General features: G+C 58.7%; 60 protein-coding genes and 1 tRNA gene (2 of these 61 only partly in view). 39 read left to right on the top strand and 22 right to left on the bottom strand.

The annotated features are described in order from the left end of the window. Positions 1–1167, top strand: partial view of a methyl-accepting chemotaxis protein gene (locus tag ACSOSP_RS18835; protein WP_455308802.1) — the 3' portion only. 387 nt of this gene lie to the left of the window's left edge; 1167 of the gene's 1554 nt are visible here — the last part of the coding sequence; its start codon lies beyond the left edge, outside the window; its stop codon occupies positions 1165–1167. Positions 1168–2300: 1133 nt separating this feature from the next. On the opposite strand, the gene ACSOSP_RS18840 is transcribed toward ACSOSP_RS18835, so the two are convergent. Together ACSOSP_RS18840 and ACSOSP_RS18845 are read right to left on the bottom strand one after the other, a co-directional pair. Then, the gene (locus ACSOSP_RS18840) at positions 2301–3386 is read right to left on the bottom strand and encodes a porin (protein WP_455308803.1); all 1086 of its coding nucleotides are present in this window, start codon (positions 3384–3386) and stop codon (positions 2301–2303) included. Positions 3387–3468: 82 nt separating this feature from the next. Next, positions 3469–4776 (bottom strand): MFS transporter, encoded by a 1308-nt coding sequence (locus ACSOSP_RS18845; RefSeq protein ID WP_455311037.1) that lies wholly within the window; start codon positions 4774–4776, stop codon positions 3469–3471. Between the two features lie 1143 nt (positions 4777–5919). On the opposite strand from ACSOSP_RS18845, the gene ACSOSP_RS18850 reads away from it, so the two are divergent. The 3 genes from ACSOSP_RS18850 to tnpC are packed head-to-tail and all read left to right on the top strand — an operon-like array spanning position 5920 to position 8285. After that, positions 5920–6339, top strand: coding sequence for a transposase (locus tag ACSOSP_RS18850; RefSeq protein ID WP_455308804.1), 420 nt, complete (start codon positions 5920–5922; stop codon positions 6337–6339). Continuing rightward, positions 6327–6680, top strand: a complete 354-nt coding sequence (tnpB, locus tag ACSOSP_RS18855) for an IS66 family insertion sequence element accessory protein TnpB (RefSeq protein ID WP_455308805.1) — start codon at positions 6327–6329, stop codon at positions 6678–6680. Before ACSOSP_RS18850 ends, tnpB begins: the two co-directional genes overlap by 13 nt. A gap of 30 nt (positions 6681–6710) precedes the next feature. After that, entirely contained in the window at positions 6711–8285 is a 1575-nt protein-coding gene (gene tnpC, locus ACSOSP_RS18860) for an IS66 family transposase (RefSeq protein ID WP_455308806.1), read from the top strand. A gap of 295 nt (positions 8286–8580) precedes the next feature. Here tnpC and ACSOSP_RS18865 read toward each other — a convergent pair whose 3' ends face one another. Next, positions 8581–9537: an FRG domain-containing protein gene (locus ACSOSP_RS18865; protein WP_455308807.1), complete on the bottom strand. Its 957-nt coding sequence runs from the start codon at positions 9535–9537 to the stop codon at positions 8581–8583. 202 nt (positions 9538–9739) lie between these two features. Between ACSOSP_RS18865 and ACSOSP_RS18870 the strand changes: the two genes are divergently transcribed. From ACSOSP_RS18870 to ACSOSP_RS18880, 3 genes are all read left to right on the top strand, one after another. Continuing rightward, on the top strand, positions 9740–10381 hold the full coding sequence (locus tag ACSOSP_RS18870; RefSeq protein WP_455308808.1) for a hypothetical protein: 642 nt from the start codon (positions 9740–9742) through the stop codon (positions 10379–10381). A 5-nt stretch (positions 10382–10386) separates the two neighbouring features. Continuing rightward, the gene (locus ACSOSP_RS18875; RefSeq protein ID WP_455308809.1) at positions 10387–13488 is read left to right on the top strand and encodes a DEAD/DEAH box helicase; all 3102 of its coding nucleotides are present in this window, start codon (positions 10387–10389) and stop codon (positions 13486–13488) included. A gap of 393 nt (positions 13489–13881) precedes the next feature. Beyond that, positions 13882–15162 (top strand): hypothetical protein, encoded by a 1281-nt coding sequence (locus ACSOSP_RS18880; protein WP_455308810.1) that lies wholly within the window; start codon positions 13882–13884, stop codon positions 15160–15162. A 295-nt stretch (positions 15163–15457) separates the two neighbouring features. On the opposite strand, the gene ACSOSP_RS18885 is transcribed toward ACSOSP_RS18880, so the two are convergent. The 5 genes from ACSOSP_RS18885 to ACSOSP_RS18905 all read right to left on the bottom strand — a co-directional run bounded on the left by ACSOSP_RS18885 (position 15458) and on the right by ACSOSP_RS18905 (position 20518). Beyond that, positions 15458–16534 carry a serine/threonine-protein kinase gene (locus ACSOSP_RS18885; RefSeq protein ID WP_455308811.1) on the bottom strand — a complete coding sequence of 359 codons (1077 nt, stop codon included), beginning with the start codon at positions 16532–16534 and terminating at the stop codon, positions 15458–15460. Next, entirely contained in the window at positions 16531–17538 is a 1008-nt protein-coding gene (locus ACSOSP_RS18890) for a serine/threonine-protein kinase (protein WP_455308812.1), read from the bottom strand. The genes ACSOSP_RS18885 and ACSOSP_RS18890 overlap by 4 nt, the downstream gene beginning before the upstream one ends. 59 nt (positions 17539–17597) lie before the next feature. Beyond that, positions 17598–18794: a hypothetical protein gene (locus ACSOSP_RS18895; protein WP_455308813.1), complete on the bottom strand. Its 1197-nt coding sequence runs from the start codon at positions 18792–18794 to the stop codon at positions 17598–17600. 244 nt (positions 18795–19038) lie between these two features. Then, positions 19039–20274 carry a tyrosine-type recombinase/integrase gene (locus ACSOSP_RS18900; protein ID WP_455308814.1) on the bottom strand — a complete coding sequence of 412 codons (1236 nt, stop codon included), beginning with the start codon at positions 20272–20274 and terminating at the stop codon, positions 19039–19041. A gap of 169 nt (positions 20275–20443) precedes the next feature. Next, positions 20444–20518 (bottom strand) — tRNA-Arg (locus ACSOSP_RS18905). A 226-nt stretch (positions 20519–20744) separates the two neighbouring features. Between ACSOSP_RS18905 and ACSOSP_RS18910 the strand changes: the two genes are divergently transcribed. Then, entirely contained in the window at positions 20745–21857 is a 1113-nt protein-coding gene (locus tag ACSOSP_RS18910) for a tyrosine-type recombinase/integrase (RefSeq protein ID WP_455308815.1), read from the top strand. Positions 21858–21864: 7 nt separating this feature from the next. On the opposite strand, the gene ACSOSP_RS18915 is transcribed toward ACSOSP_RS18910, so the two are convergent. The 11 genes from ACSOSP_RS18915 to ACSOSP_RS18965 all read right to left on the bottom strand — a co-directional run bounded on the left by ACSOSP_RS18915 (position 21865) and on the right by ACSOSP_RS18965 (position 27471). After that, positions 21865–22098 (bottom strand): hypothetical protein, encoded by a 234-nt coding sequence (locus ACSOSP_RS18915; protein WP_455308816.1) that lies wholly within the window; start codon positions 22096–22098, stop codon positions 21865–21867. Positions 22099–22132: 34 nt separating this feature from the next. Beyond that, entirely contained in the window at positions 22133–22357 is a 225-nt protein-coding gene (locus tag ACSOSP_RS18920; RefSeq protein WP_455308817.1) for a hypothetical protein, read from the bottom strand. Then, a complete protein-coding gene (locus ACSOSP_RS18925; protein WP_455308818.1) occupies positions 22354–23085 on the bottom strand; it encodes a PRTRC system ThiF family protein in 732 nt (243 codons plus the stop codon). Before ACSOSP_RS18925 ends, ACSOSP_RS18920 begins: the two co-directional genes overlap by 4 nt. Next, a complete protein-coding gene (locus tag ACSOSP_RS18930) occupies positions 23082–23447 on the bottom strand; it encodes a hypothetical protein (protein WP_455308819.1) in 366 nt (121 codons plus the stop codon). Before ACSOSP_RS18930 ends, ACSOSP_RS18925 begins: the two co-directional genes overlap by 4 nt. A 91-nt stretch (positions 23448–23538) precedes the next feature. Then, on the bottom strand, positions 23539–24330 hold the full coding sequence (locus tag ACSOSP_RS18935; RefSeq protein WP_455308820.1) for a PRTRC system protein A: 792 nt from the start codon (positions 24328–24330) through the stop codon (positions 23539–23541). Between the two features lie 8 nt (positions 24331–24338). After that, positions 24339–25055 (bottom strand): PRTRC system protein B, encoded by a 717-nt coding sequence (locus tag ACSOSP_RS18940; protein ID WP_455308821.1) that lies wholly within the window; start codon positions 25053–25055, stop codon positions 24339–24341. Positions 25056–25069: 14 nt separating this feature from the next. Continuing rightward, the gene (locus ACSOSP_RS18945; protein WP_455308822.1) at positions 25070–26149 is read right to left on the bottom strand and encodes a PRTRC system protein F; all 1080 of its coding nucleotides are present in this window, start codon (positions 26147–26149) and stop codon (positions 25070–25072) included. Next, a complete protein-coding gene (locus ACSOSP_RS18950; protein WP_455308823.1) occupies positions 26146–26325 on the bottom strand; it encodes a hypothetical protein in 180 nt (59 codons plus the stop codon). The genes ACSOSP_RS18945 and ACSOSP_RS18950 overlap by 4 nt, the downstream gene beginning before the upstream one ends. After that, positions 26322–26714: a PRTRC system protein C gene (locus ACSOSP_RS18955; RefSeq protein WP_455308824.1), complete on the bottom strand. Its 393-nt coding sequence runs from the start codon at positions 26712–26714 to the stop codon at positions 26322–26324. The genes ACSOSP_RS18950 and ACSOSP_RS18955 overlap by 4 nt, the downstream gene beginning before the upstream one ends. A 9-nt stretch (positions 26715–26723) precedes the next feature. After that, a complete protein-coding gene (locus ACSOSP_RS18960) occupies positions 26724–27281 on the bottom strand; it encodes a PRTRC system protein E (RefSeq protein WP_455308825.1) in 558 nt (185 codons plus the stop codon). A 28-nt stretch (positions 27282–27309) separates the two neighbouring features. Beyond that, positions 27310–27471, bottom strand: a complete 162-nt coding sequence (locus tag ACSOSP_RS18965; protein ID WP_455308826.1) for a hypothetical protein — start codon at positions 27469–27471, stop codon at positions 27310–27312. 60 nt (positions 27472–27531) lie between these two features. Here ACSOSP_RS18965 and ACSOSP_RS18970 point away from each other — a divergent pair, with 60 nt between their 5' ends. Further along, on the top strand, positions 27532–27690 hold the full coding sequence (locus ACSOSP_RS18970) for a hypothetical protein (RefSeq protein WP_455308827.1): 159 nt from the start codon (positions 27532–27534) through the stop codon (positions 27688–27690). 125 nt (positions 27691–27815) lie between these two features. On the opposite strand, the gene ACSOSP_RS18975 is transcribed toward ACSOSP_RS18970, so the two are convergent. From ACSOSP_RS18975 to ACSOSP_RS18985, 3 genes are all read right to left on the bottom strand, one after another. Then, positions 27816–27950 carry a hypothetical protein gene (locus ACSOSP_RS18975; protein ID WP_455308828.1) on the bottom strand — a complete coding sequence of 45 codons (135 nt, stop codon included), beginning with the start codon at positions 27948–27950 and terminating at the stop codon, positions 27816–27818. Between the two features lie 11 nt (positions 27951–27961). Continuing rightward, positions 27962–28249 carry a hypothetical protein gene (locus ACSOSP_RS18980; RefSeq protein WP_455308829.1) on the bottom strand — a complete coding sequence of 96 codons (288 nt, stop codon included), beginning with the start codon at positions 28247–28249 and terminating at the stop codon, positions 27962–27964. Positions 28250–28394: 145 nt separating this feature from the next. Beyond that, positions 28395–29108 (bottom strand): LexA family protein, encoded by a 714-nt coding sequence (locus tag ACSOSP_RS18985; protein ID WP_455308830.1) that lies wholly within the window; start codon positions 29106–29108, stop codon positions 28395–28397. A gap of 48 nt (positions 29109–29156) precedes the next feature. Here ACSOSP_RS18985 and ACSOSP_RS18990 point away from each other — a divergent pair, with 48 nt between their 5' ends. The 30 genes from ACSOSP_RS18990 to ACSOSP_RS19135 form a co-directional block, all read left to right on the top strand. After that, positions 29157–29399: a helix-turn-helix domain-containing protein gene (locus ACSOSP_RS18990; protein ID WP_455308831.1), complete on the top strand. Its 243-nt coding sequence runs from the start codon at positions 29157–29159 to the stop codon at positions 29397–29399. Positions 29400–29719: 320 nt separating this feature from the next. Continuing rightward, positions 29720–30199 (top strand): phage regulatory CII family protein, encoded by a 480-nt coding sequence (locus ACSOSP_RS18995; RefSeq protein WP_455308832.1) that lies wholly within the window; start codon positions 29720–29722, stop codon positions 30197–30199. A 27-nt stretch (positions 30200–30226) separates the two neighbouring features. Then, entirely contained in the window at positions 30227–31591 is a 1365-nt protein-coding gene (dnaB, locus tag ACSOSP_RS19000) for a replicative DNA helicase (protein ID WP_455308833.1), read from the top strand. 5 nt (positions 31592–31596) lie between these two features. Beyond that, the gene (locus ACSOSP_RS19005; protein ID WP_455308834.1) at positions 31597–32673 is read left to right on the top strand and encodes a helix-turn-helix domain-containing protein; all 1077 of its coding nucleotides are present in this window, start codon (positions 31597–31599) and stop codon (positions 32671–32673) included. A gap of 14 nt (positions 32674–32687) precedes the next feature. Next, positions 32688–33137, top strand: a complete 450-nt coding sequence (locus ACSOSP_RS19010) for a hypothetical protein (RefSeq protein ID WP_455308835.1) — start codon at positions 32688–32690, stop codon at positions 33135–33137. A gap of 92 nt (positions 33138–33229) precedes the next feature. Then, positions 33230–34033 (top strand): hypothetical protein, encoded by an 804-nt coding sequence (locus tag ACSOSP_RS19015; RefSeq protein WP_455308836.1) that lies wholly within the window; start codon positions 33230–33232, stop codon positions 34031–34033. 105 nt (positions 34034–34138) lie between these two features. Next, positions 34139–34672: a terminase small subunit gene (locus ACSOSP_RS19020; protein WP_455311038.1), complete on the top strand. Its 534-nt coding sequence runs from the start codon at positions 34139–34141 to the stop codon at positions 34670–34672. Then, positions 34614–36698 (top strand): phage terminase large subunit family protein, encoded by a 2085-nt coding sequence (locus tag ACSOSP_RS19025; RefSeq protein WP_455308837.1) that lies wholly within the window; start codon positions 34614–34616, stop codon positions 36696–36698. The genes ACSOSP_RS19020 and ACSOSP_RS19025 overlap by 59 nt, the downstream gene beginning before the upstream one ends. A gap of 8 nt (positions 36699–36706) precedes the next feature. Continuing rightward, positions 36707–36919: a phage head-tail joining protein gene (locus tag ACSOSP_RS19030; RefSeq protein WP_455308838.1), complete on the top strand. Its 213-nt coding sequence runs from the start codon at positions 36707–36709 to the stop codon at positions 36917–36919. Continuing rightward, positions 36919–38436 (top strand): phage portal protein, encoded by a 1518-nt coding sequence (locus ACSOSP_RS19035; protein WP_455308839.1) that lies wholly within the window; start codon positions 36919–36921, stop codon positions 38434–38436. The genes ACSOSP_RS19030 and ACSOSP_RS19035 overlap by 1 nt, the downstream gene beginning before the upstream one ends. Continuing rightward, positions 38433–39554, top strand: coding sequence for a head maturation protease, ClpP-related (locus ACSOSP_RS19040; protein ID WP_455308840.1), 1122 nt, complete (start codon positions 38433–38435; stop codon positions 39552–39554). The genes ACSOSP_RS19035 and ACSOSP_RS19040 overlap by 4 nt, the downstream gene beginning before the upstream one ends. A 3-nt stretch (positions 39555–39557) precedes the next feature. After that, positions 39558–39896 carry a head decoration protein gene (locus ACSOSP_RS19045; protein WP_455308841.1) on the top strand — a complete coding sequence of 113 codons (339 nt, stop codon included), beginning with the start codon at positions 39558–39560 and terminating at the stop codon, positions 39894–39896. Positions 39897–39991: 95 nt separating this feature from the next. Continuing rightward, positions 39992–40990: a major capsid protein gene (locus ACSOSP_RS19050; RefSeq protein WP_455308842.1), complete on the top strand. Its 999-nt coding sequence runs from the start codon at positions 39992–39994 to the stop codon at positions 40988–40990. Between the two features lie 4 nt (positions 40991–40994). Continuing rightward, complete coding sequence (locus ACSOSP_RS19055) at positions 40995–41297, top strand: hypothetical protein (protein WP_455308843.1); 303 nt, start codon at positions 40995–40997, stop codon at positions 41295–41297. Continuing rightward, a complete protein-coding gene (locus ACSOSP_RS19060; protein ID WP_455308844.1) occupies positions 41294–41725 on the top strand; it encodes a hypothetical protein in 432 nt (143 codons plus the stop codon). The genes ACSOSP_RS19055 and ACSOSP_RS19060 overlap by 4 nt, the downstream gene beginning before the upstream one ends. Positions 41726–41733: 8 nt before the next feature. After that, entirely contained in the window at positions 41734–41964 is a 231-nt protein-coding gene (locus ACSOSP_RS19065; RefSeq protein ID WP_455308845.1) for a hypothetical protein, read from the top strand. Continuing rightward, positions 41945–42874, top strand: coding sequence for a phage tail tube protein (locus ACSOSP_RS19070; RefSeq protein WP_455308846.1), 930 nt, complete (start codon positions 41945–41947; stop codon positions 42872–42874). Before ACSOSP_RS19065 ends, ACSOSP_RS19070 begins: the two co-directional genes overlap by 20 nt. Before the next feature lie 101 nt (positions 42875–42975). After that, positions 42976–43311, top strand: coding sequence for a hypothetical protein (locus ACSOSP_RS19075; protein ID WP_455308847.1), 336 nt, complete (start codon positions 42976–42978; stop codon positions 43309–43311). Continuing rightward, positions 43275–43691: a DUF1799 domain-containing protein gene (locus ACSOSP_RS19080; RefSeq protein ID WP_455308848.1), complete on the top strand. Its 417-nt coding sequence runs from the start codon at positions 43275–43277 to the stop codon at positions 43689–43691. The genes ACSOSP_RS19075 and ACSOSP_RS19080 overlap by 37 nt, the downstream gene beginning before the upstream one ends. A 35-nt stretch (positions 43692–43726) precedes the next feature. Continuing rightward, on the top strand, positions 43727–49021 hold the full coding sequence (locus tag ACSOSP_RS19085; RefSeq protein ID WP_455308849.1) for a phage tail length tape measure family protein: 5295 nt from the start codon (positions 43727–43729) through the stop codon (positions 49019–49021). Next, positions 49018–50496, top strand: a complete 1479-nt coding sequence (locus tag ACSOSP_RS19090) for a hypothetical protein (RefSeq protein ID WP_455308850.1) — start codon at positions 49018–49020, stop codon at positions 50494–50496. Before ACSOSP_RS19085 ends, ACSOSP_RS19090 begins: the two co-directional genes overlap by 4 nt. A gap of 39 nt (positions 50497–50535) precedes the next feature. Beyond that, positions 50536–51414, top strand: coding sequence for a hypothetical protein (locus ACSOSP_RS19095; RefSeq protein ID WP_455308851.1), 879 nt, complete (start codon positions 50536–50538; stop codon positions 51412–51414). Then, positions 51411–53231, top strand: coding sequence for a glycosyl hydrolase family 28-related protein (locus ACSOSP_RS19100; RefSeq protein ID WP_455308852.1), 1821 nt, complete (start codon positions 51411–51413; stop codon positions 53229–53231). Before ACSOSP_RS19095 ends, ACSOSP_RS19100 begins: the two co-directional genes overlap by 4 nt. Before the next feature lie 36 nt (positions 53232–53267). Continuing rightward, positions 53268–53516, top strand: a complete 249-nt coding sequence (locus ACSOSP_RS19105; protein ID WP_455308853.1) for a hypothetical protein — start codon at positions 53268–53270, stop codon at positions 53514–53516. Between the two features lie 129 nt (positions 53517–53645). Next, positions 53646–54206, top strand: a complete 561-nt coding sequence (locus ACSOSP_RS19110) for a lysozyme (protein ID WP_455308854.1) — start codon at positions 53646–53648, stop codon at positions 54204–54206. After that, a complete protein-coding gene (locus tag ACSOSP_RS19115) occupies positions 54203–54631 on the top strand; it encodes a hypothetical protein (RefSeq protein ID WP_455308855.1) in 429 nt (142 codons plus the stop codon). Before ACSOSP_RS19110 ends, ACSOSP_RS19115 begins: the two co-directional genes overlap by 4 nt. Beyond that, on the top strand, positions 54628–55026 hold the full coding sequence (locus ACSOSP_RS19120; RefSeq protein ID WP_455311039.1) for a phage holin family protein: 399 nt from the start codon (positions 54628–54630) through the stop codon (positions 55024–55026). The genes ACSOSP_RS19115 and ACSOSP_RS19120 overlap by 4 nt, the downstream gene beginning before the upstream one ends. Further along, positions 55023–55469 carry a hypothetical protein gene (locus tag ACSOSP_RS19125; RefSeq protein WP_455308856.1) on the top strand — a complete coding sequence of 149 codons (447 nt, stop codon included), beginning with the start codon at positions 55023–55025 and terminating at the stop codon, positions 55467–55469. The genes ACSOSP_RS19120 and ACSOSP_RS19125 overlap by 4 nt, the downstream gene beginning before the upstream one ends. Next, positions 55435–55749: a hypothetical protein gene (locus tag ACSOSP_RS19130; protein WP_455308857.1), complete on the top strand. Its 315-nt coding sequence runs from the start codon at positions 55435–55437 to the stop codon at positions 55747–55749. Before ACSOSP_RS19125 ends, ACSOSP_RS19130 begins: the two co-directional genes overlap by 35 nt. Before the next feature lie 145 nt (positions 55750–55894). Continuing rightward, positions 55895–55918, top strand: partial view of a DNA adenine methylase gene (locus tag ACSOSP_RS19135; protein WP_455308858.1) — the beginning only. Its footprint extends 768 nt past the window's final position; only the first 24 of its 792 coding nucleotides appear in the window; it begins with the start codon at positions 55895–55897; its stop codon lies beyond the right edge, outside the window.

Raw genomic sequence — 55918 nt, forward strand, 5'->3', positions numbered from 1 at the left:
GCGGCCGCCGGCAGTTCACGCGACGGTACGGGATTTGTCCGATATTGGTGGCCGAAGCCGGGAGGCGCAGAACCGGCGGAGAAAATCAGCTATGTGAAACGGTTTGGCCCATGGAACTGGGACTTTGTCGTCGGTGCATATGTGGATGATATTCAGGCGCAGTTCTACGCAACCCTTGAACGCTCTGTCGGCATGCTCGCGATTCTCGTAGCAATAGTCTCTTTCGCTGCATCCCGCGTAGTGCGAAATATATTACTGTCCGTCGGAGGCGAGTTGTCGACGGCCGTAGCCGTCGCTAAGCAGATTGCGAGAGGCCATCTAGACGTTCCGATCGAGATTCGCCAGGATGACATCTCAAGTCTGCTGTTCTCACTGCGTGACATGCGCGACCAGCTCTTGCATGCCGTTCTTCGGATTAAGGATGCGGCCGAAACGATTCTGGTCGCATCCAAAGAAATAGCAGCGGGTAACCTGGACCTTTCAAGCCGCACCGAAGAACAGGCGGCGTCACTTCAGCAAACTGCTGCGAGCATGAACGAGTTGACGAAGACCGTGACGCAGACTGCAGAAAACTCTGTGAAGGCTTCGGAACTGGCCGCTGATGCTTCCACCGTTGCTGCGAGGGGCGGTCGAGTCGTTGACGATGTAGTATCAAATATGGCTGGCATCTCCGATAACTCGCGCAGGATCGGTGACATCATCAACGTCATTGAGGGCATCGCATTTCAGACAAATATTCTTGCGCTGAATGCCGCGGTTGAAGCGGCGCGCGCTGGCGAAGAGGGCAGGGGCTTCGCTGTGGTCGCTGGAGAAGTGCGTAATCTAGCTCAACGTAGCGCGAACGCAGCAAAGGAAATCAAGGCATTGATAGACCGGTCCGTGTCGCAGGTCGTTCAAGGATCTGCACTCGTAAGCAAAGCGGGGGAGACGATGGTCGATATAGTGGGAGCCGTCCACCGCGTTTCAGCGATAATGGGCGAGATCTCCACAGCATCACAAGCGCAGAGTTCTGGCATCGAAGAAGTCAACCTTGCGATTCGTCAAATGGACGACGTGACGCAGCGCAACGCTGCGTTGGTCGAGGAGGCAGCCGCTGCGACCGCATCGCTGGACGAACAAACTAATCAACTTCATCTTGCGATCGCGGCATTTCACGTTTCTCGATGAGTTGCATGCTCGGCATGCGCTTGAGGCCTGCTGGTGGCGGGCGTGGCAGCCGATCGGCCATAATAGGAATGGGCCGCAGCGGCACGTCCGGGTCCGCTCGGGCCAAGTGGCTTCCCTCAATTGCAATTGCGTCACGGCTGTCGATGCGTAGACGAACAGCTTGGCAATCGTGGTACCTGCTGTTGTTGTCCATTAATTCGCTAGCGCCGCACAGAGATTTTCCTGCGGGAAATTGCCGCGAAGCGACTCCTAGAAGGTCGAGGCACGCTGGCGCCCACACGTCGGACGGTATGCAACTCAGTCAGAGTTACACGAAGTATCTTGGAAGTGGGAAATGAAGTCATTCGCCTCCATCCCTTGCCACCTTGCCTGACGCAGGGCGTCGCCCTCCAGGACGCGCTTGAATATGCACGGTGCAGCGAGGTAATTCAGCAGATCCCCGATCCCGTATCGGCCGTTTTCCCAATAGAATCCAGACCTGTGAAGTAGATAATCGCTGCGACTTAGACGCGTTTTTTGCGAAGCTTATGCTGCAGCCTTTGAGCGATTCAATTCATTTTTTTGTGGCTGCGATCGAGTGCTATCTCCCTTCTGAGAAATTCGCGGTCCGGCTCGGTAAACCCGGTGCCAGAGGACGGTGTCTCTAAGAAGAATTTCCCGGCGTATAGCCCCAGCAGGACAGGCAGCCGGCTTCGAGGATGAACAAGCTAGCCTTAGGCTGCTGACAATTCCCACCGCCGGCATCCTTATCAGCCCCAGAGGATCATGATTCTCATAACGATTTTTCGCAGCCTAATTTTCTCTAGCATCAGCTTGCTAGGTAATTCGAATAACGAATAACCAACAAAAAAGAGCGATGCTCGCAGACCATAGGCGACTGGGACGAGCCAGGGTCTTTCTCAAAATACAGGGAGAAGCCCGCATTCATGCGGTCAATATTGCAGATCAAGAACGCGGTAAAAAGAAACGATACGGTGAGAGGCGCCACTACGTGATTGATGCCCGCCGCGTTGCTTTCCGTAGCTGAGATGCTGGAGGCGTGCGGCTCTGGAAGACGTTCCAGCGTAACTCCAATTGCATGGTGAAAAATAAAGCGCCCAAGCGACGCTTTGTGATACTAATCATATTGCCAATTAGAAGAGGTGGTTAATGCCTACAGCCACCCCCGTTTGATTGGCACCGGCCACGACGCCCGTTCCAAAACCAGCCACGCCAAGGTTGGATCCATTACTGTTCTTGACATAATTAACCTCGCCGTAAATGCTGGTCCGCTTCGACAGCGAATAGGCGCAATTGATGCCAAAATCGATGGGATGCTGGCCGGCAGATTTGATGTCGGTGTAATACGTTGCCGCAGACACAATAAACGCAGGAGTCGCGCGGAACTGCAACCCACCGTAATACATATCCGAACGGGCTGCGGTGGCCGGGACAGAACTGTTGAACCACTTGTAACCCGCGAACGCCTTGAGCGCGGATATGACCTGATAGCTTGCCCCGACTGCGATGCGTTGCTCCTTGTCTCCCTGTGTCGTTGTTGAGGTGCCACGACGTAGATCGTAGGCGATCGCGGCAAAAATCGGTCCTGTCGCGAAGGAGGTACCACCGCTGATTTCCTGGCCGACCCGGAATTCGCCTGGAATCTGGCCGCCGTTAGTGATGGTTGCGTCATAGCCCGTGCTGTATAGCACGTCGAAGTTGAATGGACCGAGATCCGTTACGTACTTGACCGAATTGTCGGCCCGGTTCGCGTACTGGGCATCCTGGGCGACGATAGACCAGTTGTAATAGCCAAGCGGGTCGAGAGGCAAAAAGTAGTCGTAGATGGGGACTTTCTGGCGACCGAGCGTGACCGTGCCATAACGTGTTTGCAAACCGACGAACGCCTGACGACCGAAAAGCCTCCCACCCTGCTGCAGGGTTCCGTTTGCGACGCTAAAGCCGTTTTCGAGCTGGAATATGGCCTTTAATCCACCGCCCAGATCCTCGACCCCGCGAAATCCCCATCGGTCGTTAGCCGCGCCTCCGGAAATCATCTGGGCGGACCCCTTATTTTCACCACCGCTTTTACCTGCGTGGGTCACGTACGCTATTCCCGAGTCTACGATCCCGTAAAGCGTCACGCTCGACTGCGCGTTGGCAAGCTGCGAAAACAACATGATCGAACAGAAGCCAAAAGCATTGCGTCTGACCTTAGATTCAAGTAATGGGGATTTCATTTTGTTATCCTTATTTTTTTGCGGCTTGGTGGCCGCTTTTTGCCAATTTAGAAATCGAAGTATCGGTTGCGTATTTACGATTTCAGTGGCTATTGGCAGGGTGTTGTGAAATGGTGGACTGACCCGGCGTTTCGGCCTTCCGATGCTGGTCATATGCCGGTCGGCGAGCTACAAAAAGCAGTATGAAAGCACCGCAAATCGGGCCTGCTGCGAGAGTCAACAGGGCGTACGAGAATGAATGGGACGCTGCGTATACCTGCCCGACAAAAATAGGCGCGAGGGCGCTTCCCGATTGCCATATAGCGTTCGTAAACCCGGCTGCCGCACCGGCTGACTTGGCACCCGATGCGCGAGTCACCTGCGCTATCAAGACCGGCGTATATCCGAACGCGACCGCGCCAAGGAAAGGTGCAACGATATAGAACTGTGTCACCGTGGAGCACTGGCCGAACACTGCTAACATTGCAGCGAAACAGAGCAAGCATACGATGGAGACGAGCTTCGTCGCACCGTTAAGTAAATCAGAAACCCAACCCAAAAGTGGTTTGGCAATAACGGCCCCCACACCAAAGAGGGCGGAGATCGAGCCTGCCGTCACTGGCGAGATTCCGTACTGCTTAGTCATCAAGGCATTGCCCCACGCTCCGAAGCCGACAGTTCCCCAAAGGGCGCCGCCCCCGGCCAGCGCTAACAACACGAGGTTCCGATTTTTCAATAGCGCACTGAGTTCACGCCGGGTAATGCGTGAAGACGGGGTTGTCGGACTGTCTCGCAACAGGAAGAACGTGACGATAGCCCAGCAAAAGGTAGAAACGCCCAAAACCCTAAAAGCGTTTTGCCAGCCGAACCAGTTTGACATCGACGGCACTGTCGAATTGGCGATGACAACCGCAAGCGACGTCGCAGTCGAATAGAAGCCGAGTGCGCGCCCACGATCTTTGCCAAACCACGACGCGATGATTTTTACTCCCGCTGAGTAGTCTGCCCCGGCGGACAAACCCATTACAAGTTGAAGTGCGAAACCTGTTCTGAGGTTGTGCGTAAAGCCAAAGCAGAAGGTCGCTATACCCAGTGGCAGGAGGGCCAATATCAAAGTCTTTCTGCCACCAATCGTGTCCGTAAGGATCCCACCGACCACGTTCGCAACGACATATCCAATGTAAAACGCAGTTACGAAGGCTCCCAACATCGCAACCGATATCCCAAGCGATTGTCCCACTGGAGCGGAGACGGTACTCCAGGCTACTCGATCGACATAACTCAAAAGGAACGCGAACCAGACAACGAACAAGATGGCCCATCGGTACGCAGGCAGTGGCGACTCGGTGGAGCTCGGGGTCCCAAGCGCGGAGCCGCTTGGTGTCATTTGGGGTGACGAAATTCGCTTCATCTGTTTATCCACTGCGCTTTTTGCGCCTAAATTCCCGCAATCAAACAGTCCGTACTTGTCGCGGCACAAGCCTCGAGCTTATAAGCCAACGGTTAAAAACTGGAGCCGCGAAACGACTTAATAATCTTGGATATGTCCGTCAGATGGACTGTAGTCTCAATATAAAGTAGTATGGGTTCTAGATTTCGACGTGTCACGTTGGGGTTTACGGCAGGGATGTCAGTCGTACGCGGTATGCGAGACGTCGGTTGGGAGATGCGCTAGCTCCTCAAGAATTCGAGAGCGTGGGCGACTTGAAAGGGCGCTTCCCCTATGCACGGAAAGTCAAATGCAGACGAGATTCAAGAAAGACATGGGCTAGTGGCTCATGGCAACTGCAGGACTATCGCGCAGCGAATGCCATGGGAGCCAACAAGTTTATCGGTGCGCTTTTTTGCGATTAGAAATGAATGCGCAACGACTAACTAGGCATCGCGCCAATCCCCTTTACCGAATAATCGCAACTAGCTCGCGCCGCGGTCGATTGGAAGGATCCAGAAAGATGAGAACGATCACGCGACCGGAATGGTTCACAATTCGGCAAGGGAGGACCGCTTGGGATGACAGTCTTCAGAGTTGCGACGCTCAATATCAATGGAACTCGATCTTTTACGAATCGTAGGCTCCTACGACCTCTCGTTAGGTCACGATACGGAAGGTGTTAACCCAGGAGCGCGAGCTCCACTTCGACCAACCGCGACATCCGGCCGACAACACGCTCGCGCAGATCTAGTTTCCCCCGATCGAATAGCGTCGACACTATTTCTCTACGGCAAATCAACACCGTATGTGAGGCGCTCACTACGGCATGGTGCCCAAAACCGGCGATAGCCTATCCTGCCCTCACTTCCACCATCTTCTTTTTTTACTTTGCTCTTGTGATCCGGGTCGTCCTCGTCGGATTTGGCATCTCGTTTCGTGGCTAGTTGCTCCGTGCCTTTAACGGCGGTCTCATAGTCGTGGTTGAGGCTAACTTGCAAATCGACTGGCTGTTTCTCCCTCGTCCTTTGCACGTGCAAAGTAAGCGGCTCGGCCCGACCGTTTCCCCATGCTGACTTTTCCAAAGCATGATGAGCGCGTTTAGATTAACGGAGCCAGTCAGCCATGTCGAACGCAGGGGGCGGAGCCCATCCCCGTCGCACGTACGCGCGAGAATTCAAGCAGCAGGTGATCAGAGAGACGTTGGAGCCCAGCATGTCGGTGTCGATTGTTGCGCGCCGGCACGACATCAACGCCAATGTGGTGTTCGGATGGCGCAAGCAATATCGTGAAGGCAAGCTGGTCGTCCCTGCACTCGACGTTGCGCCGAGCATGCCATGCACGGAACTGCTGAGCGTCGACGTGATCGACTCGGCATTGGTACTTCGGGCGCCGGAGCCGACAGTGATGTCGGAAGCGATGAGCAGCGTACCGATGCCGACGCCCGTGTGCGAGATCGAGGTGGAGATCGGCAAGCGGCGCGTGAAGATTCGCGGCCTGTCTGCCGAGCGCACCGAAGCATTCCTGCAGGAATGTCTGAAGTGATCGCGCTGCCGGTAGGTACGCGTATCTGGCTAGCGGCCGGCGTGACCGACATGCGCTGCGGGTTCCAGGGGCTGGCCGCGAAGGTGCAGACAGCACTCGAAGAGAATCCGCTGGGCGGCCACCTGTTCATCTTCCGCGGGCGTCGCGGCGATCTCGTAAAGCTGCTTTGGGCGACTGACGACGGACTCTGGTTGCTCGCAAAACGATTGGAGCGAGGCCGTTTTATCTGGCCCCAGGCCGATGGCGGAAAGATCCATCTGACGAGCGCCCAGCTGTCGATGCTGCTCGAGGGCATCGACTGGCGGCAGCCGCGACGCACCGCCGCGCTGTCGATGTTGTAAACCGCGAAGAAGACTCGTAAACTGCGGCGCATGTCCCAACATGCGCCGCTTCCCGCCACCGTCGCTGAGCTCCAGGCTCTGGTGCTCGAGCAGCAAGCATCGCTCGCGAACATGGTGCGGGAGATCGCCGCCCGCGACGACGAGATCGAACGACTGAAGGCGCAGATCGACAAGCTCAGGCGGATGTACTTCGGGAGCAAGTCCGAGAAACTGGCCCGGCAGATCGATAAGCTCGAAGCGCAGTTGGAAGACCTGACGGCCGGCCAAGGGGCGGCAGAGGCGCGAGGACAACGAGACAAGGCATCGAAGGGACCATCCAATCGAGGGCCCACGCGAGAACCACTGCCGCCGCACTTGCCGCGCGACGAGATCGAACTCACACCTGATTCGGCTTGCCCCATATGCGCGACTGCAATGCAGTGGCTCGGCGAGGATGTCTCCGAACAACTCGCCCGCGTGGCGGCCGCGTTCAAAGTGACCCGCACGATCCGCCACAAGCTATGTTGCCCTGATTGCGGCCACATCGAACAACCCGCGATGCCTAGCCTGCCGATCGAGCACAGCATTGCGCATCCGAGCTTGCTGGCCGATATTGCGGTGTCGAAGTTCGCTGATCATCAGCCGCTGTATCGCCAATCGGAGATTGCGGCACGCGACGGAGTGACGCTGGATCGCGGCAGCATGGGCCGCTGGCTCGGGCAGATTGCCGAGCTCTGTGTGCCGCTCGTTGAAGCGATCCAGCGCTATGCACTGGTTCCCGGAAAGGTACACGTTGACGACACGCCGGTCGCGGTGCTCGCGCCAGGCAACGGTAAGACGGTGACCGGCCGCTTCTGGGTCTACGTGCGCGACGATCGTCGCTCGGGTTCGGCTGAGCCTGCTGCGGTATGGTTCGACTTCTCCTCGGATCGCAAAGGCGTCCACCCTCAAACCCGGCTCGCCGCATTCCACGGCATCGTCCAGGCCGATGCTTACTCGGGGTTCGATCAACTGTACTCGAGCGGCGAGATCCACGAAGCGGCATGCTGGGATCACGCGAGGAGGTACATCTACGATGTTCACGCGCGCACGCCGATTGCGGATACCCAGCAGCTGCTCGAGATGATCGGCGAGCTCTACAGCATAGAAGCCGACATCCGCGGCAAGGAACCAGACGAGCGTCTGCGCGTGAGGCGGGAGAAGAGCAAGCCATTGCTCGTGAAGTTCGAAACCACGATCAGGGCAAAACTCACGACGCTGTCGACGAAGTCCGCGCTCGCCAAGGCGATCAACTACTCGCTGAACCACTGGGCAGCCCTCACGTTCTACTGTGAAGACGGTCGGGCCGAGATAAGCAATGTGCTTGCCGAAAACGCCTTGCGCTGTGTCGCGCTCGGACGCAAAAATTATCTGTTCGTCGGCTCCGACAGCGGGGGCGAGCGGGCCGCCGCGATGTATAGCTTGATCGGGTCGTGCAAGCTCAACGGAATCAACCCGCGTGCCTACCTGGAATACGTCCTGACCCACATCGCTGATCACAAGATCTCCCGCATCGACGAATTGCTGCCTTGGAATGTGGCTGACAAACTAAAACTCCTCACCCCGCACACACTCTCAACCGGGTAGATCTGGATAGATTTGGATGGATCGTGCCCACGATCGCCGATCGTGGACACGATCTACCTTGATCTATACGGACTCCAACACGCCATCACCATCATGCCTCACTCGCGCGCGCGTGAGGACACGGCCCAGCCGAGCCGCTTACCGTGCAAAAGCGTGAGGGCGTATCGATGTGGAGAGCATTCTGGGTTGGGAGTAGCTTGCACGGGTCGATATACAATGGGCTCCCTTGAGAATTTTGCATGTGCAAAGGCAAAGGTTGACGCGTCGGGGCGTCGCGGGGCGATCCCTAGCTTTTCTAGTTGTCCTCGCCTGGCTTTCTCATTCGAGAAGTGACCGCATTGACGTGTGCAGAGAGACCGTCGAGATCGGGAAACAGAAACGACCGGTCAACACCGTAGTCTTCTAGAAGTGCAAGAATTTCGGCTTTCAGGGCCGCAGGAACATGTAAACATATTAGATTGGGCTGCCCTTTACCCAAGCGCGATTCCTTCACGTCGATCACGTGTGCAGCATCGCAGTGGACAGTAAACAAGCCTTTCTGGTTAATGATGCGTGGGAATGCTGCCTTGGGAATGAACCCAAATACGCCTCGCTGCCGCTCCAGCATATCTCGGGTTACCTGGTTGGTCATGATGACGTCCTCCAACTCGTACATCCAGACTGCGCCATCCTTGTCCAGATGATCCGAACATGCGAAGTAGCAGGCAACCAAGGGATTCATCGACCAGTCGAGCAATCGCGTTGCAAGGCCGTGGTGCTGGGCTAAGGCAAGCTGCTCGAGATAGCTTGACGATAGCGATGCATAGGCGACTGCCTTTTTACTCCACGCGGAAAATCGCCCAAGATCCCGGTCATTGGGAAGATTGAATTCCGATCTTCCTGCCTTCGGCAACAGTTCCCAGCTCAGTTGAGCGTGTCCCCGAAAGATATATCCGAGTCCGTCGTGACTTCTGAGTGCTCGAAAAACCTTATGAAGCATTTCCAGATCAGTCAGCTTGATAGACTCGTATTCCATGATTTTAGGTTCGTGACTGAAAACCGGTTGATTGTATCGGTGATGGGCTGAATCCTCGTAACGAGGCAGAAATTTGGGGGTGATCGGCGCCACAATCGCAGGATGCAGATTTCGACTGCCAGACCAATGACTGGCGTGGAGACAATCGTCGCCATCGGAGACCAACTGCTTAGGGCACCGTGTCGGTGGTTCATCATGCTTCGGGTTCGGCCAGGCGCGGACCGTTTCGACGAGCATGCAAGGGACCGCTTCCAGGCCTTCTTTGTGTTCTTTGACGCTACGACCACTTAGGTCGCTCTTAATAGTTTGCTAGCGGTGGATGAGCGCGGATGCGCCCGCGACACTCTTGAGCGAAAAAAGAGCGATGAAACCTATTTCGTGCGCCAAATTTGACCTTTTCATCATATAGTTAGCTCGCGCACCAATTAACCAGCAGGATATGACGTTGTTTTCTGAACCTAAGAAAGGCGGGTATATGGGAGTTTTGGGGGACATCCTTTTCTATCGTCGGGACCAAGTCGACCTCGATGACACGCTGCGCCATCGCGTCGAGCAACTCCGCGCGAAAGTCGACGGACTTCCTGAAAAGCTCTTTTCCGAGAAGTCTGACGAAGAGATCGCCACAAACATTGCCCAAGAAGAGGCCGTGAAGCCGCTTGCCGTTGATTTCGCTGCGGGGACACCGAGCGTCCGCGAAATGCAGGTGGAAGTCCAGGATCAGTTCGGGTTCGAGCGCGGGCCTGTCCACGTCTCCGGCTTGGAGGTGACAAAGTCGGTGCCTTTCAAAGGCGATCCTGAGCTTTGGCGCCTTCGCACCAACCCGTGGGGGATGAACCCGCCTCGCGGCGAAGTCCGGGGAGACAAGCTTGTTATCGGCATCTCGGTTCGGGCGCAGCAGACGGAGGAGGCTGCCCGCTACATCGAGGAGACCATCGCTCAGATCCCCGAATACCTTCAGCGTCAAGAAGCGCAAATAACGCAGCACAACGCATCCCTAGCGCAGCATGCGATGCAGTGGATCAGCATGCGCCGCCAACGCCTCAGCGCGGCGTCCGATTTGCTGAAAAAACTGGGGCGATAGCAGCTATGGGTTTCCGGGGCCTTTTCATCGGCATTGATCGATATGCGTCTGCTGACATTGGTGAGTTGTCTTGCGCCCGACGCGATGCGGTCGCGTTAGAGGCCCTTTTTGCGGATACCCTCGGCGGCAACACGGTTCTACTCGCAGACAAAGATGCGACGCGTGACCGAATTGCGGCCGAATTTACTGCACTTGAGAACGTCGACCCAGAGGATACCGTTGTGATCGGCTTCTCCGGCCATGGGTCGGAGACCCACGAACTCGTTGCCCATGACACCGACATCTACGACATCGCGCGGACTACCATCTCGCTTGACCAGATTGAACGGTGGTTCTCACATATCCCAGCCAAGCGCCTGATCTTTTTTCTGGATTGCTGCTTTTCGGGGGGGATCGGAGCGAAGGTGCTTCACGTCATAGCGAAACCGCGCGATATGCAGTCAGCAGAGGCATGCCTCGCTAAGCTCGCAGGAAAAGGGCGAGTCATCTTCACCGCCTCAAGCGCCAACGAGGCTGCGTGGGAGCACGGCCGCTACGGCCATGGACTGCTGACTTACTTCCTGATGGAAGCTCTCCGTGGCCCTGCAGAGCTTATCGACGCCGGACGCATCTCGCTTTATCGCTTGCTCGACTATGTCACGGCGCGTGTAAAAGCGGCGGCGCAGCAGATTGGTCAGCTGCAGAATCCGACGATGCGAGGTCAGATTGACGGCGAGCTAATTTGGCCGATCTTCGCACCGGGCCAGCGCTTCTTCGCCGCCTTCCCCGAACGTGCGCTGGCGCAGGTGACATCCGATCTCGCCAGCCTGACGGCACGAGGCTTCCCCGACGAATTGATTGCCGCCTGGGGCCGGGCGATCCCGTCGCTGAACGCGCTCCAATTGGACGCCATCAACGATTACGGCCTGCTAGATGGCGACCACCTCGTGGTCTCGGCGCCAACATCTTCGGGCAAGACCATGATAGGTGAGCTGGCAGCGCTACGCCATGTGCTTGACCGAAAGCGCGCGCTCTTTCTTCTACCGCTCAAAGCGCTGGTGGCTGACAAGCGCCGGCACTTCGAAGCCATATATGGCTCCTTTGGCATTCGCACGATCGAGGCCACAGGGGAGACTGACGACATCTCGCCGCTAATCCGTGGGCGATATGACATTGCCCTACTCACTTATGAGAAGTTTGCGGCGCTGGCGCTGACGCATCCTCATGTACTGGCCCATGCCGGCGTCATTGTGGTCGATGAAGCGCAAATGATTGCCGATGCTTCTCGCGGCGCAAACCTAGAGTTCATCCTAACGCTGATCCGCATGCGTCGCCAGGAATGCATCGAGCCGCAAGTGGTGGCGCTATCGGCCGTAATTGGTGATACCGGCGGCTTGGAAAGTTGGCTCGGCGGCAGGCTGCTACGCCGCAACGAACGCCCGGTGCCGCTCGCGGAAGGCATTTTGCGCGCCGATGGTTCGTTTCGATATCTGGACCCTGCCACCGGCGAGGAGCGCGTTGAAGGCGGAGTCGTGCAACGGCAATATGGCAAAAACTCAAGTCAGGATTGGATCATCCCGCTCGTTAGAAAACTGACAGTTCAAGGCGAACAGATTATCGTATTTCGTGAGACAAAGAGCGAGGCCCGGTCCGTCGCTAATTACCTTGCAGAAAATCTCGGCCTGCCACCGGCGAACGATGCCGTCGCAAATATGCCGATCGCCGACGCGTCGCAGGCCAACGGCGACCTGATCGCCGATTTGCAGCGCGGGGTGGCCTTCCACAACGCGGACCTCCAGGCGATAGAGCGGCGCATCATCGAGCAGGAATTCCGCCGACCCGAATCTGGCCTCCGCGTTATTGCGGCAACGACAACGCTTGCCATGGGTGTGAACACGCCGGCATCGAGCGTTATTATCGCCGGCCTGCAACATCCGGGCGACGAGCCTTACTCTGTGGCCGAATACAAGAATCTAGTGGGCCGCGCCGGCCGCCTCGGCTATGCTGAGAAGGGCACTTCATACCTGCTGGCGCTCGATCCTCGAACCGAGTACGACTTCTGGAATCGGTACGTCAAAGGATCTCCAGAGGACTTGCAGTCGCGGTTCCTAGACACTGGCACTGATCCTCGATCGCTGATTGTTCGCGTCCTTGTCGCGGCAAATAGGTCTGCCAGAGAGGGGGCCACAAGCAATGAGATTGTCGGCTTCTTAGAGGCGAGCTTCGGAGCTTTTCAAGCAGCGAGAAGTCGAGAGGGCTGGCAATGGAGCCGCAACGACCTCTTGTCGGCCCTCGCCGACCTCGAACACCACCGACTCGTGCAACGCAATGACGATGGACGCTATAAGCTCACGCCTCTCGGTCGGCTTGCGGGCGAAAGCGCGACGGAGGTTCATTCGATTGTCCAGCTAGTTGCCGTCCTGACTGATCTTGAGCCCGATGAAATTACGGACCCCGCCATTATCACCGCGGTACAGACTACGGCGGAACTTGATCAGGTCCACTTCCCGCTAAACAAGAGTAGTAAATACAAGGAACCCCAGCTCTGGCCGAATGAATTGAAAGGCCAAGGCGTCCCGTCACATATCCTCAGTAGCTTGCGAAGGTTCGCCGCTAACGAACATACCCCTACGGCGCGGGCCAAGAAGGCGGTCGCTTGCCTTCTCTTTATCTCGGGCAAACCGATGAGCGCAATCGAGGCGACGCTAGTTCAATTTGGGGGCGCATTCGGGGGTGCCGCCGGCCCGGTTCGGAGCGTGGCGGCGCGAACAAGCGACCTGCTACCCGTCGCAGCTCGGGTCGCAGAGATTCTCCATCCGTCGTTGGAGCTAGGCCATCGTGTCGGACGCTTAGTGGTGCGTCTGACCTTTGGCGTTATAGGTGCAGTGGTGGACCTAGCCCACGAGGCTGGTGCAGACCTGCTACGCGGCGACTATTGCATGCTTGCAGAGGCAGGTTTGGGCGAACCGGCGGCTATCGCCGCAGCCAGCGACGCTACCCTGCTAGCGGCCGTGAACGGGGATCGGAATAAGTTGGCCATCGTTCGGGCTGCGGGCGAGCGCGTGGCTGCCCGTCGGATGGAGGCCTCCAAAGCCTCGACTCCGGTCCTAGAAGCGTACGTAGGCTAGCTCGATAGGCGCGTATCAGGGTGCCCGCCGGCGTGATGACAGATCGGCAGAAATAGCATACGCGCTGGGCCGATACATTGAGAGCACATATGCGCGACCCGGGCCGCATCGTTGAGGTCGTTGACGCGATGGTGGACTACATGTACCGCTGTGGTGCCTTGCCGACGGACCGACTCGTTAGTGACGCTGCACGTTCATTGTGTTTCCTGAACGACGCTATAAGGCCCGAGATTTCGCTGCACTTCGGCCCGCAAGAACGTGCTCTACGATGCCCGGGACGATGGCTGATGTACGCACTTCCGACGCACCATTGAGCGAGAGGTCTGCGCCGCTGCGATAAACGGACCGGATCAAAACCATACGTAAGATCAGGGCAAGTCCCGGCTAATTTCGATGAAAGAAAAGCAAAGCAAGCGAGACGAGTTTTCTGAGACCGCGAAAGACCTTATAGCCAAACGCTCTGGTTACATTTGCGCTTACCCGGGATGCCGTAGGATGACCGTAGCTGTCTCAGATGATCGCAAGTCTGGGCTGACTATGACTGGCGTGGCCGCTCACATTACTGCGGCCGGCCGCGGTGGTCCGCGTTACGACGCAAACATGAGGCACGATGAGCGTTCGAGTGAAAGAAACGGAATTTGGACGTGCCAGATTCATGGCAAGCTCATTGACGATAACCCCAGCAAATGTTCCGTGGAAGAGCTTCATCGCTGGAAGGCACAGCATGAGCAATGGGTGTTTGACCGAGTCAAAAGCGGTACAGCGAGGCTCCAGCGTGGCATTGGGCAAATTTCGTTTCGAAACATCGGTGTATTTGAAGGGGAATTCAAGATCCCTTTGGGACGGCATAACGTACTCGTAGGACCAAATAATGCCGGAAAGACGTCGCTATGCCAGATCCTTACGTCGTTTTCCGGTGGTGACCATTGGCGCCGTTTCGCCGATCGCTTCGACTTCTCTAAGCAAGCAACGTCACGCAGCTTTATCGAAGCAACACACTGGAATGAAGCTGGAACAACACGCGTGCGCATGAGCCCGCAAGTGCTGGCGGGTGGCACGAGCGCGAAACGAGTTCGGCAAGGCATTCATATTGAACTGAACGGCTGCCCGTCGACTGACTGGCCTCGATCATTGTTTGAAGCCCTGTTCTTTGACGACCAGCTGTACCGAAGGCATCATGCAGATCCACAAGACGAGTTTGTCAAGGCGCTCAGATACCTTGCGAACGTTTTGGGCACCGATGAATCCTTGGTTTGGGACGCCCTTCGAGAGGATCTGTTTGCCAATTCTGTATTCGGCTACAGGTTCAAGCGAGACGGAGCTCGAAAAGCTAAAGTATTGGTGCCGGATGGTCGAAATTTCTATCTTCCCCATGGCGTTCTTGCCTTTACAGAAAAGCAGTTAGCATTCCTAGACATCGTATTAGGTCTAGTTTCTCGGAAGCCAAAGGCAGAAGGGATCATGTATGTTTTCGACACCAGCTTCTTTCAGCGGTTTAGCGAAGGCGTAAAAGTGGATATCTTTAATAAGTTCACGTCGCTGGACGACCGCTTGTCGCAGACTTTTTTTTGCATAACTGATGACGATGATGCCGAGGTGCTAAAGAAGCTCCAATCGGACAATTGGATCAATGCGGAGCGCATCGGTGAGATGACTTTGCACACTTTTCTTTAGCGTTTGGCGTATTTGCGAAAGCGGAACCTCTGCAGTGCACGACTGTGGCGTTCCTTTGCGCTACGAAGCCAGTCGCGATCGCAACTTCAGGTTCTTGTTCTCGGGCGGCCGGGAGCTGGCAACGACGTGCGGCGGATCTTACATTCCGCACGTCGAGGACACAATTTGGCGCGAATTTCGTCACTAATCCGGCGGCCGAAAGAGGGCGAACGTTGCGGCACTTATTCACTCACGACGGGTGCCGCACCTTATGCGGCACGCAAGCCATAAGAACGATGAGTTTTGATATCAACAACTACGGTAGAGTAACGACCAACACCGGATGCGCGCGCGAAGCGCCCCCGCCTCGATATTGCGCGAGGATCACTTGTTGGTCTTGAGTTGGACGTGTTCCATATACGCTCGACAGGTGAAAGAACACATCGCTTCCAGTACCAATGTCAATAAAGCCCCATGCGTTATGCCTGATAGTGCGAACTGTTCCCATAACCCGTCTTTCGAGCGGATAGCAGATTTCGCTGAACCGGCGAACCAAAGCGTCCGCATCAGGGCGGGCCGCTGGATCTTTTTGGAGGCATTGCAGAATTAGTGCAGTGAGTTCTCCCGCGAGCGAAGAAAACTGTGGGTTCGCCGTCATAAATGAGGGAAACGCTGGCACGGCTCCATCCATAATATTACGGACTGCGCGCAAGCCCGAGCCAAACGGCAACTTCCCTGTCAATAGTTGATACATCATTGCCCCGATGGACCAAATGTCTGTCGGCTTCCCAACGGCGCGAGGTGTGTCAATGGCCTCTGGCGACATATATGGCAACGCCCCCACAGCAGTTGCGTTCGTGCTCAAAGTTGCGGTCCCCCCTTCTGCCGCTTCGATCAGTTCCTCTTCTGCCATCTTCGCAATTCCGAAATCGGTGACTTTCAGATTCGTTAGGTCGAACCCGCCGGTTGCCATGACATTGGTCGGTTTTAAGTCGCGGTGTATCACTCCCGCATGGTGAGCAGCGGCGACGGCTTTCGCCAAATGATGGAATATTTTTGCCGCGAGATATGGATCAACATATGCGATCCGTCGCACCAACGTTTGATCAAGGTCCTCCCCATCGATAAACTCCTCCACGAGGAATTGCCTGCCTTCATCCTCGAAATAATCCAATGTTTTTGCAACATTAGGATGATTTACCTTAGCCGCGACAATAGCGCTGCGGTGGAATCGTTTTTCTGCGGCAGAGTCTTTGGGCGTTTTAAGAGCAATGTTTCGACCGAGCGTTGAGTCGTGCGCGAGATAGACATGTTGCATACCACCGGCCCCGATATAGCCGAGGATCTCGTATCGTTGCTGAACGATTTGTGACCGGCTTAGTGGACCGTTCATAGAATGATCTCCGGATGCGACGTGTCAAATGTGATAAATGCTCGACTGTTAGCGGGGCGGGGCGCTACACCTAAGCTTGCCACGCAAGAGCCCGGTAGCTCCTCGTTGAGGATCGGCAGCCGGTTGTTAATTTGAACTTCACCTGAGAAAGACGACACACGGAAAGCAAGTCCGTCATATTGTATTTCTAGTCCACCGACGCCTGGAAGGTCCAATCGGACCGAACGTCTTCCTGCGTTTAGAAACGACGTCCGTTCTCGAAACACAACGAGTGCCTGGTGTCGATCGCGACAAAGATGTTTCTGAAGAAGATTCGCGACGTCACGCATCGCGGGTCGCGCTTCGGGAGCATAGGCTAAACAGTTTTGGAGCACTCTTGCCAATTCTGGATCAATGCCGAAAGGCGTCGTTCCAAAATAATCCCCGTTGATCAGCCTGGGAGGCCGCATTCGTAGCTCAGCCGGAAGCGTTTTGGTTGTTAGATACAACGCCGTGGCGCCAAACGCGTAGACATCAACCGCCTTAGTGAAGCTAACTTCATCTCCATAAAGCTCCGGCGCGGCAAAACCGAAGGTGCCAACAAAGCCGCGGGTTTGCGCGTCGAGACCTTCATCACGAGCGAGCCCAAAGTCGAATATTTTGACGATGCCCTCGGCATCTAACTTCATGTTGTTCGGCTTGATGTCGCGGTGAATCACGTCGACTTCATGAATATCTGAAATGCCTGAAGCGATCTGCCAGAGAGTCTTAAGGTAGGACACCTGATTTGCTTGAGGCGTATCGTCCTCAAGCAGATCTCGGCCGCCAATGAATTCTTGAACAATCCCTATCTCGTCGTTATCTGCCTCAATCACGTCAAACACCTGCACAACGTGTTTGGAGCGCATCTTGAGCAGCGCCGCAAACTCGTCCATCATGCGCCGTACGTCATCGGGGTTTTGCAAGAATTTAATTGCGACCATGCGATCCAAATTCGTGTCGTTGCAGAAAACGACAGAACCCATACCGCCATTAGCCGAGTGGCCTGTTGGAACATAACGAGCGGGCAAAGATCTGGGCATAATTAAGACTTGTTAGGAAACTCAATTTTTAAGCCCAACTGCGGGTCGTCGTGATCTCCACCGGTCTGCTTTATTGGACTACTCGGTTTGTCCGGACTCAGATTCTTTTTGACTGTCTCTTTCCTGGCTTTCTTGGCAGGCCGCTTTTGTTTTGGTGGCACAACGTTTCCGGCATCACGCCTCGTTGTTTCCTGCTCGGCCTGCTCTTGCTCGACTAGCGCTTGTCCAGCGGGAGACATCGAGGCCTGGGCGGTGAGCGGAGCTCCTATTTTTTCGGCCGCCTGCGGCGGCAGCGGTGATTTAGGATTCGGAAGTGCGCTGGGGATGCCAATTATCTGAACCTCACCAAATGAATCCCAGAATTCACAAACGCTCGTGTCGAGCGAGGGTTCTGGCTGTGTCGCGATAAGGGTTGATGACACCACTATGGCGCTGGCATTGTCGTGACCACCGCACCATCGTGCGACGTCCACCAGCCTTTTAGCCACGGTCCCAACGTCGGTAGCGTGCTTGATAATCCCGCCGAGCACGGCATGAGGAAGATAGTGCACTCCGTCAGACGTCAAGACCATGCGGACCTCCGGGTCCGTCGGTAAATGATCAACGTGTGGCTCTAAACCGCTGCCGAATCCAACGAATTGCAATAGCTGGTTTCTGCCGCTATGACCGTTCCCGTCGCGGTGGGGCAATTGCCCGTCAAGCGTATCGTCTATAGTGACTTGAATAAGCGCTTCGCGGTTTGCCAAATAAATGCGACTATCGCCTACGTTAACCCACTGACAATGGTTGTCTGCCGCTATTAGCAGAGCCGAAAGGGTCGCGCCGCCTTGTCCGTGATAGCGCGATGAAACAACATCGTTCGCATGCAAGGTTGCTTCAAGTAGGCTCTTAGACGGGTCCACGTCATCATTTCGGAATCGGAAGGCGAAATCCGTGAAAAACGCGGCTATGGTCATCGCTGCACAGACGGCCCCGTCCGCCATACCCCCCATCCCATCGCTCAGCGCACAGAGGACATAGCTTCGTCCTGACGCGCCAATTGCCCGCATCACTGCTGCTTTATCCTGATTTTCCTTGCGAAGCGCCCCAATATCGGTCGCTACAGCAATCTGCAGATCTGCGACCCTCCGTACTGCAGTAAGGTTGTTACGGCGCAAAAGCCACGCGTTCAAGCGGTCGAAAACTTGGTCTCGCTTCATGTGGTGGTGTGGGTGTCGTTGGTGAGTGCTGAAATCTGCCAGAACTATACAGGTCTTTTCGGCCAGCTCGGTTCGCATATTGAGTTGGCAAGTCAGTCTGCTGCAAGCGACAACCCCGGATCGCTTTACAAATCGAGGCGATCCGAGAGTATTAGTGGCGTTCAGAGAGACCTAAAGTAGACTAGCGGCAATCCTTCGTCATCGTTTCCCGCGTGTCGTCGCGATCGACCATAGGTTCTGCGGATTAATCGACCTGATTTTGTGCCTGGTGCAGATAGTCTTCTGGTGCCTGGTCCAGATAGTCTGCCCAGCGCTGCATCATCTCCCGCCTCTCTGGCAAGTACTCGGCGTGCACGTATGCTGCCGTGACTTGATTGCGTTCGGCGTGTGCAAGCTGCACATCAACAACTTCACGGCTGTACCCTAACTCGCGAAGCACCGTAGCCGCCAAACCCCGGAAGCCGTGGCCGGTCATTCGAGATTTGTAACCCATGCGATACAGGGCATAGAGCATGGTGTTATTCGAGATATGACCGTGCCTCCTGCTTTCGACACTAGCGAAAATGTACCTCTCATCGCTATTGAACGATCGCAGTATCGTCAGGATTTCGAGCGCCTGACGCGAAAGCGGCACGATGTGGGGGTCGCGCATCTTCATGCGCTCGGCGGGGATGCGCCATTCAGCTTTGCGCTCGTCGATCTCCGACCATTCCGCCTGGATCATCTCGGTCGTACGTACGAACGTGAGCGCCATGAATTGCAGGGCGAGGCGGGTGACTAACTCACCCTCGTAGGCCGCAATATCGCGCATTAATTGCGGTATCTCCAGCACCTTGACGCGAGCCATGTGCTTTACGCCCGTGCCGCGCTTGAGCACCGTCTCGGCGTCGATGTCGGCGGCCGGATTGCGCGAGCATCGGCCGGTCATAATGCCGTACTGAAAGACTGCCCTGGAGCGTTGCAGGATGCGTTTGGCCGTTTCTCGCACGCCGCGTGCTTCGACGAGCCGGACGATTTCCAGCATGTGCGGCGCTTCGATATCGGCTATCGGTTTCGCGCCAACCCTTGGGAAAACGTCGACTTCGAGCGAGTTGATCACCTTGCCAGCGTAGATTTCCGTCCATCCGTCTTTCTGGTTGTCGAACCACTCGCGAGCCACCGCCTCGAATGATGACGCCGCTCGCATGACCCGTGCGCGTTTCAGTTCTTTTTTCGATTCGCCGGGATCGGCACCGCCGGCCAATAGGCGGCGTGCGGCAAGGCACTTCTCACGAGCCTCGGCGAGCGTGACCTCTGGATAAACTCCAAACGAAGCAAGTTTCTCCTTCTCGTCGAATCGATACTTCATTCGCCAATAGCGAGCGCCGTTCGGCATCACCTGTAGATACAAGCCCTTGCCGTCGGAAAGCCGGTAGGGCTTGTCTGTCGGCTTCGCACGGCGGACTTTCAAGTCCGTCAAAGGATCGGCGCGTTTGGGCATGCTGTTTTGGGGGTATCGGTTTCGGGGTATCTCGGTATATCCGCACTGATACCCCCAAAAAATCTGGCTACCGCTGGGCATCGTTGGGCAATGATGGCAGCAAAAAGCCCCGCAGTGCAAGGCTGTACGGGGCTTTTCGGTATTCGATGGGCACTGCTGGGAACTGAGATGGTCCCCCCGGCAGGAATCGAACCTGCATCTAGCGCTTAGGAGGCACTTGTTCTATCCATTGAACTACGGGGAGATGGATATTTTCAATGGGTAGACTGAAACCTTATGAACAAAGGCTTCAGTCTTATCCCGTATGCTTTTCCGGCTGATTCGCTTCTTCCTAATGAAGCGCCGTGAAGCACCGTTTAAGCCAATTTATTACCCCGCGTGCTACAGTTTTGCTACAAACCACCTTTGGTAGCAATCTGTAGCAGTGCCAGATCGCTCAGCCTTACTGGATAAACGATTCGGGGTAAATCATGGCTTCAATCTTGCCGGTCGGTGAGAAGTGGCGCGCTCAGGTCCGACGCAGCGGCCAGAGTATAGCAAAGACCTTTAAAACAAAGGGTGCCGCCCAAGCGTGGGCACGCGATCAAGAGGTCGCAATCGACAAGGGACGCAATACCGTCGACGCGGAGACCGTCACGATTGGCGTGTTGATCGAGAATTATCGCGAGGCGCGGGCTGAGTCAGGGCGCCCCGTTAAACCGAAGTCGAACGAGGATTACGTCCTTCAGCGGTTGCACGACACTTTCCAAAGTAACTTGGCTTCGCGCCTCACAACGCAGCAAATCGTCCAGTTCGCGCAAGCACGCAAACGCAGCGTCGACGGCAAGCCGGGCGCGGGCGGTTACACCATCGAGATGGACTTGTCCAAGCTCGGCACGGTGATGCGCCATATGGCATCGCTACTCGACATCGTGCTGCCCGACGCAATTGGCGCTGCGCGGCCGACGCTGCACCACCTGCGCTTAATCGACTCGGGCAACAAGCGCACCCGTCGACCGACGCCGGCGGAAATCAAATCGATCTTCGAATGGTTCGGCGAGCATCCGGAGCGCGAACAGGCGATGCCGGATCTATTGCGCGTGGCGATGCAGTGTGCGTTCAGGCGTGGCGAATTGTTCGAGATGCGGTGGGACGACCTCGATGCGAAAAATCACCTGATGTTGGTGCGCGATCGCAAACACCCACGCCAGAAGGTAGGGAACAACGAATGGATTCCGCTCATTGGGGATTCGTTCGAGGTCATCATGCGTCAGCCGCGCTATCCAGTACCGGAAGCGCACGCGGCCAGGCGGGTCGCCGATCCGACTGTGCCGCCCCACAAAAACGAATACATTTTTCGCTTCGATAAGGGCACCGCGAGCAAATACTTCAAGCAGGCCTGCGACGCGAAGGGCATCGTCGACCTGCATCTCCACGACCTACGGCACGAGGCCACCAGTGCGCTATTTGAGGCGGGGTGGGAAATCCCTGAAGTGGCGGCCGTGACGGGACACAAGGATTGGCGCAACCTGAAGCGATATACGAATCTCGATCCGGTTCAGGTTGCGAAGAAGGGACGACTGAAATTGATCGAAACGACCTGACGCCGGCCTAAGCTGCGGCTTTTGCCCGGGCCTTCTCCGACATCGCGTCTAAATACTCAGCGACCGTGTCGTAAGCAGCGAAGCGCCCAGCACCTTCCTTGTAGGTTGGAATCGGAAAACACTCGGCGCTGACTTGGTTGCGAATCGTACCTTCGGACAAACATAGCAACGTCGCCAACTGTGCCATCGTCAGACGCGGGCCAAATTTTTCCAGGATGTACGCTTGGGTCAATAGTTTCATTTGTTTATCGCCTCCTGCGGCGAGACAGACTGAGTTAGTTTGGCACTGATCTAAATAGGGCAGACGCTGCTGCGCATCGTGGTTCGTCGTCCGACTTGTTTTCTTCAGTCATGATCTCTTCAACGATCTCTGCGATGTCAGTAAAAACGGACATATCTTGATCGAGGAACATTTGGTCGCGACGGCATATCTCTTCGACACGCTCCACAAGATGAACCGGAAATGGCGTGACGCGATCGCCGTTTTGTCGAGAATTCATTTTGAGTTGTCCACAGCTAGCGGCCTCACATGGCCGGTTTTCAGATTTACAAATGCTCCGCACCAAGTCAGGCGGCCATGCCGGAAAAACTCCCAAAGAATTCCGAGTGCTGGAGTCACGATCGCCTGGTTAATGAAGAGCTCTTGGCGCTCAAGCGCCTCGGCGAGACCGCAGCTCGGCGTGTCGTCCTCGGGTACGGTCGTGTCGATCAGCTCGGGCAGGACGTCGTAGGTCCAACGCAACGCGGTACTGCCCGCAACCGGCTTGCGATCGCAACCAAATACGACCTGGCCATCGCTCGCGCGATTGCCAAGGTCGAGCACGTAACCTGCCGCCTTCCGAAGCAAGGGCGCGAGCTTGGCTCGGGCTGCGGCGCTATCGACGCACATCACCACCAGAGCGCCGCCCGCGCGCACCAGTTCATCCGCACCGGCATGCTTCGGGCGGGCGCACCAGTCCAGCCCGAAAAACGCATTGAGCCGATGAACAAGGACAACGCTCTTGTACTGGCCGACGTCGGCGGGGCTGAACATTTGGCGCCCGATGTTGGCGTCGCTGACCGTGTCCCCGTCGAACGCGGTTACATGAAGACCGGGGTGCCCGAGATTCACCAGCGCATGGTTCAAACGTGCGAGGCCAGTCAGCATCTGCGAGCCGTTACCACCGCAGCCAATCAAAATGACATTGACGCGTCGTTCAAGAAACTCTGCGGGTGTCACGTGGGTCATAGCAACCCCTGCAATGGAAGGGCCGAATTGCAACGCGCGGCGCAGTTCGTAATGGCGCGCCGCATTGCGCGCATCCGTTCTTTCCCGTCGCTATCGGGCAGTTGATCCACGTTGAGCGGTTCGCTTACATGAGCGATCGTCAGGCGGGATGCGCAAACGCCGTCAGCCAGGTGAATGACGTCTATGCCGATGAGGGCGGCGATCAGGTTCGCATCGGTGTCGACCATCAGTGGATTGAAATAGCGCGGCTTCCCGCCTTCTCCAGTGCATGCGTACACGACCTCAAGCTCTCGCACACGATAGCGGGTCGGATGCAGGCCGGCCGCGGAGGCCGCTGTTTCTATAAGCGCGAGATCGTTCATTGCGCACCTTTCGGTGGGGACGCGAGAATGCCGTAGAGCAGCAGGCCAAAGCAGGTGCCAGTACTGAAAATGGCGACTGCGAGGAGGGTGGTCATACGGGCTCCGCCGTTCGGAACACCGCGTCGGCGGGCACCTTCAATGGAATGAACATGCCGAGTACGCACAGCCGGAAGGCAACGCTCGGAGTACCGCCCTCGGCAAGCCCGCCCAGCACGGCGGAAATCTTCACTTCACCGGCATCGTCGGCGTCGTCCTGCGCACTGAAGAAAGCAGCGCCGGCCCCGTGGCTGTGTATGTCGATGACGAGGCTTTCATTCGGCAGCAGATCAGGGCGATCGAAGGTGATTGAACCGGGCGTCGCAGATGACACGCGCAGCGGACGATAAGCCAACTCTTTGCGCTCCTGGTTCCATACGATCCACGCGGCATGCTCGTTCGGCAGTGCGTTGCGCGCTTCCTCGGCGAATGCCTGGACAAACGGGATCGCGACGCCAAGCTTTCCGAACGCGAGTTCGACCTTCGGTTCGACTGTTCCGCAGGGCGGACGCGGCCCGGTTGTGACATGTTTTGCAATTTGCTGGATAACGTGCAGCCATGGGCGCCGTACTTCGACGAATACGCCTTCGGCCGCCATCAGGAAGCGGTGACCGATATCGACGAGCGGAGCAAACTTGGCGTGTGTGGGCAACACCATGGTGGGCGCACTGTCGTACAGCGCGGCATCAAGCGTGAGGTTTTCATCACCCTCGGTAGCCGCGATCGGGCGCGTGATCAGTCGCTCAAGTTCAGCCGCGACGTCTCGTGAAAAGCTCGAGAGGATGTCTCCGAGCGCCTTCACGTTCTGGTTGTTGGATGCGTCGAATTTCTCAAAAATATCTTTCATGCTCACGGTTAGCTCCGCTCGTTGGCGATTCGGTTGATAACTTGCTGCAAGGTGGTTTTGCTGTCGACAAGCGCGTTCATCGGGAACCCGGCTCCGTCGAGGAGATCGAGCCAAAGGCGCTCGGCGCCGCCGCGTCTCTTGACCAGTCGCGCGGCGTTGGAATGGGTGAAGCGGCTTCGAAAGAACGCGTCCTCTAACAACTTGATCGCGTCTGAGTTGATGGTGTCCGGTGTTTCGACGTTGCCAGCGCAGATTTCACCGCCCTCCCAGACGTTGTAGTAGGGCGCGACATACAACTTCGTCGATGCATCCGGCCGGGCGTTCTGGCGCAGAGCGAACACAAACCAGTGTGCTTTGTTGACGACGAACAGAAGCGGCGGATGAGCGGCGTCACCGGAGCGCGTGCCAAGCTCATCTTGTGTCGCGAACCATACCCGCCGAGTGCGCGCTGGAACCCACCAGGCAATCTGGTTAGGCGCGAGATATACGACCCGCTCGTGCACAAATCCTCGAAACGCGGTGCGCTTCGCCGATACCTCTGCGATGTCGGCGAGCTGGTCAAGCGTGAGTGGCACGCCGGGCATAAGCGCGGGCACGCCATCGACGACGCGGGCGCTATGCTTGGTCGCGTAGATGTTGCTGCCGGCTTGCGACCGATAGAAGAGCAGGGCGCTTTCGAGCTCAAGTTCGATATCGCTGCTGCATTCGATGACGACGTCGTTCATATCGCGTGCTCCGTTCAAACAGTCACACGGACGCGCTGCTCGACCGGTGCGAATACGTCGAGAAGGGCCTTAGCGGGCTGGACCTCGTCCATATTGAAAAGCCCGATAACACGCTCCACTGCTTTCGCAAGCAGGGCGGTGGAGGTCATTCGATTTAGCCATTCGGCCAGATCGCCGCCGACAATCTTGATCGGCGTTACGGATGCGGCTACGACCGCTTCGCCTTCCCCCGCGTGTTGCAGATAGTCGTCAAGCACGCGTGTCATTGCGTCGTTGTGATCCCATCGAACAAACAGGGTGAAATCAACGAGGTCTGCGCCCGCGTCGGCAGATTGCACATCGGCGAAAGGTCCGTAAAACCGCACGATGTTCCACAAGGACTCCATTGCCTCAAAGACAGCCATTGCGTACGCATCGCGTTTTGCGGCGAGTTGGACTTGTCGCCGGGTCAGGACGCGTTTGGGGAACGCAGCCCATTGGGGCATTCCGTTGAAGAACTGGTCGCGAGTAAAGAACTCGTTGTCCTTTAGATACTCGTCAACGGAACTGCAGCCGGCCATCTCGGCGGCTTCCTCAAGGGCATCCTTTTCGTTGTCGTGGCCGTACCAATATAGATACTCAGCGAAGCCCACCGCCCAAAGAGGCGTGCAGATGTTCGGCAGCATGCGGAAGGCGTCATAGAGCGTGGCAAGAACTGTTTGCCCCAATCCTTCACGCACGCTTTCGAGCTTTGTCATCGGGCCGGCGATGCACAGCTCGGCGCACGACACTGGGCCTTCTGTCGTATGGATCACTGCCCACAAAACCTCCAGATCGTGGGGTTTGCAGTAATGCGACGATTGCGCTTGCTGTTCGATCCGAAGTTGCCAGTCGAAAACCGTCATGCCTTCAGTCAGATCGTTCCACTTGCGCGATAGAGCTGTTTTGGCGATTGAGCGCTCGGTCTTCGAATGGCTTCCGATGTCGGCCTCGGTGACGATCCCACTGTCGATAAGCGAAAGGAGAAACGGGCGAGCGAACGACGATTCGGTCGGTACGGTGAAGGTGCCGGGAATGTCGGCGAGCGACGGAAGCGAAAGCGCGCTGAAGGTCATGGCAGGATCGGCATATGGTTATGCGGCAGTTGCAGTCGCGCCCCGTTACGACGCTCCTCAGCAATTCGAAAAAGCTTGCTTGCCAGCGGTGTGTCGATCAACGAGCGCTCGACGGTGTGAGCGCCGGTGGATAACGGGCCGCGTGCGATATCGGCGCGGAGCTGGTCGAGGGTCATGAAGGGATCGCCTGATAGCGCGCGTGCAGGGCGTCGATGAACGAGAGTTCCTCGTCGAGCAACGCGAACGCGTTGGCCGCTGCAATCCATTCCACCTCGCGCAGGTACGCTTGGATTGCTGGCGACACGCGGTGGCCGGCTGAGAGCACCATGCCGATCTTCGCGTGCGCGCTCACAACGTCGTGCGAGCCCTTCGTGCCGACGGCGCGCCGGAAGGTGTAGACGTTTTTATTTGCTACCACTTCCGGGCCTTCTATCTCGGCATTGACGATTTCCGGGTAGGTGTTCGCATAGAAATCGCGTATCTGTTGCAGCGAAAACTTCGGAGACGGATCGGTCAGCTTCGCGCCGTTGTAGCGAAACTCGCGGGCGAGGGATTCGGTTTTCATTGGTGATCCTTACATCAGGTCGAGAGCGCCCGCGTCGGGCATGTCATCGGATTCGGCGGTGGCTTGTTCCACGGTGTTGGCCGGTGCGTTCTCCGGCTGGTCGATTTGAGTTGCGGCGCCGGAGTCGATGCCGGGAATGCTGGTTTGCCGCGGGTCGACTGCAGGCGTTGCACTCTGGTCGGCCGGGTCGGCGGGCTCAGTTTTTTCGGCCGCAGTGTCAGTGACCGTCGATTTAGGCTTTCGTCCGGGCTTGCCTTTTGTGATCGCGCCCGGGGCCAGAAGCGCAGGCGTGGTCGCTTTGCTTCCGCCATTTGCCGCGCTCGCGCGATATGCCTGGTCAATCACGGAAAGCACGCCCGGCTCGTAGATCGACACGGCCTCAGCGAAATCGCGGTCGAGTTCATCGGGTGCCGCGAGAATCGAAAGGGGATAAAGCGTTTTCTTTCCAGGTTTGTCTTCTGCCGCCTGTGGCGTGACATTGACGCGGAGCTGGTCGCCTTCGGCGGTGATCAAGACGATCAACGTTGCTTTTTGGGCGAGCGGGTGCAGCGAAGAGAACAAAGACATGTGCGCCTCTTAGTGGGTGGAGCGTGGGTCAGGCCGCGAGGCCGTCGTAATTGCGGTCGGCGAAGTCAGGGTCGCCGGGAAAACGGTCGGTGCCGTCTGCTCGGTACCAGCAAAACAGCGAGCTTTGCCGGTGGGGAAACCAATAGCCGGCGCAGAAGCATCGAGCCTTGCGGGTGTCGCGCTGGTTCATCCATCGATCGACCCGGTAGGCACGCTCGCCGCACGAGCGGCAGGCCGGTAGGCGCTGATAGTGATCCAGTGGGCGCGGAAAGCATCGGCGGGCGGCACATTTGCGGCAACGGACGTGGCATCGCGACATGGCTCATTCGTCGTCGCCCGCAGCGCGCCGTTTCACGTCGCCGCGCTCACGCGATCGACGTTCGTCGCGCAGTTCACGGGCTCGAGCTGAAGACTCCAACGTCTGACGTACTTCGGGACGTCGAATTGCCGACTCGAAATTGCCGACTAAGTGCAGCAGTTGCCATTCGACGCGCAGGAGATGATTTGGGATTTGGCTTTGTGGCATGGCGAGCCTCACAGCGAGCGACTGGCGTTGGCCGGCGCGGCGGGGACTTCGGTCTCGTCTGAGTCGACCGTGCATGTGGCCAGCACCGCGATGATGATCACGAGCCAAATCTGCCAAAGCGGCATGGGCTTTTTGATTTTCATGACGTGCGCCCTCAGAGGTCGAAGGGAGCAGCAATGCTCGACGCGATCAGGTAGAGCGCGATGAGCACGGCGAAGGGATGCCAGTCGCTTTTGAACGGCCAGCCGGACGCGAGCTTTTCGAGGAAACGAGGTTCCATCGCTGGGTCGTTGCAGCGAGCGATGTCATGGGAAGCTTCGTATCGCGCGATGCGCAATCGCATACGTGCAATTCGAACGTCGTTGGATTCGGGGAGTTTCAGGGCGATGGCGCGAAGGCCGGGCTGGGCGCTCGTCGGGGCGTAACTGCGGAAGGTCTTCATCGCAACTCCAATAAATGCGTATGGCGCATATCTGGAATTGCATTGTACGCATCTAAATTAATGCGTCAAGCGCAAATTTCAGCGCAAAAAAAGCCCGCGTTTGCGGGCTCTGTCTTTTCCTGACATGCAGGGTGACGGGAATCGACTACCGTCGGCGGCGATATCGACGATGTTCGACCATCACGCCGATAACGCGAAGTTCCATCTGGTCACTTGAAATAGTCGGATAGTCCGGGTTCAAAGGTACCAATTCAAAAACTTCCGTTCCGGTCGCTGATACCCCGCGCGCCCGGTACTTCTTAAAGGTCGCTTCTTGACGCTCGTTTCTGGCCGCAACGAAATCGCCAGGTTGCGGAATGATGTTTGGGTCAATAATGACCTTATCCCCGTCAACGAATTCCGGCTCCATTGACGCGCCTTCAATCGTTAATCCGAAGGCGCGAGGGGACACGTCAACGTCTGTTTCTAGGTATTCCGTTGCGGCATATATTTCTAAATAATCCACCACTTCCCTCAGATTCCCGGCCTGGATTGAATTTATGACCGGAACCCGCCGACTTCCAAGGGAAGCCGGCCGCACGCTTTGAATTGAGGGATCCCGGTATAGGTCTGCGGGGGTCGTGCCAAGTTCTGTTGCGATTCTCTGCAGCAAATCATCGCTGCAGCCTTGTAAGCCACGCTCAAGTCGCGAGAGATTTCCCACATCGCTGTCGAGCCGGCTAGCAAGTTCGTTGATCGTCCAACCCCGTTCCTTACGAAGGTTACGGATGTTGGAACCGAGGGTCAACCGGAAGGCAGAATTTTTTTCCATATGGAATTGTTCACGGTTAATGCGTAAGGCGCAAAGCGTGTTGCGCATTCTTTCCGCGTGGGCTAGGATGCGTCACACGCATATTTCGGTGTTGACATGGACCAGCTTCAGGAAGAAACCCCTCTACGCCGTCTACGAAAGCGTCGCGGGCTGACCGTTGCGCAAGTTGCGCTCGCCATCAAAATCGATCAAGGCAATTTGAGCCGAATCGAGAGGGGGACGCAATTTTCGCGTCGGGCCGCCGAGGCACTGGTCGCCTACTACGGGATCAGCGCAATCACCGAAATGGAAATTCTCTATCCGGACCGATTTGTCGCATCGAGCGCGATCGCCACGTGAGTGTTGTTCAGCAATCGCTCGACGAATGTGCGAAAGGCCGCACGGTCACTTGTTTTCTTGGCAGCCGTCTTTTTGGAGATCGCTTCTTTTGCTCGGCATGGGAAGCAATAAATGGGTAGGCCAACCGCGTTTCGCGTCGTACGGCGGCGGAAGCCCATTATCTTCGCTTGGTTGAAGGTGTTCGCTTTCTTAGTCATTCGGATCACCAATGGGTTAGTTGATGAGCGAAGCGTAGAGAAATGCGCCTCTCGTAAACAGCATGAAAAATAGTTATCCACAAGGGGTTCTACGTGACCTGCAGATATAGCGAAATCAATTGGATGGATGTGCTCTACACGTCGGTTATCAAAACGCCGGGGAAGGTCGAGGACGCCGCACGATTCTTGACCGAGCGGCGTGGGATCAAGATCGGTGGCGAATCGCTGCGGCTGAAGTTGCGCGAGGTGGAAGGGGCACGCGTATCCGCCGAGATGTTTGAGCTGTTGATCGAGTGGATGCTCGATAAGAACCAACCCCATGCCCTTGATGCTGTGCACGCGTTCAATGCGCGCTTCGGCTTGGTTGCGACGCCAGTCCAGCCACCGACTGCCCGAACCGGCGTGCAAGGGCTCATCGCGGCCGCGTTGGGTGTCAGCGATAAAACCGGCAAGCTCGCGCAGGAAGTTTGGCTAGCGGCCGAGGACGGAAAGATCGAGCCTCACGAGGCCGACGCGATTGAGCATGCCGGCAGGGAAGGTCAGCGACAGATCGAGAAAACCATCGTTACAGCCCGAGCTGCGGCCGGCCTCAATAACGAGTAAATCACCGCATCGAATACCGGGGGAAAGATGGGTGCAAACGACCCAGTGGAAACACACGCGCCTATCGCGTCGATCGAGGCCGAGCAAAGCGTATTGGGTGGCCTGCTTCTTAGCAATGACGGGTTCGATTCCATCAGTGGCGTGGTGACGGCGGACGATTTTACGACCGACGAACACCGGTTGATATTTATCGCAATAACCGAATTGATCGTCTTGGCGCGGGTGGCCGATCCGATCACCGTTTTCGAGCGCCTTCAGGCGACAGGGACGAAGCTCAAAGAGGCATTGCGTTATCTCAATGAACTGTCGCAGAACACGCCGAGCGCTGCAAACATCAGGCACTACGCAACCATAGTCCGCAATCGCTCCATCTTTCGGGCAATGCGCCGCGTCGCGAGCGAAATGATTGAAAACGTTCATCGGCCAGCCGGGCGCGACGCGGCGGAATTGCTCGATATCGCGGTGTCGAGTTTGATGCGGCTCTCGGACGGCACGCGCCAGGACGAAGAGGAATTCAGGCCGCTCAACGAAGCGCTGACGCGGGTGGTTCAGACCATCGATGAGCGTTATCAGAACGGCGGAGAAAATCAAATCGGCGGTGTCGCGACCGGCTTCGTCGATCTCGACCGGGCGACTGATGGGCTGCACCCGGGTGAGCTGATCATCATCGGTGCGCGGCCCTCGATGGGTAAGACGGCGCTCTCCATGAACATCGCCGAACATGTCGCTGCGAAGCTCGGTTTGCCCGTCGCAGTCGTTTCGCTCGAAATGCCCGCGGACCAGTTGGCACTTCGCCTGTTGTCCGCAAACTCTCGCATAAACCAGCACAAGCTGCGCACGGCGAACCTTCGCGATGAGGACTGGCCGCGAATGACTCACGGTGTGCAATCGTTGGTCGACGCGCCCATTTTCACGCTCGACGGTGCAGCCCTCACTCCGCTGCGCCTCAAGGCGAAGGTGCGGCGCTTGCAGCGCAAGCTCGACCGGCCCCTTGGCCTGATCGTGATCGATTACCTGCAACTCATGTCCGGTGACGGCAACGGCGATAACCGGGCCGTCGAAGTCTCCGATATCTCCCGGTCGCTCAAGTTGTTGGCGAAAGAACTCAAGGTTCCGATCATCGCGCTTTCGCAACTCAATCGCGGCGTCGAGCAGCGGCCAAATAAACGACCCGTCATGTCGGACATCCGGGAGTCAGGCTCGATCGAGCAGGACGCGGACGTGATCCTCTTCATTTACCGCGACGAAGTTTATAACCCGGACAGTCAGGACAAGGGCTGCGCCGAACTCATTATCGCCAAGCAGCGGAACGGTTCGCTCGGCACGCATCGATTGGCGTTTCAAAGCGCACTAACACGGTTCGAAAACTTCACCTCGGACCACGGTCATTAACTCGCATGAAAACTTCCACTCAATTTTTTAACTGGCGCAAAGCCATCAAACAGAGCGAGTTGCCGGCCAGCACGCGGCTCGTGCTTTTCGTGATCGCGGACTATGCGAATGCGATGGACGATGTGTGCTGGCCGTCGATGGAACGCATTGCCGGCGACGCCGGCCTATCGGTTCGATGCGTGGCCGACCACATCCGGATTGCGGAGGCGGGCGGGTGGCTGACCAGTTGGCTCACGCGCCGCGCGAATCGTCGGCACGCACATAGCTGCTATCGACTGTCTGTGCCTGCGGACGTCGCAGCGCGGTTTCGCGCATCCGTCGATTTCGAGTTGGCCGACGAGGTAGCTGCCGACCCGGCCGCCTGCAAATTTACGTCCGACTCGCCGTCATTTGCCGATGACGCTGAGATCGACATGTCGTTATTTGCCGGTGGGCAGCCCCCCGTTGTGTCGTCATTTGCCGATGAAAGCCAATCTTCAGGATTTGGCCTGCCTGACCGAGCAGCAAATGCGGCGGTTTCATCGGAACCAGCTTCCGGCGGCGTTGCCCGCATGCAGAATTTGCCGACTAATACACCAGTAAACAGAAATACTAATAAACCCTCTCTACAGCAACCCACAGCGGTTAACGAAGAGACGCGCGAGGCAGAAAGAGGATTTCAGCAGAAGGACGAAGCTCTCGCAAGCTGGATGCTTGAGCGCCTTCGGCGATTGAATACCGGGTTCCGAGAGCCAGATCTGCGGGCATGGGCTGCGGACATCGAGGAGATGCGACATGCCGATGGCCGAACGCATGAGCAAATCGCGGTGCTGTTCCGCTGGGCGAATGAGGATGCCTTCTGGCACAAGGTCGTGCTCTCGCCGGCCAAGCTTCGCCATAAGTGGGATGACCTGGTGATCCGACGCAATGCGGCCAAGCGTGCAGTGCCATCGCAGACTGCGGCACCCCCTCCAGCCGACGACCGTCAATGCACGCACGTAGAACACGGCTGCCGCTGCACACACATCGCTACCACGATCATCGGCGCCGGGTCATCGCGGCGCGGCTACTGCCGAGAGCACATCGGCTTTTACGAAGACTAACCGAGGGATCTCGCATGACGTTGGAAGAACGTTTGAACAATTGGGCGCTTGCGCAGAGTGGTGGCTTCGGGCGCGCAGACTCCACGATCGCCAACATTTATTTCCCGTCCACGGGAGGCCGGTCAGTGGAGAGCACCGTAAATCTTGTTGACGCTCAGCTTGTCGAGATCGCGTGGCGCAAGCTGTTGCCGCTCGACAAAAAGATCCTGCAGATGCTGTACATCTGGCATGCGCACCCGGCATTCATTTGCCGCAAGCTCGGCCTCAAGCCCCGACCGACGACGGTCTTCGACTTGGCGCTGGCCCATGCGAAACGATCTATTGAGGCGGCGCTGAAGGACGTTCGACCAAGACGTGTGGACATGCAGACGGTGATAGATCGGTTGAAGGAAAAAAATCTTGCCGAACCGAAAACCGTCAATTACACTTCGATCCACAATTTGAATCCGGTATCTACCGAGTGACGCGGCCTTTCCGGGGTTGCGTTCGCCCGGAAGAATCGTTAAAGCCCCGATGCGAAAGCTTGGGGCTTTTTGCATTGGGCGCGGGGTAATCGATGGCTGAGATCAAGATCGAGTTGGACACGTCTGAGTTGCAGGCGCGCCTCGACGATCAGGTGCAGCGACAGATTCCATACGCGACATCACGTGCGTTGAACGCGATCGCAGACAAGACGCAGGTCGCGATCGTCCGCAAGATGAACGAGGTCTTCGATAGTCCGACGCGATACACGCTGAACGCGTTGTATGTGCAGCGGTCTACTAAGCAAAACCTTGAAGCGCAGGTCAAGTACAAAGACGCGACCTCGAAGGGCACGCCGGCCGCAAAATACCTGTCACCTGAGGTAACGGGCGGTGGCCGATCAGTGAAGCGGTTCGAGCGGGCGCTGTCGTCCAACATCGGCCGTGTGCACGAGCTGATGCAGCGTGTCGGTGTGACGAACTACTTCGTCCCCGGTGCGGGCGCGCAGCTCGACGGCTACGGCAACATGGTGCGTGGTCAGTTCGCCAAGATCCTCTCTCAGCTCGGTGGTCAGAACGACCGCTATGCGAACGAGACAGCACGGTCCCGTGATCGACGGGAAGGCAAAGCGGTGGGGCCGAACAAGGTCCGGGCGCGTGCGCAGCCACGTTACTTCGTCGCAGGCTTGTATCGGGCACGCCACCTTGCACCAGGCATCTGGATTCGGGTGCCGTTCGCCGGCGGCTGGGCGATCAAGCCTGTGCTGCTTGCAGCGAAGGCAGCGCCACAGTACGCGCCACGCCTGCCGTTCTACGAGACCGCAGAAGCCGTGTTCGATGAGATCGCGGGCGATGAAATGCAGGCGGCGCTGTCCGTCGCGCTCGGCAGCGCCCGCTAGATCGGGTTCCGGGGACCCTATAAAAGCGTGGCGCTCACGGGTAATTCGAACCCTGTTCGCAAACTACTCACGAGACTTTCCTAAGGGGGTTATACCGTGACCGGCATGGAAATTAGGGAAGTCAGCATCGACGCCACGGCAACGCAGGCTCAGTTCGGCGCGATGGTGGGCATCTCTCAACCGGCTGTCAGCGACCTGATGACTCGCGGTGTGTTATCGCCCGGAGGCACGGTTCGGGAATGGCTGCACGAGTACTGCGGCAACCTGCGCGAGCAGGCCGCTGGTCGTTATGCGGCAGGCGAGCTGGACCTGGCGCAGGAGCGTGCGCTGCTTGCGCGTGAGCAGCGCATCAAGATCGAGATGATGAATGCCGAGCGCAGGCGCGAGCTCGCGCCAGTCGCTCTGCTCGAAGCAACATGCGCGCGCGTCGGTCGGCGCGTAAGCGCAATCCTGGAGGCGATCCCGTCGCAGGTGAAACGTCGCCTTCCTCACTTGCCGGCATCCGACATCGATGCGATCGAGACCGAGATCACCCGGGCGCGCAATACCGCTGCGGCGATGAGACTGGACGAGGTGATCGATGGAACAGACGCAGACTCAGAAGACGGAGATCCAGAAGGCGATTTTGAAGGGGCTTAGCTCGCTCGCGGTGCCCGCACCAATGTCTCTGTCGAGATGGGCGGAAGAGCACTTCTACTTGTCGGCGGAATCGAGCTACGTCGAGCAGCGGTGGACGGCATATCCGTTCCAGCGCGCGATTCTCGATGTCATTTCGAACGACGATATCGAAGAAGTGGTGTTCAAGAAATCGGCGCGGGTCGGCTACACCAAGATGATCATGGCCGCGATGGGGTACTTCGCGCACCATCGCCGGCGTAACCAGTGCGTGTGGCAACCGACTGATGACGATGCGGCCGAGTTCGTGAAGACCGAAATTGAGCCCATGCTGCGCGACGTCGAGGTCATGAAGGACGTCTTCCCGTCGTACATGCAGCGCAGCAAGCACAACACGCTGCGTCAGAAGACCTTCCTCGGCTCGACCCTCCATATCCGCGGTGGCAAGGCCGCGAAAAACTATCGACGGCTGTCCGTCGACGTTGGCTATCTGGACGAAGCGGACGGGTTCGATCGAGACATCGAGAAAGAGGGTTCGCCTGGCATGCTTGCGGCGAAGCGCGTGGAAGGTGCGACGTTCCCGAAGATGATTTTCGGGAGCACGCCCAAGCTCAAGGGTTTTTCGCTGATCGAGTCGCGGCACGACGAATGCGACAAGCAGTTCCTGTTCTACATTCCATGCCCGCACTGCAGTGGCGAGCACGTGATGCGCTGGGGCGGTAAGAAACTGTCGTACGGTTTCAAGTTCTCCATCGCTGACCCTGAAGGTGTCGTGCATCACTGCCCCCTGTGCGGCGTCGGATATTCGCAGGCCGAGTATCTGACGGTCTGGGAGCTTGGGCGGTGGAAAGCGAACGACGGTATGTGGATCGATCATGCGGGCCGATTCCGGTATGTCGACGGGCGAGTCGCGCCGATCCCCCGGTCGGTCGCCTTCATGATCTGGACGGCGTACAGCCCGCAGGTTAGTTGGGCCAAGATCGTGCGCGAGTTTGCGGCGGCAAACGAAAAGGCCAAGACCGGCGACACATCGGAACTGAAGACCTTCGTGAACACCACGCTCGGGGAAACCTGGGAGGAAGAGGTCGAAGAGACCGATCACGAAGCACTCATGAAACGCGCCGATGCATACCTGCTGCGCTTTTTGCCAATGGGCGTGCTGGTGTTGACCGCTGGCGTAGACGTTCAGGACGATCGTTTCGAGGTAGTGGTGTGGGGCTGGGGTGTGGGCGAGGAATCGTGGGTCATCGATCACGTCGTGTTCGATGCGAATCCCGCTGACGAGAACGACTGGGCGAAGCTTGATACGTATCTGCAAAGTACCTTTGCGCACGCTAGCGGGCAGCGTCTTGGTATTGAGGCGGTGGCGATCGACACACAGGGCCACTTCACGCACCACGTTTATAACTTCTGTCGCACGCGTGTCACGCGCCGGATCTTTGCCGTGCGTGGCGACCCGGTAGCCGGTAAGCCGATCAAGGGCAAGCCGTCGCGGCAGGACGTGAATTACAAGGGCGAGACGATCAAACGCGGTGTGCGGCTATGGCACGTCGGCACGGATACAGCAAAGGATCTTGTATTCGGCCGATTGCAGCTCGATCGTCCTGGTCCCGGCTATGTTCACTTCGCGAGTGACCTTCAGGCTGCGTTTTACGAGCAGCTCACCGCGGAGGTGCGCGTGATACAGAAGGGGCCACGCGGTGAGGAACATCGCTGGATGAAACGCAAGACCAACTCGCGTAACGAGGCGCTCGACTGTACGGTCTATGCAATGTTTGCGGCTCATGCGTTAGACCTGCACCGATACACGCTACCGATGTGGGCGGCTTTACGCGAGCGAGTCGCGCCAAGGCAAGGCGACTTGCTCGGCGGCCCGCTCATGATGCCGGAGCATGAGCCACCGCCGGTTGATGAGCCGGACCTCGAAGCTGACAGCGAACCGTCGCAAACCCCGAAGACCCCGACGACCCCGACGACCCCGCCACCCGGCGGGGTTTCTCGTTTACCGGCGCGTCGCATTGGCCGCTCTACTTATCTCAAACGTCGCTGAGGACGGATATGGCTTATACACAGGACGATCTCCAGCGCGTACAGGCGGCGATTGCTGCGGGCAGCGAGATCGAAATTCAGAAGGGCGATAAGCGCGTGCGTTATCGGTCGATCGCCGAGCTGCTCGCGGTTAAGGATGAGATCGTGCGCGAGCTGCGCGTTGCGAGTCCGCGTCGTCGTTCGCGTTCGATTCGACTCCGCAACGCCGGCAAGGGGGTGTGATGGGAAAAGACTATCCATCCCTCACACAACGCGGATTCGTGATGCCCACACGGCTCAAGGCGTCCGCTGCTTACGAGTCTGGCAGTTCGTCAGGAAGCCGAACCCGCAACTGGCAGGGCTCGGGTGTCGGACCGAATTTCGCGGCGGCGCAAAACCTGCCGCTTATGCGGGGTCGCGCACGCGATGCGGTGCGTAACGACCCGTGGGCGAAGACTTCGGTCGCACGGTTCGTATCGAACGTCATCGGCACGGGCATCCAGCCTCACCCGAAGCATCCTGACCCGGCCGTGCGCAAGGCGCTGAAGCTTTGGTGGGATGACTGGGCGTCGGAGGCCGATGCGGACGGGCTGCTCGACGTGTACGGGCTGCAGACGCTTGCCGCGACCTCGTTCTTTACGGACGGTGAGGCGTTCACGCGACTGGCGCTGCGCCGGCCATCGGCCGATCTGCCGGTCCCGTTGCAGCTTCGCCAGTTTGAGTCCGATTTCGTGCCGGCTGAAAAGAACCAGGTGCTCGCCAACGGCGCCGAGATCGTGAGCGGCGTCGAGTTCGATGCGGATGCTAACCGTGTGGCCTATCACATGTGGCGGCGTCATCCCGGCGAATATGCCAGGCCTGCGCAAGGCGGGCAGGCCCTCGTGCGCGTGCCGGCCGACGAGATCATTCACGTGTTCAAACCGGTTCGGCCCGGACAGGTGCGTGGTGTTACGGAGCTTGCCACAATCCTGCTGCGCCTCAAGTCGCTCGATAACTTCGACGACGCTGTGCTCTTTCGGCAGGAACTCGCGAACCTGTTCGCGGGGTTCATTACGCGCAAGCATGAGGACGGCGGTGATGGTGTGCCACCGCTCAATCAGCTAACGGGCGGCGACGAGCAGTTTGATAGCGACGGCTTTACGCCGATCGCGTCACTCGAACCCGGCACGCTGCAGCAGCTCGGCGACGATGAAGAGATCAAGTTTTCCACGCCACCCGGCGCGGGAACCGATTACGCGCCGTTCATGCGCCAGCAACTGATGGCAGCGGCTGCGTCGGTCGGTTTTCCGTATGAGGTGCTCACGGGCGATCTGCGCGAAGTCAACGACCGTGTGCTGCGCGTGATCCTGAACGAGTTTCGGCGCGGCATTGAGCAGCTCCAGTGGAACGTATTCATTCACCAGTATTGCCGGCGCGTGTGGGCCGCATGGATCGATGCGCTGGCGTTGTCGGGTGCGATGTCGATGCCTGACTTCTATCGCACACGTCGCGAATATCTGCGCGTGCGCTGGGTGCCGCAGGGCTGGCCTTACATGCAACCCGTGCAGGATATGCAGGCGAAGCGCATGGCCGTGCGTGCGGGCTTTACCAGCCGGTCGGCGGTGGTGCTCGAACAAGGTGATGACCCGGAAACGATCGATGAAGAAAACGCGGTGGACAACGCGCGGGCGGACGCGCAGCAGCTTCGGTATGACTCTGACGCGCGCGTCCTCGATGTGGCAGGCGACTCAACAAATTCAACGAAGGACATTCTTCCATGACCAAGAAGCGCCAGTGGTATTCGATGCGGGCACTGACCAACGCGGCCGGCGCCGCAGTGGCCGAAATCCGCATCTACGACGAAATCGGTTTCTGGGGCACTACCGCACAGGGCTTTATTGCCGAACTGGAAGCGGTCGCAGCCGGAGCGACGGAAATCGTTGTCGCGGTCAACTCGCCCGGCGGCGACGTCTTCGACGCCTTCGCCATTTACAACGCGCTGCGTCGCTACGCGGGGAAGGTGACGACCCGTGTCGACGGTGTCGCGGCGTCCGCCGCGTCGCTCGTCGTGATGGCTGGCGACCAGGTCGTGATGCCCGAGAACGCCATGATGATGATTCACAACATATGGACCGTCACGGCGGGGACGGCCGACGAACTGCGCACCACCGCCGATCTGATGGATAAGACGCGCGACGGTGTGGTTGCTGCGTACCGCAACAAGACCAGTCTGGAAGATCAAGCCATCATCGACATGCTCGATGCTGAGACGTGGATGACGGCACTGGAAGCACAGGCGCTTGGCTTCGCGGATGTCATCGAGCAGCCCGTGAAATTCTCCGCGTCGGTTCGAACGGCTGAGCTGGTGGCGAAGTTCAAGAGCACGCCAACGGACCTGCAGGCCAGCATTGATTCAGCAGAGGTGCCCGATCCGACCGTTGGCGGTGATCCTCCTGAACCGGAACCCATCGATCCTCCGCCACCCCCGCCGAAAGATCCTGTCGTGCTCCAGGAGGCGCCGGGTGTGCTGGCCGCACACGTCTTTAGCGCATGCCGCGAAGCCGGTTTGTTGAGCTTCGCGGAAGGCATCGTCGCATCGACCGGCCTTAAAGACCGCGCAACGATCGACTCAGCGATGGTTAGCGCTCGGGAGATCAGCAGCTTGTGCGCGGCGGCCAAGCTGCCCGAGCTTGCGGCCGAATTCGTCGCGACGGGCCTGAATACTGAGCAAGTGCGTGCACGCCTCTTTGACTGCGTCACCAACAAATCGACGACCGCGCTGAACAATCGGCAGCCGGTGGTCGACTTGCAGCAACAGGCGAGCGGTCCACACCGCACGTCCATTTATGCCGCCCGCAGGACCGGGGCGAAGCAATCCACTGCCCCAGAGAGGAGCTGATCCATGATTAAAACCGAAGGTATTCACACCGCCGAGTTCCTCTTGTCGGAGGGCGATGGCCAGATCTCGCGCGAGAACATCGATGTCGAAGCGGGCGATGCGCTGCCAGCCGGCCAGGTGCTCGGCAAGACCGCTGCCAACGTCTACGGCGCATACGACCCGGCCGCCGTCGATGGCGACCAGGTTGCGGTCGGCATCCTGTATGCGCCGCTTGAGCAATCGACTGCCACCCGGCGCGCGGTCGGCATTGTGCGTCTCGCCGAGGTTGCCGGTGCCGTCCTGACGGGGCTCGACGCTGCGGCTCAAAAATCGCTCGCCGAGCAGCACATCATCGTTCGCTGAGCCACGCGTCTGTAGTCGGTCGAATCAATCCCTTTCTGCATGTAAAGCCCGTCGCACCTCAGGTGCTGCGGGCTTTAATTTTTTCGGAGAATCATATGGCGGATATCGCCCTGCTTAACGACGACGCGTTCTCGCTCTCGTCGCTCACCGCTGCCATCAACGACACGCTCTTCGTGCCGGCTCGCATCGCGTCGCTCGGCCTCTTCGAGGAAGAGGGCGTCACGACCACGACGGTCCAGATTGAGAAAGACGGCGAAGCGCTCTCGCTTGTCGAGTCCAAACCACGCGGAGGCGGTGGACAAGTCGTGCTCGGCACCAAGCGCAAGATGATTCCGTTCAATACGGTTCACTTGCCTGAACGCGCGACGATCACGGCCGATGAGGTGCAGAACCTGCGCGCTTTCGGCAAGGAAACGGAGCTCGAAGCGCTGCAGGCGTTGGTCGACAAGCGGCTCACCAAAATGCGCCGGCAGCTCGACGCGACGCACGAGTTCCACCGTATCGGCGCGATAAAGGGGCAAATTCTAGATGCGGATGGCGAGAGCGTGCTCGTCGACCTGTATTCGCAGTTTGGTCTCAAGCAGCAGACACTCGCGTTCAAGTTGGGCGCGACGGACACGTTTCGGCAGAAGGTCGCCGACCTGCTGGACCTGATCGAGGACGCGCTCGGGGCGTTGCCGTTCGCGGGCGTGCGCGTGCTGTGCGGACGTGCCTTCTGGCGCTGGCTGATTGAGCTCGACGACATCAAGGTAACGTATCTGAATACACAGATGGCAGCCGCCTTGCGCGGTGATCCGCGCGACACGATCGATTTCGGCGGCGTCACGTGGGAGCGGTATCGCGGCCGTATCGGAAGCGTCGGATACATCGACGACAACGAAGCGTACGCGGTGCCCGAGGGCGTGCCCGATCTCTTCATCACGCGCTTCGCGCCTGCTGACTATATGGAGGCGGTGAACACGAACGGTCTGCCGTACTACGCGAAGCAGGAAAACCTGCGTTTCGACAAGGGCACGGAGATCGAGGCGCAGTCCAATCCGATTCACCTGTGCACGCGTCCGCGTGCGGTCATCAAGCTGACCAAGGGAACGTGACGCCATGTTCGATGAAGGCATCTTCTGGAAAGCCTTCAGCGGCGCAGGGATGCTCGACACCGCGACGATTGCGCCCATGGCTGGTGAACCGTTCGATATCCAGGTCGACTTTCGTGTCGACGGCGAAATCGTGTTCGACGGCATGGCGCAAACCGTCGATTACTCGATCGAGTACCAGGTACACGATGCGCACTTGAGGCGCGGTAGCCAGCTGCGTATCAAGGGCGTGCTCTATCGATGCAAGCGAGATGCGCGGCCCGGCGATTCGGGGTTCCATGCAATCGTGGAAGTGGAGAAGGTGCCATGACGATTCTGCGACAGGTTTATGTGGAAACGTTGCTGGAGGTCTTTTCCAATTCACCCGCGCTCACCGCGCTTGCGCGTGTCGAGCGTTCGGTGATCGATGCGATGGACCTGGACGATCGGGCCGTGATCGTGGCGCACCGCGCGGGCGAACGCAAACGCGAGGAGTACATCGGCTATGTCGATCGTTTTTGCGAACTGCTGATCACCATCGTCACGCGTGATTCGCAGCCGGACGTGCTCGCTGACCAGATCCTCGAAGTGGCGCACCCGATCGTGATGGGCCTGACCGGTCCTCAACTGATCGATGTCGAGGAGGTGGAGGACAGCACGGACCCGCCGGTGTACGCGGGCAATAACGGGTCGCTGTGTCTGTGCACCACGCATTACCTGATGCACTACCGCACGCAACGCGACGACCTTTCGAAGTAAGGAGGCGCATGAACCCCGTATTGCAGGCCATTCTGCACGACCAGCATGCCGGTCGCGCGGGCACTTATCGGTTCGATCCTGCGACCGGTCAGCGCTCGCCGCTGACGGACGTGCAGCGCTCGACCAATCCCACCGATTTTGATGAGCCGGCGACGCGGGCCATCGAGGTCGACCCTGAATCCGGGCTGTCAGACATGCCCGACACCGGAGCCACCAAAAGTGACTTTTCTGACTCGTAAATCGATTGTCCTCGCGGCGATTCAGGCCGCTGCGGGCGCGGCCGCCGTGCTTGACGGCACGATGGCCATGAACGTTAAAAACATCAGCTCGAAGCCCATTACGACCGAAACGGCGGACCTGGACTTCATCCGCCCGTGGCTTGGCAATGTCCAGAAGCTCGTGACGAATCACTATCAGGAGCTGGACTTCGAAGTCGCGTTGACCGGGTCCGGCAAGCCCGGCGTCGTGCCACCGTGGGATCCGCTGGTTCGTGCGTGCGCATTCTCATCGACCGTTGTCGAAGGCAAGAGCATCATCTATGCGCCGATCTCAAGCAAGCCCGAACGCGTGACGCTGCAGTACTTCCTCGATGGATTGCGGCATCAACTGGTCGACGCAGTAGGCACGTTCTCGATCGATCTGACGCCTAAGAACGTCCCGACCATCAAGTTCCATTTCATCGGCAACTATGAACCCGTGACGGACGCGGCACCTCCGGTCGGTATCGACTTCAGTGCGTTCATCACGCCGCAGGCGGTGGGCGCGGACTACACGCCGAACTGGAGCCTGCACGGCTTCACGGGCAAGCTCGCCGCGTTCTCGCTGGATGTCGCAAACCAGTTGGTCTATCGCAACCTGGTCGGTGGCAAAGGTGCGGAGCTGACCGACCGGAAGGCGACGGGGAGCGCGACCTTCGAGCTTGGCACGGTGCAGTCAAAAGACTGGTGGGCGGCGGTCGTTAAGGCGGAGCTCGCGGCGCTGTCGATCACGCACGGCACGATCGCCGGCAACATCGTGCAGATCGATTCGCCGAGCGTGCAGTTGTCCGAGCCGCAGTACTCGGATCAGGACGGCATCGTGCAGATGCAGACCGCGCTCTCGTTGATCCCGCGCGTGGGTAACGATGAACTGCTGATCACGATCAAGTAAGTATTCTCTATGTACCGGTGGCCGCGCGTCCGCGCGGCCAGCCTAGATTAACGATAGTCCATGGCCCGCCCGAGTGCGGGCTATTTTTATTGGAGAAACCCATGTCCTTCAAGATCGCTCAATCGGATAGCTACAAGACGAAGGTCGAAGTCGAAACGACGACCGAAACCGGCAGGAAAGAAAAATCGACGTTCAACGTCATGTTCAAGCGCCTCACGCAAACCGAGATCACCGCGATCGTGGATACCGAGAACCTGACGTTCGAGGAGCTGATGGCGAGGGTGTTGGTCGGCTGGGACGGGCTGATTGACGCCAACAATGAGCCGCTCGACTTTAACGAAGCGAACCGCGCCGCTCTCTATGAGATTCCGCAGGCGCGTTATGCCTTGCGCGAGGCGTATTGGGAAAGCGTTCGCGTGGGCAAGCAAAAAAACTGATTGACGCCGCGAAGCACTGGAGCGGCTGGCGTGAGAACCCGTTCGCGATCGACCAGGCGCAAATCGATGCGATGCGTGCGTTCGGCATATCGGACGCGGCAATCGCTGCGGCGAGTGCCCGAACCGGTGACCACGTCTTCGAGGTCTGGCCGGATAACTGGCCGATCTTCATGACATTCCTGTCGCTCGCACGGCAATGGCGCTGGCTCGCTGGCGGCATGGGACCGCCCATTCGCTTGGGACTCGACTACCCGGCAGTCGAGTCCGTGTTTCGCCTGACCGGCGTCAAGAAGAAAGATCGGGTCGCAACGTTCGCCGCGCTTCAGTTGATGGAAGACGCGGTGGTGCAGGTCGAGTCCGAACGGGTCGCTCGTAAATGAGCGATTGTTTGAGCGGCCTTTTTTATAGGTGACATATGGGTGCTACTCCGATTGCGGACCTTGTTGTAAAGATTCGTGGTGACACGTCGTCGGTAACTGCCTCCATGCAGGATCTCGCGCGGGTCAGCGCGCAAACCGGAAGCGGCCTGTCGGGAATCACCGGGCCGGCGCAGGGTGCGTCGGCATCGATCACGATGATCGATCGCGAGGCCCGCAAGTTCATTGAGAGCTTGAACGACCAGGTGGCCACGCTCGGCAAGTCGAAGCTGGAGCTGGCGGAATACCGTGCGGCGCAGCTCGGGGTAGCTGCCGAGGCGGCACCGCTCATCGCTCAGCTGAAGGAGTTGGGCGGATCGATGAGCCGGGCCGGCAGCGAGGCGTTGGGGCTTGCCGAATCGGAAGCGCAGGCTTCGACCCGTCTTCGCGACATGGTCGTTCGCTCGCTGGAAGCGCAGCGGGCGATGGAACAGACCGCGTTATCTGCTCGCGATGCAGCAACGGGTATCGGTGATGTCGGTACATCGAGCGCACAGGTCCGCGAGACGGTCGCGAGCCAAACGAAGGCCATGATCGACGCGCAGCGCGGCACGTCGATGATGAACGACGAAATGCAGGCGCTGCGCACGACCATGGCGCAGGGCAATGCGACCTTTGCCACGTCCGGTGAGCAATATGCCCGGCTTGACCGGGCGATGGCCACCGGCAAGCTGTCCATGCAGGAATACGACGCCGTACTTGCGGCGCTCGGCCGCGATGAGGACAAGCGGTTGCAGTCGCTGGGTGCCTTGACCAGCAAGTACGACCCGCTGGGCGCTGCCACGCGAAAGCTCGCACAGGATCAGGCGCTGCTCGACGATGCATATAAGACAGGGAAGATCACGACGGCGCAGTATCAGCAGACGCTCAACGGCATCAAGGTCGATCAGGCGGTCATCGAGCTGCGACGTCTGGCCGAGCAGGAAGCGCAGCTCGAGCGTGCGTTCCGCTCGGGCGAGATCTCGTCGCGGGACTATAAAAAATCACTTGCTGATATCGGCACGAACCGAGCGTCACTCAATGACATCGCGGGGGGGGCCGACAAAAGCGCCAAGGCGATGGAAGGCTTCGGCTTCAAGACGGCCGGTGCGCGTAAGGAACTGGTGGTGCTCGCTCATGAAGCGGCCACGGGTAGCTGGAGCAACTTCGGCGGCTCGCTCCTGGTTCTGGGCGAGCGCACGGACGTCCTGCATAAGCTCCTGTCGCCGACCGGGCTCGCCTTGGGCGCGCTCGCAGGCGTCGCGGCTGTTTTTGGCCTCGCTGCATATAAGAGCGCTACCGAGGTATCGGTGCTGAACACCGCGATCGCTGTCACCGGCAATTATGCCGGCGGCACCGCGGGTAGCTTCCTCGACATGGCGGATCGCATCGGCGAGGCGAACCATAACGTCGGGGCGGCGGCAGTCGTGTTGACCGGCTTGGTGTCGTCCGGCCGTATCAGCAGCACCGCGATTGAGGCGGTCGGTGAAGCCGCGCTCAACACGTCGAAGCTGACGGGACAAAGTGCCGACGACGTCGTAAAGCAGTTCGAGAAAATGGGCGATGGTGTCGTCAAGTTCGCGGACGAATACGACAAGCGTTATCACGCGATCTCGACGGCCGTGTACGAACAGATCACCGCGCTGGAGGCGCATGGTCATGCAGAGGAGGCGCAGCGTGTGCTGGGCGAAGCGATCGCGTACGAGACGCAATCGCGCATCACCGCGTTGCATAGCGACCTGAACTGGATCCAGCAGGCGTGGGACGACGCCGGCAACGCGGCATCGAACGCCTGGCGTAAATTTTCGACCGGCGTGAGCGCGGCGTTGAACATGCTGCCGATGCAAAAGGAGCTGCAGTCGCGCATCGACTGGAAAAGCGGCAACCTGAACGCCGCCAACTTCGGCACGTCGCTGAGCGACGCCTTCTCGGGCACGAGCAACGATGCGCGCATTGCCGAGCTGCAGGCGCAGATCAAGAAAGCGAACGACGAAGCGGCGGCTCAGGAGGCGCAGCGTCGCACGCAGGAAAACGGCAACGCCGCATTGCGCAACCTGACCGGTCTCGAAACGTCGCTGAACAAGACCAACGCACTGGCGCAGGCGCTCGCTCAGGTCCGCAAGGAGTGGAATGACCTGCACGCGGCGGATCCGAATCTCGCCAATCTGCGCAAGGTCGATCCGACCAATGCGCTGCTCGCGCCCGATGCGCTGAAAACGCTTGAGGACGCGACGCGCAAGAAATTCGAGGTGAAGTCGGGTCACTCCGGACAGTCTGAGCTCAATGCGCAGATCAGCGCCGACGTGGCGATTTATGAGGGCTATGCGAAGGAGCGCGAGCAGATCCTGAAGGCGTCGCAAAGTAACTTGGAGAGCCTCCATAAACAGGGCTTGATCTCGGACACGGATTACATCAACCGCTCGCATGACGAACAGGTCAAGGCGCTGCAGGATGAGCAGGTGATCGCTCAATTGAAGGCGGATGCGGCGGGCGGCAGGAGGGCGCTGGCTGAGCGCAACAAGTATCTGGCGCAGGTCACGGAGCTGGCCGCGAAAGAGAAGCTGGTCGAGCAAGATCGCACGCAGAAATTGGCTGAGCTCGATGCGAAGGCGGCGAATGACTACGTCAGCAACATTCAAAAACAGATCGACGCCGCGCAGCAGCAGGATCAGGGGCTGCGCGATCAGCTCGATACGTTTGGCATGTCGAAGGCGGCGATCGACCAGTTGAAGGCTGCGCGTGCCGATGATGCGGTGGCTGCCTTGGAGCAAGGCCGCGCAATTGCGATCATGAATGGCAACTTGGCGGACACGTCCGGTTACGACACGGCTATCGCGAAGTCAAAGGAGCTCGCGAGGGCGTTGCATCGCACGGCCGACGACCAGGCCGCGCTCGACTGGAAGAACGAGGCGAAGAAAGCGGCCGATGATGCGGTGAGTCAGTGGAAGCAGGCGGCGAACGCAATCGAAAACAGTATCAGCGACGCGCTGATGCGTGGCTTCGAGAAGGGCAAGAGCTTTGGTCAAAACCTGATGTCCTCGCTTGAGTCGATGTTCAAGACGCTGGTGCTGCGCCCGATCATTCAGCCGATCGCGCAGGGTGCGGCGAGTTTCTTCTATCCGGGCGGTGCGCAGGCAGCACAGGGCGGTGGCAATAACGCACTCGGCCTGCTGCAAAACGGCAGCAACCTGTATAGCAAGGGGTCGAGCCTTTACGACACCGTGAGCGGTTGGTTCGGCGGTGGATATGGTTCAGCCGGATCCGCCCTCGGTTCGTCGGCGATTGCCGGCGCCGGATCAAGTGCGCTCGCGAGTGGCGGCGCTACGCTGGGTGGTTTGGGTGCCGGCATTGGCGGTAACGTCGCGGCTGGCGCGGGCACCTACAGCGCGGGCTTGGTCGGGGCGAACAGCTACGGATTCGGCCTCGGTGGGTCGAGCGGCGGGCTGGGTCTCGGCAGCACGCTCGGTTCCTCGGCAGGCCTTTGGTACGGCGGTGCCGGGTTGCTCGGTGGGTTAGCCGGTGGTGCACTCTTCGGGAACAAGGGCTATAGCAGCATGGGTGGGTCGCTCGGGGCCATGGGCGGTTTGGCGTTGGGCGCGTCGTCGGCAGTAGCGGGAACCGCCATCGGCGCGTCGCTCGGATCGCTTGCCGGTCCTATCGGTGCTGTGGTCGGTATGGCACTTGGTTCGCTGCTTGGCTCGTTTATCGGAGGGGGTGAAACTCGCTACGGTGCGTCTTATGCGACCAGCGACGGGAAAGATGTCTCGAAATTCGCGGGGCCGAGTGGTGGCGATCCGGCGTCGGCCGATATTCAAACCCAGATCAAAACCACGTACTCCAGCATCGAGTCGCTCGCGAACCAATTGGGTGGCTCAGTAAGTGGACTGGGGCAATACAAGGCCAGTTACGAGATCAGCCCGAAGAAAGGCAACTCGTTCGTCTCGGCGGGTTTTACGACGGGCGACGACTGGTATCCAGATCGGGTCGATCTTGGGGGCGTGAAGGATAGCGAGACTGTGCTGGTGGATTTCCAGTTGCAACTGCAGCGCTCGGTCATCAGCGGGTTGCAGAAGGCGGGATTGGATACGCCTTACGCATCGGTGTTGCAGGGCGTGGACGCATCGAAGCTGTCGGCGGATGACGTGACGGCGTTGCTCGCAGAGCTGTCGTCGTTAAAAAGTCTCTTCGATTCGTTCAAGAACCTGGGCCGTGACTTCGACAATCTCAAGAACGCGTCCACGGACGCGCAGCTTGCGGTGATTCAACTTGCAGGTGGGGTCGATGCGTTCAACACGAGCGCGACGTTCTTCTATCAGCATTTCACGACGGCCGATCAGCAGGCGGCCGACCAGGCGAAGGCGCTCAATGACCAGATGAACGCTTTGGGGTACACCGGCATTCATACGCGGGACCAATTCAAGGCACTCGTCGAATCGCTCGATCTGTCGAGCGATGCCGGTCAGAAGGCGTACGTGTCGTTACTCGCGTTGGCACCCGCATTCGATGCGGTGGCCGGCGCGGGCGAGGCAGCTGTCAAGGCAGCATATGACAGCCAGTCTCAGGCGCTCACGTCCTTTCGTGATCAGTTGGTGTCGTTTCGCCAGTCGCTTGCGGCAGGCGATCTGTCGGACCTGTCGCCGGAGGCGAAGTACGCGGCAAGCAAATCAACGTATGAGGGTCTGCTCGGCAAAGCGAGTGCGGGTGATGCAACGGCGCAGGCCGGGCTGACATCGGCCGCGCAGGATTTCCTCAACGCTTCGAAGGCGTACAACGCCAGTTCCTCGCAGTATCAGGCGGACCTGGCTGATGTCATGAAGTCGATTGATCTGGCTAGCTCCGCGGCCGATCAGCAGCTCGACCTCATGAAGCAGCAGGTCGCGGGCATCCTCGACGTCGATAAGTCGGTGCAGACCTTGGCGCAAGCCTTGGCGGCGTACAAATCGGGTGCCGCGGTGGATGGTTCGCATGCGACGGGTCTTTACCGTGTGCCGTTCGACGGGTATGTCGCCGAGCTGCATCGGGATGAGCGAGTCTTGACGGCAGCAGAGGCGAAGCAGCTCGATGCACGTTCGTCGAGCGGCAGTGTCATTGCGCCGGCAGCGCTCGATCTGAGCAAGTTTCAACGTACGGACAACGATGCGGTCGTGCGGGAACTGAAGGCGCAGCGTGAGCAAAACGCGAAGCAGGCGGAATTGATCGCAAAGTTACTTTTGGTGCAACTGCAGCAGGCCGACACGCTCGCTCGGAGCGATGCGGAAAAAATGGATCAGCAAACCGCTTTGCTGCAACAACAAAGGAGGCCAGGTCAGAAATGATCATTGCGCTGGAAGCGGATGCGTACCACCTGGCAAGCGGGCAGGTGGTGACGCTGTATTTCTCGGAGGGCGGCTTCATGACCCGGCCTGACGATACGCCACCGAACGTGTATTTCGAGCCGGTCATCAAGACGGCGCCGACGCTCGATCGGTTGCTCTTCGACGGCGCGGCCACGTTCGGTGCGACCAAGGTCACCATAGGCGCTGTGCTGCTGGTGAATCAGGACGGGCACCTCGATTTGCTTGCCACCGACTATGCATTCTCGGGTCGGCGCTTCGTGGTCAAGATGGGCGAGCTCGACGTGCCGTATGCGCAGTGGCCGGTGGTGATGACGGGTACGCTCTCCGACGTGTCCGTGCAGGACGCGGGCTTGTCGGTCGCCATTGCCGACCGGCTCGCGGATCTGACGATTACGAGTCGCCCGAAATACCTGGGTGACAACGTCTTGCCGCTCGGCATCGAGGGCACGAAAGACGATCTGAAGGATCAGCTGAAACCCCGGGTCTATGGCCTGGTGCTGAATGTCTCGCCGAAATGCGTCAATACCTCGAAGCTCATCTATCAGGTGAGCGATGCAGCGTGTTCCGTTCTCGCGGTCTATGACAGCGGTGTCGGCCTCACGCACGCTGCTGACTATGCGAACGTAGACGACATGCAGGTCACTGCGCCGGCGGCCGGAGAGTTTCGGTGCTGTGCAGGCATGTTGCGATTGGGCGGCACGCCAGCGGGCACCGTCACGTGCGATGCGCAGGGCGCTATCACCCGTGCGGCGGATCTGATGGTCGCAATCGCACGGGATGCCGGCGTGCCTGATGCCGATATCGTGGCGGCCGATGTCGCTGCACTGAATGCGGCAAGCGGCGCCATGGTCGGCGTGTGGGCTGACGAGGATGCGACCCCGCAGTCATTGATGGACGAGATCGCGGGTTCGGTCGGGGCGTGGTACGGCTTCGACCGGTTGAGCCGGTTACGCATGGGGCGGCTGGATGCGCCGGATGGCACTGCGGTTGTTACGTGGGGTCAGGAAACCCAATTAGTGCTCGCCATGCGGTCGGCGGGCATTCCCGCGTGGAGCGTCTCCGTGCAGTACGCGCGTAACTACACGACCCAGACCGATGTAGCGGGATCGGCTGCTCGCACGTCCGCGTGGCTCGCGCTGGAATTTCGGAAGGCTTCTGCCGAGAACCCGGCCATCAAGGTGCCATGGCCGCACGCAGATGAATTGAGCTTCGATACGGGGCTCGTGAATGAACCGGACGCCGTTGCGGAATCGCAGCGGCGTCTTGCTTTGTACGGCGTGCGCCGCGTGACGCTGGACGTCGATGTGCCCGTGTCCGAGCTGGGCGCAGTCGATCTGGGGGATGTGGTGGCGCTCGACACGCCGCGCTTTGGACTGCGCGGGCGGCTCTTTCGCGTGATTGGCGTCAATACCGGCTTCCTGCGTGGGCGAGCGGCGCTCGTGCTTTGGGGATAGCGACGGGAATAGTGACGGGAATATTGAAGGGGATGTTGGATGGCAAAAATCATGATGGGGTTTCCGAACCAGACGGACGGTGGTGTGCTGTCCGGCGGTTCGTGGCAGGTGCCAGTCACGAACCTGCAGGATCGCCGACTCTCGCGTGTGGCGCGCACCGCGAGCACCGCGACGGCCGATACGCAATTCGACGTCGATCTCAAACTGCCGCGCAAGGTGTCGATGTTCGCTGTGGTGCGTCACAACCTGACGCTCAACGGCCGGTATCGAATTCGTGTGTCGCGCGTGCCTGACTTCAGCACGTCGGTGTTCGACTCGACGCTCAATTCGCCACTTCACGGCCCGGTGTGGCGCCAGGCGTGGCCGCGCCTTTACAGCGCTTCCATGCTCGACTGGGAAGATCCGAACTGGTGGGATGGGCGTCTGCCCGAGGACCAGCGAAAGAGTTATCCGGCACTGATCCTGTGCGTCATTAAAACGCCGGTCTTCGGTCGTTATGTGCGTTTCGAGTTTGCTGACGAAGGCAACCCAGACGGTTATCTCGAATTCGGGCGCGTGTTTGTTTCGCAGGCCTGGTCGCCGACGAATAACGCGAGCTACAACCCGTCACTCGGCTGGGAATTCGACACGACGATGGACCGGGCTGTGGACGGCACGCCGTACTTCGACCGGCGTAACGGCCGGCGGGTACAAAAATTCTCGCTCGACTGGCTGTCGGATGACGAAGCCTATGGGCGCGTATTCGAGATGCAGCGAGCAGCCGGCGTCGATCAGGAAATGCTCTTCGTGTGGGATAGCGACGACGCGATCAATTTGCTGCGGCACTCGTTTCTTGCGCGTATGCGGCAGATCAACCCGTTGCAGTTGTCGTTCCTGAATAACCATACAAACGCGTACGAGCTCGAGGAAATTAGATGACCAAGATTATTTTTCCATCTGGCAATGCGTACTCTGATGACGGCAGCGCCGAGCGGGACATGCTGGACGGAGGCCATACCGAGTATTTGCTCCCCATGCTTGGGGAGACCATCGGCGCCGCGCAGATGGCACTCGATGCGGTGCCAGAGGCTCTCGGGCACGCATCCGAAGCGGCAACTGCACGCGATGGCGCGAGGGCTGAGCGCGACGCTGCTGCGGCCGAGCGCGCGGGTGCAACGGATGAGCATGCCGGTGCCGCTGCGGAACGCGCGGAGGCGGCCAAATCCGCAGCAGCAGCGCGAGCGGACGCCGCAAGCGTGCATATGCCGGCGCTGGCAGGCAAGGCGGGTCGCGTGCTTGGTGTGAGCGTAGACGAGTCCGCGATGGAGTGGACGGATCTGAGCCCGCTCGCCAAGCTTGGGGATCTGGCAAGTCCGGACAAGGGGGCTGCGCTGATCGGTTTCAAGCCCTCTTCAAAGTCGAGTATCGCCCGCACCGTGGCTGACGAGTTGAACGACGGATATGCAAATCCGAAACGCTTTGGAGCCAAGGGTAACGACAGCGCTGAAGACTCAGTACCCATCCAGACTGCGATCGAGGAACTGGCCGCACGGGGTGGCGGGGTCGTTCGATTTCCACTCGGAAACTATCGATGCAATCTCGTGGGCAGGACCGGCGTTTCGTTCAGCTCGGGAAGTGGGATGTTCGGATATTTGCCCGCGGCGGGCGGCCCGGTGTCGGGCGTCACCCTCGCTCAAGCTGCCCCGGGTTTCGTGATCGACACGCCCGATTCATTGGTGACGAATATCGCCATCGAAGGGATTAATTTCCGCGGGCTCGGTGCGACGTACGCCGGCGGTGGCGTACGCCTTCGCAACGTGAAGTGGAGCGTCATCAAGAAATGCTCTTCGAACTACTTTGCCGATCAGGGCTTTCAACACCTTGCAGGCTTTGGCGTGACGTTCGAGGATCTGCTGACCACGAACGTTCTGTTGAATCGTGCACGAAAGCAGGCGGACGGCGCCGTTGAGATGCTGGGCACGGATGACACGATGTGCCGCGTCGAAGCGAATCCTTCGCTGACCGGTATCGTGAGTGACGATTTATTCATTTGCGCGATCGTGATCGGCGGAGCCAACAACTGGGTCGACACGGGAACGGTGGGTGAATTTGCAGAGCGAGGCGTGTACATCAAACCGCAGGCGGGCGCGATCCACAAACTTACTGCGGTGCGGGCCGATCACAACGTTGGCGTCGGATTTTATGTCGACGGCTCGGCGCTCTGGTCGCTCTGTCACGCATACAACAACAGCACAGGGAGCCCCGGGGACTACAGTGGGTTTTACTCGTCCACAAAATCGGCGGGTAACACGTTTAGCGCATGCCGCTCGGACGGGATAAGCGGTGCTCAGCAAAAGTGGGGATTTGAAGACCTGGTCAATAACAGTCTGGTTGATCTGCGAAACACCTACGTGGTGCCGAAAGGGGCGTACAACGCGGCGGGTCTCGTCACCACACAAGGCTTCCTGGGGTCGGCCGTTATCGCTCCGCCGACCGTTATCCGCCCGCTGGATGCCACAGCGATTATCGACGTAACGGGCACAACGATGGTCGTGTTGGATAACTATCAGACTGCGACTAGCGTTACGAACTTCACCGGGGGTGCCAACGGCGACACGATTAGCGTTAAAGGCAATGCGCGAGTGACGATCGTCAACGGGCTCGGGATTAACACGGGCGGTGCCGGAAGCGTTGTGATGTCGAACAACAAGATGTACGACTTCACGCAATACAACGGCACGTGGTACATGCGGTAGCGGCCGCAGTCTCAACAGAGCAATGAGGTACTCAACATGGCAAATTTTATCGAGTCGAAAATCATGCAAGCCTTCCCTCAGGACAAGTGCTTGCACGTGATCGCGGGCGTCGTGATCTTCGCGATCGCGCATGTCGTGTCGTGGCAGGCTGGTATTGCGGCGGTGTTGCTGGTCGGCATCGCAAAAGAGCTTCTCGACCACTTTACGGGCGGAGACGTGTCCGTGTGGGACGTGGTCGCGACATTTGCAGGAGGGCTGCTCGGGCTGCTTTGTTTCGTACGTTAGCCCCGGTTCGTTAGTCCAGGTTCCTTAGCTGTTATTCCCGTAGTGCTTCACCGCAGCCGCCGTCAGGCGGTTTTTTTATGGCCGCACCGATCGTACATCGGCGCGGCCTTTTTTATTGGAGGCGCGCTTTTGAACGAAAACCTCAAGTATTCCGAGCAGGGGATGGCGCTCACGCAGGACGCCGAGACGCTCTACCTCTTTGCCTACCCGGATCCTGCTTCACCCTTAGCGAAGGAATTGCAGCGCCGCGGCTTGTGGCAATCGACGTTGCGCGGGCAGCCGATTCCGGCCAGCTTACTTGCGTTAAGCGGTGCGCCGTGGACGGGTGGATGGGGGCATACAGGACCCGAGATGCGCTACGGCATGACCTTCTCGCGCGAGCAGGCCGTGGCATGGCTACGCCAGGACGTAGCGAGCGCAGAGGCGACAGTCAAGCGCCTTGTTCGCGTCGAGCTGAATCAGGAAGAGTACGACGCGCTCGTCGACCTGGTGTTCAACATCGGTAGCGGAGCCTTTGATTCGTCGACGCTGTTGCGCAAGCTCAATGCCGGCGATACGGAAGGCGCTATCGCCGAATTCGCGCGGTGGAACAAGGCCGGCGGTGTGGTGCTGGCCGGACTCGTGAAGCGCCGCGAAGCCGACCGCGTGCTCTTCCTGTTGGGTGCGAATTTCCAGCGGAGGGCCGCATGAAAAACGATGCCTTGGCTCGGCTTCTATACGCGTACATGGCCGTCTACATCGCGGTGTCCGCCTTCGCGGCACCCTGTTCGGCGACCTCAGTGATGCTCGTGCGCGATGGCTTCTGGGGATACGCGGTGACGTGCGGCACGGGCGTACTCGCCGCAGTCATTGCGATCGATGTCGCGATCAACGATTGGTTGCCCGACAAGTACGTCTTTCACTGGGCAAAAGCTCGGCGGCACTGGCTCTATGCGGTCACGGCCGGCGCGTACGTCACACCGCTCTTCGCGGCGAGTGCTCATTGGACCAGCGCTGTCGTCAACGTAGCGCAATTTATTTTTTACATCGGCATGGCGTCTTTCGGGCTTGTTCTGGGCTATCGAGAGGCGCATGCGTGGCGGGAAACCAAGCGGAGGATTACGTGCGCCGAATGATCGTGTGGGTGTGGGGAGTAACGGCGCTGCTATGGGCGGCCGCTGCGTATGCGATGAGCCGCTCGGCAAGCGATGCGGTCGTGGTCGAACTGGAAAGCATTCCGGTGGCATCGCTCGGGCTCGCGGTCATGCTCGCTTTGATTGGCGGTACCGCGAGCACGTTCCAGCGTCTTGCGTCGAGCGACCCGCTCGTGCGCTCAATCGCGGTCGAGGTCGGTAGCGTCATCACGGCCTCGATCGTGGCGGGGTTGGCTGCTTTCTTTTTTTGCACGTGGCGCGAGTGGCCAGCGCCGCTCACTGCGCTCGTGATCACCTTGTCGAGCTGGGGCGGCAAGCGCGTGCTCGACCAGGCGCTCGATGCGTGGGTCCGAAAAATCCAAGGAGAAAAGGTATGACAAGCGGCATGACAGACGGTATGGCAAACATTGCGGGTCGTCTCGCGACGCTCGCGGCTGGTGTGGCTGCGATTGCATTTGCCGTGCTGAGCGCGTGGTTCTACATCGAGCTGCGGGATTTGCGAATGGAGCACGCCGACACTGCGCAGCAGCTCGCCACCAAAACGGAGAACAACGGCGTGCTGAAGGCGCAACTGGCCACGTCGCAATCTGACCTGGCCGCGATGACGGATGCGGCCGGCAAATCGTCCGCATCGGTGGTGCGTTTCGCTGCGCAGGCGAGCGACGCGCAGGCTGCTGCGAGCGAGGCGAAAGCGAAAGCCGTGCAGCAATCGGCCGGCTATCAGAAACAGATAGATGTGCTCACCGCGCGTATCAATTCCCCCACCAACCAACCGGAGACCTGCGATGCGGCACTCGATCGTCTGCGCGGCACTTTGTAACGTCCTTCTGGTTATTCCCGGCTGTGGATCTGTGCCGGTCGAGCAGCCGATCTCGGCCGTCACGCATACGCAGGTCGTCGAGACGCAGGTTGCTGTGCCGGTGCCTTGCATCGATGCGGTGCCGGCGTCGCCCTCGTTTCTGTCGGACGCGGATCTGCTGGACGTGCCGAACAGCTTCGTCGTCGACCGGATCTGGCGTGACCATTTGCAGCGCAAGCAATGGGAGGGGATTTTGACCGCGCAACTGATGGCGTGTGCGACGGGCGGTGTAACGAAGTAGAGAAGAAAAGACAGGGCGACGGCGGGTATGTTGGAGCATACCCGCCGTCGCCTTTCCACTGCGCGAGCCAGTGAATTAGCCAAGGCCCTGCCACCCACCGGTGGGCGGCCGAATTCTAGCGTATTTCCAGATAAGGCAATCACATATGGCAAATCCCATCATTCCTTGG

It is taken from the genome of Caballeronia sp. KNU42, from assembly GCF_053760385.1.

Excerpts from the sequence above, each read along its gene's own strand:
- ACSOSP_RS18840 (WP_455308803.1), bottom strand. The coding sequence starts at position 3,386 with ATGAAATCCCCATTACTTGAATCTAAGGTCAGACGCAATGCTTTTGGC.
- ACSOSP_RS18845 (WP_455311037.1), bottom strand. The coding sequence starts at position 4,776 with ATGAAGCGAATTTCGTCACCCCAAATGACACCAAGCGGCTCCGCGCTT.
- ACSOSP_RS18850 (WP_455308804.1), top strand. The coding sequence starts at position 5,920 with ATGTCGAACGCAGGGGGCGGAGCCCATCCCCGTCGCACGTACGCGCGA.
- tnpB (WP_455308805.1), top strand. The coding sequence starts at position 6,327 with ATGTCTGAAGTGATCGCGCTGCCGGTAGGTACGCGTATCTGGCTAGCG.
- tnpC (WP_455308806.1), top strand. The coding sequence starts at position 6,711 with ATGTCCCAACATGCGCCGCTTCCCGCCACCGTCGCTGAGCTCCAGGCT.
- ACSOSP_RS18865 (WP_455308807.1), bottom strand. The coding sequence starts at position 9,537 with ATGCTCGTCGAAACGGTCCGCGCCTGGCCGAACCCGAAGCATGATGAA.
- ACSOSP_RS18870 (WP_455308808.1), top strand. The coding sequence starts at position 9,740 with ATGACGTTGTTTTCTGAACCTAAGAAAGGCGGGTATATGGGAGTTTTG.
- ACSOSP_RS18875 (WP_455308809.1), top strand. The coding sequence starts at position 10,387 with ATGGGTTTCCGGGGCCTTTTCATCGGCATTGATCGATATGCGTCTGCT.
- ACSOSP_RS18880 (WP_455308810.1), top strand. The coding sequence starts at position 13,882 with ATGAAAGAAAAGCAAAGCAAGCGAGACGAGTTTTCTGAGACCGCGAAA.
- ACSOSP_RS18885 (WP_455308811.1), bottom strand. The coding sequence starts at position 16,534 with ATGAACGGTCCACTAAGCCGGTCACAAATCGTTCAGCAACGATACGAG.
- ACSOSP_RS18890 (WP_455308812.1), bottom strand. The coding sequence starts at position 17,538 with ATGGGTTCTGTCGTTTTCTGCAACGACACGAATTTGGATCGCATGGTC.
- ACSOSP_RS18895 (WP_455308813.1), bottom strand. The coding sequence starts at position 18,794 with ATGAAGCGAGACCAAGTTTTCGACCGCTTGAACGCGTGGCTTTTGCGC.
- ACSOSP_RS18900 (WP_455308814.1), bottom strand. The coding sequence starts at position 20,274 with ATGCCCAAACGCGCCGATCCTTTGACGGACTTGAAAGTCCGCCGTGCG.
- ACSOSP_RS18910 (WP_455308815.1), top strand. The coding sequence starts at position 20,745 with ATGGCTTCAATCTTGCCGGTCGGTGAGAAGTGGCGCGCTCAGGTCCGA.
- ACSOSP_RS18915 (WP_455308816.1), bottom strand. The coding sequence starts at position 22,098 with ATGAAACTATTGACCCAAGCGTACATCCTGGAAAAATTTGGCCCGCGT.
- ACSOSP_RS18920 (WP_455308817.1), bottom strand. The coding sequence starts at position 22,357 with ATGAATTCTCGACAAAACGGCGATCGCGTCACGCCATTTCCGGTTCAT.
- ACSOSP_RS18925 (WP_455308818.1), bottom strand. The coding sequence starts at position 23,085 with ATGACCCACGTGACACCCGCAGAGTTTCTTGAACGACGCGTCAATGTC.
- ACSOSP_RS18930 (WP_455308819.1), bottom strand. The coding sequence starts at position 23,447 with ATGAACGATCTCGCGCTTATAGAAACAGCGGCCTCCGCGGCCGGCCTG.
- ACSOSP_RS18935 (WP_455308820.1), bottom strand. The coding sequence starts at position 24,330 with ATGAAAGATATTTTTGAGAAATTCGACGCATCCAACAACCAGAACGTG.
- ACSOSP_RS18940 (WP_455308821.1), bottom strand. The coding sequence starts at position 25,055 with ATGAACGACGTCGTCATCGAATGCAGCAGCGATATCGAACTTGAGCTC.
- ACSOSP_RS18945 (WP_455308822.1), bottom strand. The coding sequence starts at position 26,149 with ATGACCTTCAGCGCGCTTTCGCTTCCGTCGCTCGCCGACATTCCCGGC.
- ACSOSP_RS18950 (WP_455308823.1), bottom strand. The coding sequence starts at position 26,325 with ATGACCCTCGACCAGCTCCGCGCCGATATCGCACGCGGCCCGTTATCC.
- ACSOSP_RS18955 (WP_455308824.1), bottom strand. The coding sequence starts at position 26,714 with ATGAAAACCGAATCCCTCGCCCGCGAGTTTCGCTACAACGGCGCGAAG.
- ACSOSP_RS18960 (WP_455308825.1), bottom strand. The coding sequence starts at position 27,281 with ATGTCTTTGTTCTCTTCGCTGCACCCGCTCGCCCAAAAAGCAACGTTG.
- ACSOSP_RS18965 (WP_455308826.1), bottom strand. The coding sequence starts at position 27,471 with ATGAACCAGCGCGACACCCGCAAGGCTCGATGCTTCTGCGCCGGCTAT.
- ACSOSP_RS18975 (WP_455308828.1), bottom strand. The coding sequence starts at position 27,950 with ATGAAAATCAAAAAGCCCATGCCGCTTTGGCAGATTTGGCTCGTGATC.
- ACSOSP_RS18980 (WP_455308829.1), bottom strand. The coding sequence starts at position 28,249 with ATGAAGACCTTCCGCAGTTACGCCCCGACGAGCGCCCAGCCCGGCCTT.
- ACSOSP_RS18985 (WP_455308830.1), bottom strand. The coding sequence starts at position 29,108 with ATGCGCAACACGCTTTGCGCCTTACGCATTAACCGTGAACAATTCCAT.
- ACSOSP_RS18990 (WP_455308831.1), top strand. The coding sequence starts at position 29,157 with ATGGACCAGCTTCAGGAAGAAACCCCTCTACGCCGTCTACGAAAGCGT.
- ACSOSP_RS18995 (WP_455308832.1), top strand. The coding sequence starts at position 29,720 with ATGGATGTGCTCTACACGTCGGTTATCAAAACGCCGGGGAAGGTCGAG.
- dnaB (WP_455308833.1), top strand. The coding sequence starts at position 30,227 with ATGGGTGCAAACGACCCAGTGGAAACACACGCGCCTATCGCGTCGATC.
- ACSOSP_RS19005 (WP_455308834.1), top strand. The coding sequence starts at position 31,597 with ATGAAAACTTCCACTCAATTTTTTAACTGGCGCAAAGCCATCAAACAG.
- ACSOSP_RS19010 (WP_455308835.1), top strand. The coding sequence starts at position 32,688 with ATGACGTTGGAAGAACGTTTGAACAATTGGGCGCTTGCGCAGAGTGGT.
- ACSOSP_RS19015 (WP_455308836.1), top strand. The coding sequence starts at position 33,230 with ATGGCTGAGATCAAGATCGAGTTGGACACGTCTGAGTTGCAGGCGCGC.
- ACSOSP_RS19020 (WP_455311038.1), top strand. The coding sequence starts at position 34,139 with ATGGAAATTAGGGAAGTCAGCATCGACGCCACGGCAACGCAGGCTCAG.
- ACSOSP_RS19025 (WP_455308837.1), top strand. The coding sequence starts at position 34,614 with ATGGAACAGACGCAGACTCAGAAGACGGAGATCCAGAAGGCGATTTTG.
- ACSOSP_RS19030 (WP_455308838.1), top strand. The coding sequence starts at position 36,707 with ATGGCTTATACACAGGACGATCTCCAGCGCGTACAGGCGGCGATTGCT.
- ACSOSP_RS19035 (WP_455308839.1), top strand. The coding sequence starts at position 36,919 with ATGGGAAAAGACTATCCATCCCTCACACAACGCGGATTCGTGATGCCC.
- ACSOSP_RS19040 (WP_455308840.1), top strand. The coding sequence starts at position 38,433 with ATGACCAAGAAGCGCCAGTGGTATTCGATGCGGGCACTGACCAACGCG.
- ACSOSP_RS19045 (WP_455308841.1), top strand. The coding sequence starts at position 39,558 with ATGATTAAAACCGAAGGTATTCACACCGCCGAGTTCCTCTTGTCGGAG.
- ACSOSP_RS19050 (WP_455308842.1), top strand. The coding sequence starts at position 39,992 with ATGGCGGATATCGCCCTGCTTAACGACGACGCGTTCTCGCTCTCGTCG.
- ACSOSP_RS19055 (WP_455308843.1), top strand. The coding sequence starts at position 40,995 with ATGTTCGATGAAGGCATCTTCTGGAAAGCCTTCAGCGGCGCAGGGATG.
- ACSOSP_RS19060 (WP_455308844.1), top strand. The coding sequence starts at position 41,294 with ATGACGATTCTGCGACAGGTTTATGTGGAAACGTTGCTGGAGGTCTTT.
- ACSOSP_RS19065 (WP_455308845.1), top strand. The coding sequence starts at position 41,734 with ATGAACCCCGTATTGCAGGCCATTCTGCACGACCAGCATGCCGGTCGC.
- ACSOSP_RS19075 (WP_455308847.1), top strand. The coding sequence starts at position 42,976 with ATGTCCTTCAAGATCGCTCAATCGGATAGCTACAAGACGAAGGTCGAA.
- ACSOSP_RS19085 (WP_455308849.1), top strand. The coding sequence starts at position 43,727 with ATGGGTGCTACTCCGATTGCGGACCTTGTTGTAAAGATTCGTGGTGAC.
- ACSOSP_RS19090 (WP_455308850.1), top strand. The coding sequence starts at position 49,018 with ATGATCATTGCGCTGGAAGCGGATGCGTACCACCTGGCAAGCGGGCAG.
- ACSOSP_RS19095 (WP_455308851.1), top strand. The coding sequence starts at position 50,536 with ATGGCAAAAATCATGATGGGGTTTCCGAACCAGACGGACGGTGGTGTG.
- ACSOSP_RS19100 (WP_455308852.1), top strand. The coding sequence starts at position 51,411 with ATGACCAAGATTATTTTTCCATCTGGCAATGCGTACTCTGATGACGGC.
- ACSOSP_RS19105 (WP_455308853.1), top strand. The coding sequence starts at position 53,268 with ATGGCAAATTTTATCGAGTCGAAAATCATGCAAGCCTTCCCTCAGGAC.
- ACSOSP_RS19115 (WP_455308855.1), top strand. The coding sequence starts at position 54,203 with ATGAAAAACGATGCCTTGGCTCGGCTTCTATACGCGTACATGGCCGTC.
- ACSOSP_RS19120 (WP_455311039.1), top strand. The coding sequence starts at position 54,628 with ATGATCGTGTGGGTGTGGGGAGTAACGGCGCTGCTATGGGCGGCCGCT.
- ACSOSP_RS19125 (WP_455308856.1), top strand. The coding sequence starts at position 55,023 with ATGACAAGCGGCATGACAGACGGTATGGCAAACATTGCGGGTCGTCTC.
- ACSOSP_RS19130 (WP_455308857.1), top strand. The coding sequence starts at position 55,435 with ATGCGGCACTCGATCGTCTGCGCGGCACTTTGTAACGTCCTTCTGGTT.